Source organism: Aeribacillus sp. FSL K6-3256 (assembly GCF_037965805.1).
Lineage (GTDB): Bacteria > Bacillota > Bacilli > Bacillales > Aeribacillaceae > Aeribacillus > Aeribacillus composti.
The window spans coordinates 3041378-3099048 of the sequence record NZ_CP150188.1; the positions used below are offsets into that span (position 1 = coordinate 3041378).

A 57671-nucleotide genomic window follows, 5' to 3' on the forward strand; every position below is an offset into this window, starting at 1 on the left:
TAATCGGCGCTGTTGTCGCAGTTTTATTCGGGATTTCTTTCGGAACAAACCCGTTTATTATTGGTCTTACAGCAGTGATTACCATTGCTATTTGTTTAAAATTAAAGATTGAAAACACAATCGCAATTGCTTTAGTAACGGTTATTGCGATACTTGAAACAACAGGTGACGATTTTGTGCAGTTTGCTACCATACGGTTTTTAACGATTTTACTTGGGGTTTTATCAGCTTTTTTTGTTAATTTGATATTTATGCCGCCAAAATACGAAACAAAGCTTTACCATAAAATTACCGAAATTTCCCATGAGATTATGAAATGGATTCGGATCAATATTCGAAATAAATCTGAGTTTGCCCCTCTTAAAGAGGAAATAGACAAAATCAAAGATCAGCTGATAAAACTTGATCATTTATTTTTGCTTTACAAAGAAGAGCGAACTTATTCTAAAGCGAAGGTATTGCCAAAATCAAGAAAACTTGTCCTGTATAGACAGATGATTATCACAACGAACAGGGCATTTTACACATTGCGCCAAATTCATTGCTTGGAAAACGAACTTCGGCAAATACCTAGAAAGCTCCATGAAATGCTTATATCAGAGCTTGACTTTTTATTAATTTTGCATGAGCAGGCGCTGTTAAAAATAACAAAAAAAATTAAAAACAATCACGATGAAGACCTGCTTCCTTATGACAAATTTAATCGAAAAGAATTCATTCAAGCGTTTTTGAAATTTGAAAAAGAAGCGGAAGATTCCGATTCGTTTTACCAAATACTATCTTTAGTCTCCGCCATCGTTGATTATCACGATCAATTGGAGCATTTAGATACATTGATTAACAGCTTTCAACATTTCCATAAAAAAGAAAATAAAATTCATGTGGAGGATGAAGAGTAAACAAGTTCATCTCCGTGTGAAAAAGAACGGCAGAAACAAGAAAAAGAGAAACGATGAAGAGTAAACAAGTTCATCTCCGTGTATTACAGCCTTCAGAAGGCGATGAAAAAAGCAAAAAATTGTAAAAGACTACAGAATTTCATTCATGAATTCAGTAGTCTTTCATCTTTTTTAAGACAATCATTTAATTTATTTGAGAAGCTGAATGACCTCTCTTCTCTCAGAAAAGTATCGGGAGCTTTTCTGCCTTGGAAATAAATCTTATTTCATTTTTATCCTCTGCAAATGATAACTGGAATTTCATGGACGCAGCTTTGCAGATAAAGGCTGCGTTTTAATTTGTCTTCAAGATCCAACTGATCCCCGCCGAAATGCTGTTTCCAAACCGCTTCATCTTGTTAAATTGAAATCGTCTTATATCATCCAAGCGCAGGCAAGTTTTATATCATTTGGAACAGCTGTATTTTCTCAGCTTTCCAACTCAAAGCTTTGTTGGATGTTATCACAAGGAGGCTCCTTTAGAATCACGTCAGCTTTTTGAGCTCAAAGCTCTCAGACAGTCTCGACCTACGTTTCACTTCTACTAATAAAATAAATAGGAGCTGTCTAATAAGTCGTTTTTTCGGCTTATTGACGCCCCCTTTAATGTTTTAGAAACGTTGATATATCGATGTTTATGATTTTTTTGTTTTTCAATGGGGATTTGACTTTATGGACAGCCCCTAATCTAAAAATGTGCTAAGCATTGCTTTAATCTCCGCTAGAAAACTTATTTATATTCGTTTCGACCGCTTTATTGTTTAAGGAATGGTATTCATTCAATATTTCACATTGTCTTAAGTTTAATTCAAAAACTGTCAGCGGATCATAATAAATCTCTGGGTTTGTTTTCAAGCTGTCCAATTGTTGTTGATCTGTCCGAATTTGCTGCTCTCCTTCTTGCACAATTTGTTCAAGGTTGTGAACAGGTTCACGGAAAAACATTTTCACATCTCGTTCAATTCCTTTTTCAAATAAGTCGAATTGAGCAAAAAATTTTCGGATCATCGATTGAATCGCATCATCGAATGTTTCAGTTTCAATGTATTTTTTGTATTGCTGTGCGATAAACAGCTTGTTTTTCCCAATGGACGAAAACAGCTTTCCTGCTCCTTTTAATATAACTTGTGCAGGCTTAAAGCGGTTCATAATATTTTCTTCTTCGATGTTCACCACTGTTGTCAGACGATCAATATCCCGCCGCCAATCATCCACTACTTTGAAATCAGACATAAGCTTCACACGGTCATGACCGTACAATGAATTAAACGATTCACACATTTCATCTAAATAGACTTGGCATTGTTTTAGCTCGCTTTCAGCAAATGAAACCCATTCTCCCATTTTTTGTGACATTTTTGGAAGCAGCGTTTCAGCAAAATGCGCCTTCACCTGATCGTTCATTTTTTTGTTCAATTCTATGTGTAAATGGCTGAAATCGCTGTTTTCCGTTATGAATTTCGATGCAGATCGCAAAATAGTCCTTAACTCATCATGAAGATCCTTTTTTATCTCTTCCAATGTGGAGCGGAGTGACTGCCTCAATTCCTTAGCTTTTTCATTTTCCATATCGCCAAGGCTGTGTATTAATCCTTTTAATCGAGACACGATTTCTTTATTTTTATCGATGTTTTCTTCTAAATGCTGCTCTAATTCCATCCGTTTGCTATAAGCATATTTAATAGCTTTTTTCAAGAAAAACAACAGCTTCTCCGTTTTGTTATCTTGATGAAACGGAAAACGTGAATGAATAAATTCAGCGAAGGACTGTTTCCGCTTCTCTCCTTCATTTCTTGAAGGGAATGGGAAAAATTCAGCTTCCGGGAAAAAGTCAAGTATTTGTTCTTTAAAATGATTATGAAGCATGCCGCTATCTTCAAGCAAAAAGTAAATTGGAAGCTCCTTTTTTAAAGCAATCGATGCCAGGCTTTCTACCATTTTCTCAACTGAAGCAGGTTGATGCTCTGGATGGACATATACCAACCCATCAGCCAGTTGTATATATTCCTTTAGCTCCTCTTGATCAACATGCTCTATGTCAGGTACTTCTATTAAACTTAGCTTATGATCGTTTAACAAATCATTAGGCGCACATACCGCAACAATTGTTCCATCTTCACGAACTGCCGCATCTTCTTCAGCGAATACATCTGTTATGCTTTCATTATTTATTTGCTTTATGTCTGTCCGGTCTTCATGGCAGTAAATAGTAATTTTTGATGAAGGAATGCTTGGAAGAGAATGGCCAAGCAGCGATCGGGCAAAACCGCTTTCTCCAACAATGAGCAAATAATGTTCGTTCTGTTCAAAAATCTTTTTTAATATCCAATGATATTTCTGCCCAAGATTTACTTGATTTATTTCCGCCCAATCGGCCAGCTTCGCAAATAGCCGTTTTTTGGCTTCATGACCATCAGCACGATCATGACTACCTGATGCCAAAACGTGCTCCGCTTCTTCAATCACTTTCTCATCTAAGCTTGAACGGTAAATTTCACTCCATGCAACGACAGCTGCTGCAGCGGTCGATAGTTGTTTTCCTGTCGATAGTTTCAGCCAATTGGCTAAAATGTCCGGCATAATATCTTGAAGCTCTTTTAGTAAATATGATCCGCCAAGAAGCTTATTATAGGATTCTTCATAAAAGCGCGATATTTCATCCCAATGCTGAAATTCGTCCACTTTCACATTGAAAATTAGATTGTTTATCGTTTTTAACCATGGAATAAAATATTTTTGATCGTGTTTATAGCATCGCCACAGCGAAACAGCAAGCTTCTCGAATTGCTCTACGTCGGTTCTGTATAAAACCGTTAATGCTTTAAAGAAATAATCCGGCTCTTTTTCTTTGACAAAACCTTGTTCAACATAATTGATCAAACGCTGAAACCATTCCGCTTTTTCAGTCCGAATTAATTCTTCAACCGTAAGATGGACAGCTTTGTCCCAATCTTCCTGTTCTTCATAAAATTGAATAGCGATGGTGGATGCTTGACCATGGTCAGGGTTGATCGATACCGCATCACGAATCGCCTCATACGCCTTTTCTTTTTCTCCTTGAAGACGGTAAAGCGAAAACAGCTTTAGCGATGCTTCTGCTTTAAGAACTTTTGAATCCGTTTCAATGGAACGGTACATTTCTTCCGCAGATGAAAATAATCCTAATTCAAAATATGCATCTCCGATATTTTTTCTCGCCCATGGCGCCAGCTCATTCTCTATATTTTCCCATTTAAAAATCGCCGCTTCATAATCTTTGTGGTGGAAATATACTTCTCCTTGAGCATAGCGTACATAAGACAGATCATATGCGACCTTTTTTTGTTCTTCTTGAAAAAGCTCCCCAAGCAGTTGGATCGGATGTTTCGTTTCATTTTCTTTTAATAATGTTTGATAAAAGTTTTTTTCAATTAACTGCTTTTCCGCCGCCATGACAACCTCCGTTCTTATACGAATTTAGTCTTTTCTTTTATTCTACCAAAATCGTTTTTTCAAAAGGGATTGAATCAAAAATTTATGAAAAACTTGACTGGCAAAAGTCTTGCTAAAATTAAAGTATATTATGGATTTCAAAGCAAATGGCTAATTACCCATTTTACTGCGGTATTTTTTACCATTCACCCAATTGCTGAATTTGAAATAGTTTATAGTAATGTCCGCGCTTTTTCATTAGTTCTTCATGAGTTCCGGTTTCAACAATTTTCCCGTTTTCAATTAGTACAATTTTATCTGCATGAGTAATTGTAGACAGACGATGGGCAACAATTAAGGTCGTACGGTTTTTTGCCAGTTTATCAAGGGCTTCTTGGATAAATTGTTCACTTTCTAAATCCAAAGCAGACGTAGCTTCATCCAAAATGAAAATCGGCGGATTTTTTAAAAATACTCGGGCAATTGCAATTCGCTGTTTTTGACCGCCGGATAACTTCACGCCTCTTTCGCCCACTTTCGTATCATAGCCATCAGGCAAACTCATAATAAACTCGTGAGCGTTAGCTGCTTTGGCCGCTTTTATGACCTCTTCATCCGTTGCATTTGGTTTGCCAATTAAAATATTCGTTTTTATCGATTCACTGAATAAAAAAGGATCCTGCAAAACTATGCCGATCTGCTCCCTGACGCTTTGCACTTTATAATCTCTAACGTCAATGCCGTCCAACAAAATTTTTCCTTCCGTTACATCCCAAAACCTCGGAACAAGACTCACAAGGGTGGATTTTCCCCCTCCGCTCATCCCGACAAAAGCGACCGTCTCCCCTTTTTGAATCGTTAAATGAATATCCTTTAGTACAAATTCTTCGTTGTCATGATAGCGAAAGGATACTTTGTCAAAAATAATTTCCCCCGAAAGTTTGTCTGCTGCTATTGCATCCTGTTTATCAACAATATCGTAAGGTTCGTCAAGAAACTCAAATACTCTGTCCATTGAAGCGAAAGCCTGTGTTAAAGTAGTTGATGAATTAATCAAACGGCGAAGAGGATTGTACAACCGATCAATATAGGCTGTAAAGGCAACCATCGTCCCGATCGTTAAATTCCCTTGTATCACTTCATAAGCCCCGTAAAAAATGACGAAAAGAGGCGCTAGGTCAGTAACGGTGTTAACAACAGCAAACGTTTTGGCGTTCCATTTTGTATGATCAATCGCCCTTTCAAGAAAATTGCGATTTTCACGATCAAATTCTTTTTGTTCATGCTCTTCATTCGCAAAGCTTTGAATGACAGCCATTCCGCTGACCCTCTCATGCAAATGCCCCTGCACCTCTGCCAGCGCCTGCGACCTAACTCTTGTCAAATGACGAAGCCTGCCGTAAAAATATTTAACTGACAATCCGTATATAGGAAGCAACATAATCGATACAATGGTCAACGTGACATCCATCGTAAACATAATCCCAATGGCAAATATAATAGTAAAAAGGTCAAGCCATAGATTCATAAGGCCCGTAATAACAAACGTCTTTGTTTGTTCAACATCATTAATCACCCGCGAAATAATTTCTCCCGCACGATTGTTTGAATAATATCTTAAGCTCAGCCGCTGAAGATGAGTAAACAGTTGATCGCGAATATCATATAAAATTTTGCTTCCCGTCCATTGCGCAAAATATTGCCGATAATACTCGATCGGCGGCCGTATGACGAGGAATATAAATAACATGATGCCCATTAAAAAAAGAAGCATCTCTATCTTTACGTCATTTGATAATGATCCGTTTAAAATATTGTCGACGATATATTTCAATACGAGAGGAATTAACAAAGGAATGCCAAACTTTATAATCCCGATGAAAATCGTTAAAAAAATTTGTTTTTTATATGGTTTTACAAATTGAAAATAGCGTTTAATCGAACCCAACCATTTCTCTCCTTTCAGATCAATGCAAAGCGAAAAGTCTGTTGATACTCCAACAGACTTTTCCATCATAAATATGTTAAATATCTTTCATACCACTGATCGATAAATTCAGGGGAAAACGGACCTTTTCTACCGCGTATCCAATAAATTAATTTGTTCACATTATTCTTTAAGATACGGTCAATGACTTGCGGATATTTCATTGATTTCTTATGCCGTTCATATTCATCTTCATCTAACAGTGTATAGGTCATATCCGGGAACACTTTAATATCCAAATCATAATCAATATACTTTAATGCCTCATTATCCCAAACAAAAGGAGAACTGATGTTGCAATAATAATAAATGCCGTCACCACGAATCATTCCAATTACATTAAACCAATGACGTGCATGAAAATAACAAATCGCCGGCTCCCTTGTAATCCAAGTTCTGCCGTCAGCTTCGGTAACCGTTGTTCGATCGTTGCCGCCAATAATACAGTTTTGCGATCCTTTTAAAACGGTCGTTTCCTCCCAAACACGATGAATGCATCCATTATGTTTATAACTGTGTATTTGAATGATATCTCCTTCCTTTGGCAGCGCCATTTTGTTCCCTACTTTCTAATGAACAGTTCACTTCAAATCCGAAAAAATCATTTTTCTTTATTATAACGTTTGATATTCAAAAAGAAAATAAAAGAGCCATGCCGCTAAAATGGCTGACTCGAGTCATACATTTCGATTTGGTACATTTTAATAACTTCTTCCGTTTGCTTTTCAAACGTTTTTTGAATGTCTATCAACTCATTTTTCATTTTTTCAATTTCTTTTTGCACAGAACGCAATTTCTTATCATCATTTTGTCTCAAAAATTCCAATTCCATTTGTTGATAATGCTCTATTTTAGATTGAAGCGATACAAGCTTATCCATCGTTTCAAGCTGTTCGCCAACTAGCAGATCAAAGCGGTTATATGTATTCAAATGAATCCCTCCCTAATAAAATGTTTATGGATACATATTCTAACTATTTCACTTGATTCCTTTGACAAGTTATGTAGACAATTAAGAAGTTTTGTCGTATGAACGCTTAGGTCAAAATTATTATTGACTCTCCATTCATTCATTATGTACAATCTGACAAGATTGAATCATTACAAACTTTGATTTTTTTTGAGAGAAAGGAAGTTACTATATCGTGTGGGAAATCATCACAGCAGTCATTTTAGGCATTGTTGAAGGGTTAACGGAATTTGCCCCTGTTTCTTCTACTGGACATATGATTCTTGTTGATGACATTCTTCTAAAATCTAAAGAAATATATTCAGAGCCTGTCGCCAACTCTTTTAAAGTCGTCATTCAGCTTGGATCAATACTAGCAGCGGTGATCGTATTTAAAGATCGCTTTTTCGATTTATTACAGATTAAGAAAATGCAGCATCAAAACGGTCAAAGATTAACGCTTGGCCTTGTCATCACAGGACTTCTTCCTGCTGCCGTCTTAGGTTTTTTATTTGAAGACTATATTGATACGTACTTGTTTTCCGCTCATAGCGTATTAGTCGGCCTTGTGTTAGGGGCATTATTAATGATTGCAGCAGACCTATTTGGTCCAAGAAAACCGAAAGCAGAAACGGTTGATCAAATTACATACAAACAAGCGCTAACCATCGGCCTCATCCAATGCATTTCCCTTTGGCCTGGTTTTTCGCGTTCCGGTTCAACGATTTCCGGCGGGGTTTTAGCCGGTTTAAGCCATCGTGCAGCTTCCGATTTTACGTTTATTATGGCTGTGCCGATAATGGCGGGGGCGAGCGGTCTTTCTCTTATTAAAAATTGGGAGCATTTCACGATCGACGTCCTGCCGTTTTTTATCGCCGGATTCATCAGTGCGTTTATTTTCGCGCTTTTGGCCATAAGATTCTTTTTGCAGCTGATCAACCGCATTAAACTTACACCATTTGCTATTTATCGGATCATTTTGGCGATCATCATCTATGTTTTTTTCCTTTAATGAAAGAAAGCGGAGAGCTGAAACGTTCTCCGCTTTTTGCCTGGCTCTTTTAAAAGAAACATTCAAAATTAATAGTTAAGAATTTTGTTGTTTATTTTGTTCAGATTGTTGATTTTGTTGTCTTACTTGTTGTGCATCTGTTTCAGCAGCAAATTCTGTTCCAAATCCTTGAGCTGATTGTTGGTTTTGCTTTCTCACTTGTTGAGCATTTGTTTTGTTTTGCTGTTGTTTTGCCATCATTTTTCACCTCCACGTCATATATCATGTCCAGGAGGGAAAAAACTTATCCAAAAAAATTTGCAGTTACAGCAATAAGGAAATGCCTCCATCTACGATCAAAGTTTGCCCTCTTATCATGAAAGCTTTTTCAGAGAGCAAAAATTCAACTGCATTTACGATATCCTCTTTTTCAATCATTCTTCCAGCAGGAGTCTTTTCTTTTGCTTCGTTTAAAATTTCCTCCCTGTTCGGAAAATGTGTCAATGCATCCGTATCGACAGCTGCGCCGGAAACCGCATTTACTACAATATTTTTCGGTGCTAATTCAACTGCTAAATATCTAGTTAAAGCTTCAAGAGCTGCTTTAGAAACCCCTACTGTCGTGTAATTTTTTAAATAGCGAATAGACCCTAAAGAGCTGATGCTCACGATGTGTCCGCCGCCGTGTTTTTCCATCAATTTTGCTGCTTCCTGCGCACAAAAAAGAAGTGCTTTTGCATTAATATCCATCGTCCAATCCCAATGGGATTCTTCAATTTCCATTAGAGGGCGTAAAACTCCAGATGCTGCATTGTTTACTAAAATATCAAGCCGTCCAAACGTTTTGTCAATTTCTGCAAACATTTCCTTTATTTTTTCAGGTTTTCCGACGTTTGCCTTCACCACAAGCGTTTTCACACCAAGACGTTCAATTTCTTCCGCGGTTTCGATCGCCTTCGATTTGCTGCGAGCATAATTAATGACGATGTGATACCCTTTTTCAGCAAGCCTCAAGGCAATAGCTTTGCCGATTCCTCTTGAAGATCCTGTGACAAGCGCTACTTTTTCATTCATATTTTACATCTCCTTATGTATTGAATAGTTATTTCTATCGTAACAAAGAATAGATATAGAAAAACATATAAAAAGGAGTTTTTGTAAATTGCCTATACGTGATATGACAGAGCTCTCCATGATCTCGAAGCAAGCTTGGAGCAGTGAAGAGCTTCAGCATTATCACCGCGCCTTTCAACAAATTATGCCTTACCTGAATATAGAAGGTCATACTATTCACCGTGAAATTATAGAAGAAATTGAAGCGCGCGGCGGTATTAACAAAGACTGATTAAACCAATTTTTAGAGGCATAATGGATGCAATCGGTACATGCCGATTGCATTTTCATTCACTTCCCAATGGAATTACGGCTCCACTTGTATGCCAGCTTTTTCCTTATAAAGAGCAAATATTTTTTGATGAGGTACAGGAAAAGCATATCGATCAATATCCTTGATGAAAACTTTTTCAAGCTCTTTCATTGATTCATCGCTACAAACTTTGCCGAAATAAACATTAATATTCCATGTCAAATGGGAAAAAACATGCTGAATCGTTCCTTTTAGCTCGCTTAATTCCGCTTCAACACCGTATTCTTCCCGCAAAAAATTTTCTAGATATATCCTTTTAGGAATTCTGTTTGTGCGAACTTCGCAATTTGGAAATTCCCACAAATTCGCAAGCAGTCCTGTGTCAGGTCTTTTATGAATATATAAATCGTTGTTTTGCACTAAAACCGCGCAAGCAATCGAAACTTGCTTTGTTGATTTGCTTCGTGTTTTTACTGGCAGCTTTTCCTGTAATCCTTCTGAAAAGGCAAGACAATGCTCCTGTACAGGACAAAGCAAACAGGACGGAGAAGTCGGCGTACAAACCATTGCTCCCAATTCCATTAATGCTTGATTAAAATCGGAAGGACGTTCTTTTGAAATAAGATTTGCAGCCGCTTCTTCAAATATTCTTCTTGTTTTTGGCTTTGCTATATCTTCTTCAATCAGTAAAATTCTTGACAGCACTCTCATCACATTGCCGTCAACAGCAGGCTCAGGCTTGTTATAAGCAATGCTTAATATTGCTCCTTTTGTATAAGGCCCAATTCCTTTTAATTTTCCAAGCTGCTTCGGGTCATCCGGAAGTTTTCCTCCGTATTTTGCTGCCACCTCTTTCACTGCACTGTGCAAATTTCGGGCGCGCGAATAATAGCCTAGGCCTTCCCATGCCTTTAAAACCTCTTCTTCATCCGCATTTGCCAGCGCCTCAACATTCGGGAATTTTTTAATAAAATTGTTAAAGTACGGTATAACCGTTTCCACCCGTGTTTGCTGAAGCATTATTTCAGATACCCATACTTTGTATGGATCTTGGTCCTTTCTCCAGGGCAAATCTCTTTTTTCCCGTATATACCAGCCGATCAGGTCCTCCTGAAATGTTTTAATATCGAAATTCTCAATTTTTTGCAGTGATTGACCCATTTTTCAATATTTCCTCCATTATGCACTTCAAAATATGTTACACTAAAAAGAACTTATGAATTTATCGTACATTATTTTTTTTTGGCATGAAAGAAAAAATGAATTTATGTTTTTTGCGTTCAATGGAAAAAATTCAAATATCATCATAACGATTGTTTTTTCAGCTAAGGAGGATGGCTTTGGATACAGGTACACATTTCGTCATGGGAATCGCATTGGGAGGCTTAGCAACTTTGGATCCGGCTGTCGGCGGTTCCTTTCTGACAAGCGAGGCAGTTCTTGTTGGCACGATTATCGGTTCACAAGCACCAGATCTTGATACGGTTCTTAAATTTAAAAATAATGCAGCTTATTTAAAAAATCATCGCGGAATAACTCATTCAATTCCCGCAGTTTTATTATGGTCGCTGTTGATCACTGGAGCAATTCATTTTATTATGCCAAGCAGCAGCCTCATCCATGTATGGATTTGGACGTTATTAGCTGTTGTTCTTCATGTTGTTGTCGACATTTTCAACGGCTACGGCACTCAAGCTCTCAGACCTTTTTCTGAAAAGTGGATTGCGCTGGGCACAATTAATACGTTTGATTCGTTTATCTTCATCGCTCATATTGTCGGCATTGGCATTTGGCTTTCCGGCGCCCATGGGGGCTATACCTTTTTAATTATTTATTGCATAATCGCTTTATATTATGTCGTTAGACTTCTAATGCAAAGATCGATTAAGAAAAAAATCTTAAACAGATGGAAAAATGTTGAAAACGTCATATTTAACCCAACAATGAAATTCCGCAAGTGGCAGCTCGTCATTGTGACAAAAGAACATTATTACGTTGCATATTCAAATTTTACCGAAATTCAAATCGTCGACCAATTTGAGCGCAAAGAGCTGCCGAATCACCCTGCAATGGAAGCCGCAAAAAAAGACCGGAATATTTCAGCATTTTTGCATTTTTCCCCTGTTTTCCACTGGCAAATAAAAGAGCAGCTTGATTATACCGAAATCCGTTTGATTGACTTGCGTTATTTCAGCAAAGGTCATTATCCCTTTGTAGCAGTTGCACAGCTCGATAAAGACCTCAATATTGTTCGTTCGTACACAGGTTGGATTTTCAGTAAAAAAAGAATGAAGAAAAAACTTAAACCGCTAATTGATTGATTATGACATTTCCTTAATTTTCTTTTATATTGGCTTCTAATAAGCAAATACTATTTATGCGCGTCCAATAGCGCAAATTTTTTTCTCCTTGGAGGATCTGCGATGCGCAATAAAGCAAAAGGATTTCCGCAGCATGAAAAATTTGACGGTGAGCCACGTGCTAAAGCGGAATTCGCGTCACGTCGTGCGAATGGAACCATTAACACACACCCTCAAGAGAGGATGAAAGCTTCAGGAGAACGCGATAAAAATTTTTCATAACCATTGACCTTTCAAGAGGTGTTTACTAATGGACACAAACCGATCATCCTTATCAAAAAAGCAGAAAAACGAATTTTTAGGAGCTTGGGGAAAACCGAAACATTCATTCCGTCAAGTAAACGGGGAAACCCAGCAAACCCAAAGCTTAATCATTTTGGAAAACGAAATGCGAAAACGTTCATAAATAAATAATACGAGATCATGCCATTATTTGGCATGATCTTGTTTATACAGACCTTTTTTAATTTTTAAAAATAATCGCCTAGATTCAAAACTCAACTATGATTTCCTCGATTAAATTTAATAAAGAAAATATTTAGTTTCAACATTGCTTGAGTAAACGATTTTCCATTATTTTACTTATTTTTTCGATACTATTTGTTAACAAAAGATTTCAAGCTAAAAACGAAATCCGTATCCTTTCAAGGTCAATTGAGAGAGTATTCAGTTTGATAACCATAATGCAAAGTTAGGCGCGAGGAAGCATAGCCACGAACAGGAAGAAAAAAAACGATTGAAAGAAATCAGCGGCCACTCTTTTCCCCAACTTCCTTCATTTTTCGTTCTCAACTTATTTCTCATTTATATTACTTTTTTTAATCAACATCGATATCGGCAGTGCTTCCTCCTTTAAAGGAGATGATAATCGATACCCCCAAGCGAAAACTCCTTTTAAATATTCAACTTTGAAATATTCACCAGGAGCTCCATCGATTTCATACGTCTCACCTGGCGGAAAATCGTCAGGATTCAACATATATGCTTTTGCCATAGCAATTTTCCTTTCCAGAACAGCATATTCGTTGATCATTCCATGCTGTTCCGCTTTGCGCGCTTTTTCTTTTAATCGGGCAATTTCATTTTTTAGCTCGTATGCCGTCATTTCACTGTACCGTTTTTCCATTTCCTATTCCTCGCTTTTCTCTAAGTGTTTTTGCAAATATTGCTGAATAAGTTCTTGCGAAAAACCTTTTCGATATAAAAATTGCGCAAGCTTTTGACGATATGTGTACATATCTAGATGGGAATACTTTTTTTTCCCTTTTTCGCCTTGTATTAATAATGCTTCCCATTCTTGGTCATGACGTTCATGTAAAGGCAGCATCTCTAAAACAGCTTGAATCACTTCGGATGAAAAACCTTTCCTAAACATTGCCTGCTCTATTTTTTGCTTTAGCTGCGACATAGATATGTTCGCTTTTTTTCCCAATTGCTTTTCAGCTAATTTATACGCTGCTTCTATTTGTCTTTCTTTCGTGAAATGATGAAGAGCTGCTTCTATCAAATCGCTCTCAATCCCTTTTTGTCCCAGTTCTGCTTTTATTATGCCGGGCCCTTTCAAAGTGGTTTTCATTTGCGTTCTTACAAAGGCTTCCGCAAACTCCTTGTCATTTACATAATTTTTTAATTGAAGCTCAACCATTACACGTTCAATAACCCTCTCATCTATACCTTGACTTACAAGATAGTCACGGACCTCTTTTTCCGATCTCATTCGATAGCCAAGAAAAGTTAAAGCTTTGTTGAATGCTGCTTTTATTTGATCCTCGTGCAAAATCGCATCTATATCCAGCTCATCAAGCTCCATCCCTTTTCTTAACCCGTGCTTAATTAAAACATCTTCTCCGACGCTAAAAGCAAATATTTCACCGTTTCCTCTATCGACGTAAATATTAAAACGATTTTTCTTTTTAGGTTGAACTTCTATTTTTACAATAAACATGTACAGACACCTCATTTTTATAGTACCATAGAAAAAATAAATAAATGGAAGTTTTAAGCATGAAAGTGTATGAATACTGTAACAATAGATTTTTCAGCTTGTAAGGAACATTTTGCTGACTTTTCTAGCCGTTGATGCTATAAAACTATGAAGCAAAATTCAACCGTTCTTATTATGATTTCTAAATATTTTGCTGGCATCAGGCAAATCTGCTTCAGTCAGGAAATGCGGTCCTCTCTGTTATTGCATCAAAGCAAAGGAAAAAAATATTGTCAAAGAAAATATTGTAATTTTTCCCTATTCACTGCTTATAGAAACTCTTAAAGTAGTAAGAAAAAAGTAAAATTTTCTTAATAATCTTTTTACAAAATTTTTGTTTTCTTTTCCATAGAAATCAAGTATGATACTAGAAGAAATGCTGACAATTAAATTTACTTGTTTTTAAGGGAAGGCAAATGGTGCGCCACCGGTCTTTGACCGGTTCTAGTGGGTTCGATTCCCACCCCGAAATTTTTACTTGATAAATAAAAATTTCGAGGGTGGGATCCGTTAGATTTCGTGGTAACCGCCCTCGTTGATAGAGGAGGATGAGCATGTTAAAAAAACGTGATCTAGCGGATTGTCAAGAGTTGTTCGAACTTATGGTTCATCCAGAGGTCTTCCCTTATGTTCGTCATAAAGCAACGTCGATTGAAGAATACATGTTTATAACAAAACAGTTGATTGAAGCAGAGGAACGAGGGGAATTAATTTCCCGCACCATTTTGGATGAATGGGGCTCTCCTATTGGAACAATCAGCTTGTATGATATTTTTGACCAAACGGGATTTCTCGGAACTTGGCTCGGCAAGCCGTACCATGGTAAAGGATATAATCAGCTTGCTAAGGACGCTTTTTTTCAAGAGATTTTTTATGAATTTGGAATTCAAACGATCTTTATGAAAATACGGAAAGACAATGAACGTTCCATGAAAGCCGCGCAGAAGCTTCCATATGTCTCCCTTGCCGATGAATCTCGTCAGCTTCCCCATATTGAAAACAAAAACTTATACAACATCTTTGAAATTTCAAAGGATATGTACACACTGTATACAAAACGAAACGGTTTCATGACAGACGAAGAAAGCAGATTGAAGGAAGCATAAAAAATTGGAAGAAGACATCCGAACGAATCAAGATGTCTGCTTCCATTTTTTTATCATTTCTTATTCTCTAATCTGTCCGCTTCCTGTAATAATATATTTTGTAGAAGTCAGTGCAGGGAGTCCCATCGGTCCTCTGGCATGGAGCTTTTGCGTGCTGATCCCGATTTCTGCGCCAAACCCAAATTCAAATCCGTCTGTAAAGCGCGTCGATGCGTTGTGGTAAAGAGCTGCGGAATCAACTAATTTGAAAAACTTTTCTACATTTGCGGCATTTTCTGTGATAATTGCCTCAGAATGGTTTGTTCCGTAACGATTAATATGCTCGATTGCTTCATCTACATTCGAAACAAGTTTCACTGCCATTGTATAATCTAAATATTCCGTTTCCCAATCTTCTTCTGTCGCTAATTTCAAATGCGGGAATTCATTGTACAATGCTTGATCGACTCGCAACTCCACATTTTTCTCCTCGAGCTTTTCAATGAGCTCGCGAATATACTCCTTATTCCAATTTTCATGGATGAGAAGAGTTTCGGCTGCATTGCAGACGGAAGGTCTTTGTGTTTTTGCGTTTACAGTTATATCAATCGCCATCTTTTTGTCTGCTGATTCATCAATAAACACATGACAATTGCCTGCGCCCGTTTCTAACACAGGGACAGATGAATTTTCAACAACTGTTTTAATCAGATTTTTCCCTCCGCGAGGAATTAGCACATCTAAATAATCATTTAATTTGAACATTTCCGCTGCCGTTTCCCTGCTGGTATCTTCCAGAAGCTGTACACTGTCGGCAGGAAAATTCGCTTTTTCTAACGCCTCTCGTATCACCTTTACGATCGCCATATTTGAATGCAATGCGGATGAGCTGCCGCGAAGAAGAACAGCATTCCCTGTTTTTAAGCAAAGGCTTGAGGCATCAATTGTCACATTTGGTCTGGCTTCGTAAATCATCCCAACAACTCCGAGCGGCACCCGAACTTTTTCGATTTGTAAACCGTTCGGACGAGTCCAGCTTTCCAGCACTTCCCCAACTGGATCTTGCAAATAAATCAATTGTCTTAACGATTCAATCATTCCGTTAATTCGTTCTTCGTTTAAAAGAAGACGGTCAATTAGAGCGTCGGATAAACCATTCGCTTTCCCGTTTTCAATGTCTTTTTCATTTTCTTTTAAAATATAAGGCGTTTCTTTTTGCAATTGTTCAGCGATGATTGATAATGCGTTGTTTTTTTCTTCAGTAGTCTTTGCAACCAGTTTGGCAGCAGCTTCTTTTGCCAGCTTCCCTTTTGTCAACACTTCACTCATATCATCATCTCCTTACTCGTTATCGCTACAAATTGATCACGGTGAACCACTTCAGGATGTATGCGCTTTGTCATTTCCATCGCTTTTTGACTCGGCATGCCCATAATTTCTTTTAATTCTTCAGATGAATAATTGACTATGCCTTTTCCGATCAGCTTTTGTTCCTTGTTTAAAATTTGCACCACGTCTCCGGATTGAAAGTTGCCGCTGACACGCTTAACGCCAGCAGGAAGAAGCGATTTCCCTTCCTTCAAAATAGCCGCTACTGCTCCATCATCGACTTCCACATCACCAGATATGATCGAATGAAGAGCAATCCATGCTTTTGAATTACGAACAGCACTTAAATCGTTTTTGCCAATATATGTTCCGTCACCGTTCCCATTTAAAATTTCGATTAATTTCTCTTTTCCTTGGCCTTTCCCGATAAATACGGATACACCGAGGGCAAGTGCCGTTTTTGCCGCCATGAGCTTTGATTTCATGCCACCTGTTCCAACTTTCGAACCGGATGTTGCCTCTGTTTGTTCAATTAATTCATCTGTTACTTCCGGCAAAAAATCAAATCGTTTCGCATTCGGATTTTTGGTAGGATCTTCTTCATATAAACCGTTAATATCCGTCAAAATAATAAGAAAATCGGCATGCAATAATCCGCTCACAAGAGCTGACAGCATATCGTTGTCTCCAAACGTCAATTCCTCAATCGAAACCGAATCATTTTCATTGATGATCGGGAGCACTTGCCGCTTTAGAAGCTCCGATAAGGTGGCGTATGCGTTTTGATATTGCTCTTTATGCTGAAAATTGCTCCTTGTCATCAAAAGCTGGGCACATACAATGCCGTATTTTTTAAATGCTTCTGTATAAGCCTGGATAAGCAGCCCTTGGCCCACTGCCGCAGCCGCCTGTTTTCCTCTAATTGTCACAGGCCTGGAAGGATATCCAAGATCTCCATACCCTGCAGATACCGCTCCTGACGAAATTAAAATTACTTCATACCCTGCTTCCTTCAATTTAGCAATCGCTTCAACATGCTCGTGCAGCTTTTCTTTGCTGAGTCCCCCGTTGTCATCTGTTAAAGAACTGCTTCCTATTTTTACGACCACTCGCTTTTTCCTCACTAAAAAACACCTCTTCATTGCTTGACAGTCATAAAAAAGACTCATATCATCCTTTCGAAAAAGGACGAATATGAGTCTATATCCGCGGTACCACCTTTTTTAGCACTAGTTTAGTGCTCCCTTTAGCCTGTAACGAAGGATACGGTCAGGTTATGAGCCTGACAGCTCCAGGGGTAGGTTCAATAGCTTATCAGCGATGAAACCTTTCAGCCATAGGGTTTCACTCTCTTTTTCGCCTAAAGTCTATTTACTGGCCCCTTTCAACGCCGAAAATATACTTTTTTTAAAATTATGTTTCAAAAATTTTTAAAAGTCAAGATGATTGCTGCATTTAAACATTTGCTTGTTGATTGAATTTTTTGTTTGTAAATTTATCTCTCAAATACGGCAGGATAAACCGATCAGCTCCCCAATAATACGCAGCTGCGCCTACTGCCATTAAAATGATTGCTTCAGTGTACATAATCGGATTCGTGCTTGTTGTTCCAGCTAACATAAAATTCAAGTTCATAAACGCACCAGCAATTAATGCAGGAGTTGTAAACAATCCCAAAATCAGTCCGATGCCAACTAACACTTCTCCAATTGGAATAATAAAATTAAAAAGTTCTACATTCGGAAGAGCAAAGTTTTCAAGGAACGCTGCATACCATCCTTGAACGGCCGGATGTTCTCCGGTTGCTTTAGCAATCGCCCCTTTTAAAAATCCTGTCGCATCAAATCCACCCAGCTTTTCGACTCCCGCGACAAACCATTGATAACCGAGCCAAATTCTAAGAGCCGCCCAGACAACCGCCATTTTTGGACCTTTCAGCCATTCCATCTTCAACCATCTCCTTTGTTTGTTTTTTCACTTTTATTTTTCGAAGAAGTTTGTGAAATATTTCACTAACCTCTTCAATTTCAATATATAATTTTCTGAATTTAACTTCAATATATTTGTGAAATATTTCACAAATTGTTAACAATTACTATAGTTATCCACATTCATAGTAGGATTTTATGAAAAAATCCAGCTTCTTAAGCTCCAACAGTTACATAATATCCACAAAAACAGTATGGATAATGTGTATAAGTTGTGAATTATCTGAAATATCTGTGGATAAAATAAAAAAGCACTCACCTTCTCTGGACGATGAATGCTTATACACAAAGAACGATCTCTCGAATTTACAAGCAAATTAGAGCTGTTGCAAAAGAAACCGTCATTTTACAGAAGTGTGCATATTTTCCGATAACAAAAATTTTAGACATAACTAAATCTATTAAAACGTGGAATTTCTTTTCATAAAAAACAGGCGCCGTTTCAACAGCCGCCTGCTAAGCACTATGCTGCAATTTATTTTCTTTCTCTGCACGCTTATTTTTCTCATAACCGATCGCTAACACAATCAATGTCATAATTCCGATAAGTAAATATTCGATCCACAAGTTTTGGATGTGAAACCATTGTTCAATATGTTTATCCTTAAAGATCATCTCACCGGCGGTCCAAGCTAAAATTCCAGATCCAACATATACAATCCATTGAAATTTGTTCATTAATTTTACGATCGCTTTTGATCCAAAAATCATAATTGGAATACTGATCAAAACTCCAACCGCAATCATGCCGATATGGCCGTGTGCCGCACCTGCTACTGCAACCACATTATCCAAACTCATGACGGCATCTGCAAGAATGATCGTTTGAATAGCTTTAAGCAGACTGCTTTGAGATTGGACATGCGCAGCTTCTCCGTCATCTACCAAAACTTTATAAGCAATCCAAAGCAGCAAAAATCCGCCGACAATGTTGACAAATGGGATTTTCAACAGGACAACAATGACGGATGCAAACAAAATCCGTAATGCGACCGCACCTCCAGTCCCCCAGAATATAGCTCTGTTTTGCTGTTCTTTCGGCAGATTTCTCGTTGCCATTGCAATTACAACTGCGTTATCGCCGGATAAAATAATATCGATTGCAATAATTTTTAATAAGGCAATGATGGCGTCAGATGAAATAGATATGCCAACTGAAAATAAATCCAATTGTTATTCGCTCCTCTATTAAAAAATGTATACGTATAGATTCTATCCCTACCTTCCTTTGAAAGCAAATCCAATATTTTACCTATTTAAAAATTAAAATGAGTCATCTCCTTGTCAGCTGCTGGATAAATGTTCGAATGGCAGTGGAAGAAAGAAGACCTTTTCGATAAATAATTGCAACCTCTTTACGCGGAAGTTCGTCTGCAATTTTCAAAAGCTTGACAGAAAACTCCGGGCTGTTTTCAACATAAAGCTTTGGCAGGATCGTAATTCCGTTATGTAAAAGCGTCATCTTTAACAACGAATACGTATCCGACAATTCCACAATTGGGTTTAACTTAATGCCTTCTTTATTACAAAATGAATCGATCGTCTGTCTAAGAACATATTGCTCGGGCAATAAAAAGATCGGGTACGATTGAAGCTCTTCCAAATATATTAAATTTTTTTCAGCTAAAGGATGATCAAGGGATACAATGGCAAAAAACTCTAATGAAAACCATTTAATAACCTCTACTTGCGGATGATGAACTGGTAAATAGACAATCCCTATATCGAGCTCAGACTTGACTATTTTTTCTAACGTTTCTTCCGTTTTTAGATCGTAAACAGAGAGTTTTATATTTGGAAACTGTGAGTGAAACGTAAGCAAGGAAGAATAAAGAAGATGATTGCCAACACATCCGATTTTTAAATGGCCGCGATTCAATCCTTTTAATTCATGTATTTTAATTTTTGCTTGATCAATTTCAGAAAAAATTTTTTTCACATGTTCAAGTAAAATCTCTCCGCTTTCCGTTAATTCAATTTTTTTCCCCATTCTTCGAAAAAGAACTGTATCAAGACTGTTTTCAAGAAGGCGAATTTGCTGGCTTAATGTTGGTTGCGTAATCCCCAGCTTTTCTGCAGCTTTCGTAAAATGCAGCTCTTGACTCAATATTGCAAAATATTGCAAAAGACGGAACTCCATTTTATAGCTCCTTTCTATAGATATTTTCTATTATTATGATAGTTATTATAGTATTGTACTATCTTTTCTTTTCAAGTACAATTCTGATTACGGAATTATCTGACTAGTATTAATTATCTAAATTATATTGAAAGGGTGTGTGTTGTTTGACCAGCCGATATACGACAAGCAAGGCACTTTTAGAAGCGTTACAAGAAGCTGATGTTTCCTTTATTTTTTCAAATCTAGGAAGCGATCACCCTGCCATTATTGAAGCCCTTGCCGAAGCTGAAAAAGAGGGAATTGATTTTCCGAAAATCATTACTTGTCCACATGAAATGGTTGCCTTAAGCGCTGCACATGGATATGCTCAAGTAAGCGGGAAACCTCAAGCTGTTTTAGTGCATGTTGAATGCGGCACGCAAAACCTTGGCGCTGCCATTCACAATGCTTGGAAAGGTCGGGTGCCTGTCCTCATTTTTGCCGGAACTTCTCCATATACTCAAGAAGGGGAGCTTCGGGGAAGCAGGAACGAATTTATTCACTGGATTCAGGATGTTCCCGATCAGCCCGGAATTGTAAGGGGTTACATGAAGTATACTCATGAGATTCGCACCGGGAAAAATGTAAAACAAATTGTCCATCGTGCACTGCAAATTGCTCAAAGCAGCCCGAAAGGACCCGTATATTTGACGAGCGCTAGAGAAGTTTTGGAGGAGGAAGTAGAAAAAGTAGAAATTCATCCTGAGCAATGGAGACCAATTGCAGCGCGTGCACTGGCACCGCAAGAAATAGATCCTTTAGTGAAAGATTTACTGGCAGCAAATAATCCGCTCATTGTCACGTCATATATTGGCAAAAACAAACAAGCGGTGAAAGAACTCGTTCAATTTTGTGAAAAACTTGCGATACCTGTTTTAGAGTCAGTGCCAAACTATATGAACTTTCCATCTGATCACCCGCTTCATTGCGGATATCAGTGGAATACTTCAACACAAAACGATTTAATCGAAAAAGCAGATTTTATAATGGTCATTGACAGTGATGTTCCTTGGATTCCAGTGAATAATAAACCATCGCCAAATTGTACGATTTACTATATTGATGAAGATCCGCTGAAGGAAGGGATGACATTATGGTATATCCCATCAAAACGTTTTTTCGCAGCTGATGCCGAAACGGCCTTGCGGCAGTTGAACGAAGTGATTAAAAACGCTGACATTGACAGCTTGCAAGTAAATGAAAGGAGAAAACAAATAGAAAAATATCATAAAGCTCAGCGTGAAGAATGGAAAAAAGCTGAACAATTTTTTGACGACATTATCACGCCTGAGTATTTAACTGCCTGCATACGGGAAGTGTGCGATGAAAACACGATTATTGTCAATGAAGGCATTTCAAATTTCCAAACATTATATACCCATTTGCAAATGACCAAACCAGGTTCTATTTTTGGCAGCGGCGGAGGCGGACTTGGATGGAACGGCGGAGCAGCGATAGGAGCAAAACTGGCAGACCCGTCTAAAACAGTGATCAGCCTTACTGGAGATGGATCTTATCTGTTTAGCGTCCCTTCGAGCGTTCATTGGATATCGCAAAAATATGACGCGCCATTTTTAACCGTAATTTATAATAATCGCGGTTGGAAATCTCCGAAACTGTCAACCTTAGCTGTTCATCCGAATGGTATCGCAAATGAAACGAATCAATTTTTCGTAGATTTCACTCCTCATGCTGATCTTTCGAAAATTGCAGAAGCTGCAGGTGGCGCCTATGCAAGAAAAGTAGAAAACCCTCATGAGCTGAAAGAGGCTCTGAATGAAGCAATAAAAACTGTCAAGTCTGGCCGTTCCGCTGTTTTAGATGTATATTTGCCCGCTATTAGTCAAGAAAACCAAATGAGAGAGGAAAAAAACCATTCCACAGTTTAAAAAGCGGGAGCAAAAAGCATTTAAAATTTGAATTCATTTGGAATAGTTGAAAGTACAAAACTTTAAAGCTGCGGAGAAGGTTCAAAAACAAGATGGGATCATCAAGAATGTAGGCTAAAAAAGTTTTATATTCCTTTCATCTCACATCGTCCGAAATATAGAAAACCAGCAGCCAATTGATCTTATATTCAACCAGAAGCATTTTCTATTTCTTTTTGCCCTTTTATGTAAGCGCTATCTAAAGGTTATGTTAAATTTTAAATCTAGATAGGAGTGAAAATGATAATGAAAAAATGGGAAAGGTACCATACAATATGGGGAATGCTGTTCCTAGGATGGGTTGTTTCTTATATCGACAGAACTGCGACAGGCCCAATTGTTACTTGGATGATAGAACATAAAATATCATTTTTTTCAGATGTCCCGAATCCTCATGAATTTGGGGGCTTAATAGGCAGTTTGTTTTTTGCCGGATTTATGTTAAACCAATTTCCTGGAGGAAACTTGGGAGATAAATTTGGATACCGCCCTATTATTATATTAAGTATTTTGTGGGCAGCCGTCGCCACTTTTTTCACAGGCTTATCAGGCGGACTCGTCATGTTTGTTTTATTCCGTGTATTACTTGGATTAGGTGAAGGAATCCTTTATTCAAATGACAGATCCTATATTGCTTTCAACACTCCTCCGGAAAAAATGGGCTTAGGAATGGGAGTTGTTATTACTGGCCTGTCTATCGGCTTAACGTTGGCAACAATCGGTACACCTCTTCTTCTGGAAGCTTTTGTTCCTCTAATGGGAAATGAGGCTTGGAGAGTTCCTTTTCTATTCATGGGATTCATTACTTTAATCGTTGCTGTTCTTATGTTTAAATTTATGAAGCCTGATAAAAAATTGATACAATCAGCAGATCCAAATTCACCTGGTGTGAAGGAATTTTACGGAAAATCGTTATATCACTTAAGTATTTATTCACTTGTGTTTTTGGTTATCATCATGGCGATATACTTCACATCAACAAAATTAGGGCTCTCATCGATTGTCATAGCTTTTATTTTGGCTAGTTTAGCCCCCATATTGATCATATATCTTTATGTAACAAAAAAATCAGAAGTGCACCCTTTGATTATGAATAAAAACCTGTTTTTCCTTTATCTATCTTTCCTGCCGATTTTATGGCATTTATGGTTGTATGGATTCTGGTCTACGGCAATTGTCCAAGAATTTGGCGGCGGAGCACTAGTTGCCGCAGCAGCAGTAGCTTCATTTAACGCAGTAGCAGGGGTTATCGGGTTCCCGCTTGGCGGAAAAATTTCTGACCTGTTAGCTGATAGACCGAACGGCCGCAGAAATGTATTAGCGCTTTTAACTTTTCTTTTAGCTGTTTCAATATTTGTTTTTGCTTGGTATATTCAAACGGAAAATAGCAGCCCGATTATTACATCAATCATTTTATTTATATCAGGATTATTCTTTTTTGCATTGCAGCCGGTTTCACATGCATTAAATGCAGAATTGGCGCCGGAAGGCAAACAAGGCGGGGCATTTGGCATGCTGAATCTGATAGCAGAAATTGGCGCCGTATTGTCGCCAGTCGTATCAGGATATTTAAGAGACAGCACAGGCAGCTGGGGAGCTCCGCTAATATTGGACGGAGTTTTAATTAGTATTAGTTGTTTATTTGTTTTAGCAATCTCAAGCAAAGCTGTACAATCTGCTCAACCAAAAAATATCTCGTCTAGCGAAGCAAATATGTAAACAAGTTATGTATAGCGATGAAATTTTTCTAAGCAAATGATGCTGTTGTTAATTGGCGAGTATCATTCATTTATCAGAGATAGATCATTTTCACATTGATGAAAAAGATTTCCATTGAAAAAAGGGCTTTGCAAAAAGTTAATTGAACTGACTTTTTGCGGGCCCTTTCTTTTTAATACTATTCCCGATCAGGTTTGCGATAAGTCTTGACTTGAAAGGGTAACTGTGACGGTCTTTTCTTTTCCGTCCCGATATAATTTGACTTTGACTGAGTCTCCTGATTTCTTTTCACTGTACAAATATTTTCTTAACTCACTCGTGTTGTGAATACTTTGCCCATCCAATGCGACGATCACATCCTTTTCCTGCAATCCGGCCTGATCGGCGGGAGAATTTGCCTGAACTCTTCCAACTACCGCACCTTCTTTAACGTCAGATGGCAAATTGAGTGTGTCTCTAAGGAAATACTCAGGAAGCTCGCTTACATTTAATAATGCAACTCCAAGAAACGGACGGTCAATTTTTCCTTTTTCCATTAATTGATTGATCGCTTTCACAACATCATTGCTTGGAATAGCAAATCCGAGCCCTTCCACACCTTCCTGGCTGATTTTCATACTGCTGACGCCGATGACTTTCCCATCCATGTTAATTAAAGGGCCTCCGCTGTTTCCTGGATTGATCGCTGCATCAGTTTGAATGACATCAAGCGCCCAGTCTCCTTCAGAAGTTGTAATCGTCACTGTGCGATTGACTCCGCTGATAATCCCTTCTGTTACAGTTCTAGAAAGATCGCTGCCAAGCGGATTCCCGATTGCAATGACCTGATCGCCGACTCGTATATTATCGGAATCACCAAACTCAGCTACTGTGTTAACACTATTGTTATTAATTTTTATGACGGCCAAGTCTGTCAATGAGTCAGCACCGACTACCTCTGCTTTTTCCTTATCGCCATTGGAAAGCGTTACCTCCAATGAAGAAGCCCCTTCAATAACATGGTTATTTGTAACAATAAAAACATCATTGCCGGACTTTTTAAAGATAATTCCTGTTCCGCTTCCGCTTTCCACTTCTTCGCTGGAAGAATCTTGGCGCGATCCAAACCAATCTGTCCTTTGCTGCTGCAAATTAGAAATGCCGACAATCGCTGGTGAAAGTTTTTCAGCTATTTCTGCAATATCGCCTTGATTGGAAATCTTCGCAACATTAACAGATGCTTCCTGATCGTTTGTATTTTGACTGACCGCTGCATGCTCTGTTTCATTTGAAGCTTTGTTATGATCTTGGAATGGCAAGTAGGTCAACGCTCCGTATACAACAGCTCCGCCCAAAACACCGCTGATTAAAGAAGAAAGAACCGGCTTCAACAAACTGTTCTTTTTTCTTTCCACACGATTGTTTTGATCTATTTCATCATAATATCCCATAGCAAAAGCCCTCCTCTTCTTCATCGTTTGTCTTATTGACATACTAGGCAAAAAATATGACGAAACGATGAACAAAAGGTAAAAAAACATTGAAATATAAAAAAGATCGGACGCCACTCGATATTATGCGCCTCTTACCTTTTCGCCAAATCCATAGTTCAAAAGCACTTTTCAAAAATCGGTTCTCCTGCCAAGCCCTAACGAAACGGTGAACATCAATCCGGATCGCCCGCGGTACTTTCATTTATTACAAAAAATGCAATTCTGAAACACATAGATGTTGTTGATTGAAAATAAGCCCTTCTGAAAAATTGGCATTTGAATTCGTATGCATGCCCCGGATTTCATTCAACGTATTCAAACTTCAACTGTTTTCCCTTCTTCAGCAACATGGAAAAGAAGATGAGCAAGATGCTGAATGGGGCCGTATATTTCCTCTTCCTCCTGCTCCGCCATCACTTCATCACCGAATTCTAAGTCATTTAGATAAAGAGCTATAAATTCATAAAAGTCTTTTAGTTCAAACCGGTAGCATTCGCTCGGATCTTCCTCGTCCTCCTCGTAGCGAAGGGAAAGATAAGACATATTGCCATCGCTGTCCTCAGCGTCAAAAAAGACGAAAAAACCAATGTTTGTATCGAGATCAAACAAATGTCTTGTCCCTCCTTCTGTCACCCTTTCAAAATCATCCGGGCTCAGCTTTTGCACTTTCATTTCTTCCATATCATCTTCAAGGTGAAATTTAACAGTGAATTCACGCATCGTATGTCTCCTCCTCAAATATTAGAAAATACTTAATGAATATGTTTTAGATAAAAATTCAAGCAGTTTGATGCCGGTCAGACTATTGCCTTTGTCATCCAATGCTGGACCGAATATGCCGATGCCGCATCTTTTTGGAACAGATGCGAGTATGCCTCCTGAGACGCCGCTTTTTGCCGGAATCCCGATTTTAATCGCAAATTCTCCCGAAGCATTATACATGCCGCAGGTGACCATAAACGTTTTGCAAATACGCGCTACATCAAGCGGCATGATTTCCTCTTCTGTAAACGGATCTCGCCCATCCATCGCAAAAACGAGGCCGATGCGAGCCAAATCGATGCATGTCATTTCAATGGCGCATTGCTTCGTGTAAAGCTCCATCAAATCTTCGACATCTTCGTTTATAATATTATGCTGTCGAAGAAAATAACATAAGGAGCGGTTTAAAAACGCGGTTTCAAATTCGGATTGAGCGACTTCTTGCGAATAAGAAATGGTTGGATTTCCTGTTAGCTTGCGGACAAAACGAATGAGTCTCTGCAGCCGTTCTTTCACCGTTCTTCCCGAAATCATATGCGTTACGGCAAGTGCACCGGCATTGATCATCGGATTCAGCGGCTTTGTAGGCTGTGTTTCCTCAAGCTTGGCAATGGAATGAAACGGATCGCCCGTCGGCTCCATCCCGACTTTTTTGAATACCTCCTTTTCACCGTGATCCATAATGACAAGAGCTAAAGCGATAATTTTTGAAATGCTTTGAAGCGTCACTTTTACCGTTACATCCCCCGCGTCAATGATTCTCCCATCAGGCATATATATAGCAATAGATAAATCATTTGGATTTGCTTTGCCAAGAGCCGGTATGTAACTGGCAACTTTCCCCTGATGCCCATACTTTTTCGCTTCTTGGACAAAGCGGATCAATTCTTCTTTTTCGTACATTCAGCCATCACCATTATTTAGTATGGCTCGCTGTATAAAATTTTATAAACAACCCCTTTGATATTTGACAAATGAGTATGATATGTTTATTCAATCTGGAGATAGTCATTGTTGCATAGATTGTTTTCTCTCACTTCCATGCTTTCTTTTGCTTGATAAAATCCCCCATTGTCCCAGTAATGTCACTAATGCAAGGCCGCCGGCGGCAAACGGAAGTTGGGAAGGAGCCAATCCAGCCAGCATCACTATCCCTCCAAGAAGAGAACCTATTGCACTGCCCAAATAATTTGCGGAACTGTTCAAAGCAACGGCCGCTGCACCTTGATTAGGCTGTATGTGAAGCAATTCATGCTGCTGCGGGGCTTGCGATGCCCAGCCCATCGCCCCCCATAGAATAAAAGGCAGAAATGACAGGATCGGAAATGAAAGGGCGAATGGCACACTGAACATGGACAAAGCCATTATGGCCAAAATTCCTGCCATGAGCAAACCCGGTTTGCCTGTCCGGTCAATCAAAGCGCCGATGGAAAAACTGCCAACTACGCCGCCAATTCCCCATGCCCAAAGATATGGCGTGTTGTTGGAAATGTCCGCCAAGTTATTCAAAATAACAGCAATATATGTGTAAAGACCCAAGCTGGCAACACTGGTCATAAAAGTGATGCCAACAATTGCTGCAACCCGTCTATTTGTCATCATTGCGACGCGCTGGCGGAGTGAAGGTGGAGCTGAAGCTGCAAAATGTGGAAACCAGATGGCAATTCCCATCATGGCAATTAAGCCTAGTGCAGTGATCACCCAAAGAGTTCCATTCCACTTCAGATGTTCCGCAATCACCAGTCCAAGAGGGACTCCTATGACTGTTCCAGTGCTCATGCCGCCAAGAGTCATGCCAAGTGCTCTGCCGCGTTTCTGTTCGGGCACTAGTGATGCTGCAGCTGCTGATGCTAGCGGAGAGTAAAGTCCGGCGCCGATGCCTGCAATTGCCCGTGCAATCAGCAACATGGAAAAATTTGAAGCTAGTGCACTTATCCCGTTGCCTATCGAGAATACTGCGAGCGCCAACAATAAAATATTGCGCATCGGTTTTCCAGCAAGCAGTGTTGCAAATACCGGAGCGGCCAGTGCATAACAAAGCGTAAAGACGCTCACGGCTTGCCCTGTTTGTGAAGGAGTTATATGAAAAGTTGCACCGATATCCGGAAGCAAACCAGCTATCACATAAGCATCAAACCCAAGAGCGAACATACCGATCGTCAAGAGAAAAACTTTTTGCATAATAACTTAGCCTCCATTTTTACGGAATTATCTTTATGCAAAACCGATAATGCCTAAGATCTTCCCGTAAAGTTCAGATCCAACAAATGCTGACCGATTCCACTCTTTTGCTTTAACTGAAATATTTGCTTGCGGAATGTGCCTCATCAAAGAAGAAATCATCGCTAGTGTATGCTCGGCTACCGAAATGGTATTTCCATTGGGAGCATTAATGACAATTACTCCTTGGTTTGTTGCCTCATCAATATCAATGTTATCTACACCGACTCCGACTCTTCCGATAATTTTTAAAGAGGTCCTCTTTCCTAAAAGCTCTTTCGTTACTTTTGTGCTGCTCCTCACCAAAAGAGCATCAAAAAGATTTAGTTCATCTTCTGCTTCTGATACACTTTTTTGGACAACTTCAACCGCTTCTGATTCTATCAACGGTTTCAGTCCTTCATTGTTCACTTTGTCAGAGACTAGTAGCCGAAACATTGTTTAAATACCTTCTGTAATTTATTTTTAGGATCTATTAGCGTACGCTTACCAAATCAATTCTATATTTGCTTTTTATTTCCCTTGTAAAAAAAGTTAATTTTTGTTAATTTATAGTTTAAATTGTAAATATTACTAAAACACTGTTAAAAAATGCTGATTCATGTAACGTCATTATTGATGCTCCTTACCGGTTCTGCGTCCAATTGGCGAATAAAATAATTAACGCATCAATGCCTGAAATTGCCCTTAAAAAACCCCTTCAATATAGGCAGAAATGCCTTAATTGAAGGGGATGCTCACATAACGTTTTATAAATGCTTTTTTGCATAAAAGCGTTCATTTTGCATTTGCCGCATACTTTTTTTCAGTAAGCGCATGGTGATAAACTTTTTCAAGCATGCGTCCATAAAAAGAAGCTAAAACCTGCTGAAAAAGCATGCCTAAGACAACCGGTACCGCCACTTGCGGCGGAAAATAAGTGATCGCAAGCACTGCACCGGCGCTAATATTCCTCATTCCGCCCGTAAACGTTAAAGTGATGATATCATCCTGTTGAAATTTTAATAGACGCCCGGCCATCCATGAAAAAAAGTAGCCGCTTGTAGCAATCAAAAAAACGAAAAACCCAATCAAAATTAATTTTTTATTCGGGTTCGCCAAATAAGGAGCTACTATCGCGCTGTTGATGATCACTACAAGCGATAAGGCTATTTTCGAAAACGGACTTAAAACGGCTGCAATACGCTGTTTCAATTCTTTTTTCGTCCACTCATTTACAAGCATTCCTAAAATGGAAGGCAGGATAATCATGAAAAATAAGCCAGACATCATATTCCATACGTCGATTTCTACCGTTCTCCCCACCAATACTAATAAACTGGCAGGAACGACAAAAGGAGAAATAAACGTATCTATTAATATAACAGCAAGAGCTAAAGCCAAATTTCCTTTATGGATTGATACCCAAATAAAGCTTGTAACACCAGTTGGAATGATCACGGCCAAAACTAAACCAATGATTGTGAAGCTGTCTTCTTGAAAAGCAAGATGGCCGACAGCAAACGCCCAAAGCGGGATGAAAAGATGAAGCAGCAAAAGAACGACGAAAATCGGCAGCGGATGCAAAAGAGCCTGCTTAAACGCATGAAAACTAAGATTTAAACTGCCCGCAAACGTAATAAAAGCAAAAATCCACGGAACAAGCTGAGAAAAATCGTCAAATATAGTTGAAAATACAATCCCGATCACAACACTTGACGGGGTTAAAAAAGGAAGCATCTTTTCCATTATGCTGTTTATGTTTTTTAACATTTTTCTCTCTCTCCAGTGTTAAGCTAAAATGAAAAGTTGCGCAATCCTAATGTTCACAAATAGTGAACAATCTTTACTTCATTATATAATATGCAATTTTTTCTCACCAATCCAGCGCTATGCCAAAACATTTTGCGAAGTTACTATGAACCTAGTCTCATGCTTTTCCCTTGGTTTTGTTTTTTAGGGAAGCGGCCATTCTTCTGGGCTATAGTATCTATCAAATATGGAAAACCCTTTCCTCTTCTACTTTGCAAATTCTGATTGTATAACGTTTATACCATTCCTTCCTGCCTTTATCCTGCGCCGCTTTATGCAAAGCATTTTCTTTCCAGCGTTTGATATCATCCAATGATTCCCAATATGAAACTGTAATTCCGTACCCATTCTCATTTCTTGCACTCTCTGCTCCTAAAAAACCGGGCTGTTTGGACACCAATTGATCCATTTCCTTTGCCATTTCCTCATAACCATTGTCCCCTTCTGTTCTTTCCGATGTGAAAATCACGGCGTAATACTCGTTTAAACATTTTGTATAATTCATTTTTCAAACCCCCTTTCTTATCAAAACGAAAAGTTTCATACTGTTTTATCATATAATGAACAAAAATGAATTCTCAAACTAGTTTTATTTTTTTTAATAATAGATATATAATATCTATAAAATTACTTTGATTTAAGGGAGAAATAAATAATGAAAAGAAATGAACAAGAACAACGGAATCCTCAAGCACTCAGAGATGAAACAATTGTCATCCATGGCGACGATTCTATAACGGACGAAAAAGGAGTCAATCCTGCTATTTACTATTCCGCAACATTCCAGGCACATAGTGCAAGCGAATTTTCTGAAATTGCTGGAACACCTCGTCATCCGCGATATTACACACGTTACGGAAACCCAGTGCATGAACGGGTTCAAAAAATTGTAGCAGATCTTGAAGGAACTGAAACAGCCTTAGTAACCGGCTCTGGTATGGGAGCGATAGCGACAACTATTTTATCGCTTGTAGCAGCAGGCGATCATGTGATTGCCCAAAAAAATCATTATATGAGCACAACGAAAATTATGGATGAGCTGCTGCCGAAATTTGGTGTTGACGTGACGTTCGTTGACCAATCCGACACTTCTGCGTTTGAAAAGGCAATTCGTCCGAATACAAAACTTATTATGGTTGAGACGCCTGCCAATCCTACATTGGTATTGACAGATTTAGCTGCAGTGTGTGATCTTGCCCGCCAACATGGAATTATCGTTGTCGCAGATAATACGTTTGCTTCCCCTATCAATCAGCGTCCACATGACTTTGGGGTTGATGTTGTTGTCCATAGTGCAACAAAATACATGGGCGGCCATCATGATTTGACAGCTGGCGTAATTTGCACAAACGAGGAATTAGCTGAACGTATTTGGAATACGCATATTTCCATCGGTTCAGTGCTTTCGCCAATGGATGGTTGGCTGTTGCTGAGAGGCTTGCGCACGCTTCCTATGCGAATCGAACGGATTAACGCGAACGCTTTGGCGTTAGCCGAATTTCTTGAGAATCAGCCTCAAGTTGAACGGGTATATTATCCGGGGCTGCCAAGCCATCCGCAGCACGAGCTTGCTAAGCGGCAAATGAAAGGCTTTGGTGCCGTTATTGCCTTTTCCATTCAGGGCGGTTATGCGGAAACACAGCGCTTTGTTTCCGCATTAAAGCTTCCTCCTAACGCTGTAAGCCTTGGTGGAGTCGAGTCTCTCGTTGTACATACAGCAGCGATGTGGGAAGGAACAATGAACGAAGAACAAATGCAGCTTGCAGGAATCCCGGCAAACTTCGTGCGCTTCTCTGTCGGCATAGAACATATCGAAGATTTAAAAGAAGATGTCAGACAAGCTCTGCAAAAAATTTAATGAAGGAATGTGCGGACAATGGCGGGGGGCTGTCTAATAAGCCGTTTTATCTGCTTATTGACGCCCCCTTTCATCTTTTTGAAAGTTTATGATTTTTTGTTTTCAATGGAGATTTGACTTTCTGTACAGCCTCAATTAAAAATGCATTTCATTTTAGGAGCTAGTGCTTGCAGAAAAATCTTGATTTTATTAAACATACATCTTGCAATTTGAAACACTCGATATCTATCATTTCTAAATATCACTATTGAACACACTACCTGAACAAGCTTTGGCAGCTTATGATACTTCATCAGTTCTATTTAATGGGATGTAAATTTTGCCGCATTATATAATAAATAAGATTAGTTTCTCCCCATCCTTGGAGCAGATGAGTTATGTCAACACAGCACTCCGCCTCGCTTCTTAAATTTAAGCTGATTTGTTTTACATACGCACTCCAAGACAGCATGTGTTGTCAATAAATCATCGATATAGAGGCCCGCTTGACAGCTATTTTTTATTTAAAATGATTTTAACTTCCCCACTTGCACGCTTCTCGAAAAAAAACAGCATTCCCTTCTCCATGTGATTTCAATCTTTGCCATTCCATTCTAAAGAAAGATGCCCCCAAAAATGAATCATTCCAAAATTTTCTTCTTCATATCAGAACATATATTCGCATATAATAAAAATAGAACAAATGTTCTTTTTTTGTGAGGTGAAAATCATGAATGGTTTGCTGCTGAATGCCAAAAAGTACGGTTTTGCTTTAAAGATGATCTACATGACCGATCAAGGGGTAATAACAGAAAGATTGATTACAGTAAAAGACTTTAACAATAAATACATTCGCGCTTACTGCCACTTTCGAAAAACTTTCCGAACGTTTAAACGATCCAACATTCTTTCAATTGGTCCCATAAAAAAACGAAAAATAGGGTGAAACGAAATGGGTAAATATCACATTATGCTAACATATTTTAAAGGTCGGCAAAGAGTTGTACAGGTCATGGATTTCAGCGGTGCGCAAATGATTACTTTTACAATGGATGAGCTGGAAAATGACGAGATGCCCGTTGAACTAAAGAAATATATTAAAACAATCGAAAAAGAAATAAATGAAGGACGATGGGATTATTGGAAAAGAATTTAAGAAACGGGCATTTACTCAGCCTTTCCGTAAAGAAAATGCTGCCTTATCATTTGAGGAGAAAATGGCAATAGCTAAGCTTCACATTACAGGGAATAATAAATTATATTCCAAACAAATGGATGAAAAACGGTTTTCACGACGAAAGCGTTCAAAATCAAAAATAACTGATCAAGGCTCATTCGTAGATCAGCCATGTTTATTGACCGATAAGACGTGAAAAACAAATTAGACAGTTGAAAACAAATTATTTGACTAAATTTGGATAAATTTTTTTGCAAACAAATCATTTGAAATCTAAAACAAATTCCTATAAAATTATCTCGAAATAAATATTTTCAAAATAAAAATTTATAAATTTTATTTTTTCACTAAAAACTAAAATTGCACCAAGAGAGGAAGGTTTACGTTGACAAAAGTATTGTACATTACAGCACATCCACTTGATGACACCCAATCTTACAGTTTGGCAGCAGGAAAGGCTTTTATCGAAACCTATAAAGAAGCGAATCCTGACCATGAAGTAATTCACCTTGATTTATATAAAGAATATATTCCCCAAATCGATGCTGATGTATTAAATGGCTGGGGGAAACTGAGATCCGGAAAAAGCTTAGATGAGCTTACTTCCGAGGAAAAAGCGAAAGTTGGACGTCTTTCAGAGCTTTGTGAACAATTTATTGAAGCGGATAAATACGTTTTTGTTACACCTTTATGGAATTTTTCATTTCCGCCTGTCTTGAAAGCATATATTGATGCAGTTGCAGTTGCAGGCAAAACGTTTAAATACACTGAACAAGGATCTGTTGGGTTATTGACTGATAAAAAAGCCCTGCATATTCAAGCGCGTGGAGGCATTTATTCAGAAGGTCCAGCAGCTCAAATGGAAATGGGTCACCGCTATTTGGCTGTTGTGATGCAATTTTTCGGTGTTCCTTCATTTGAAGGCTTGTTTGTAGAAGGACACGCTGCTCAACCTGAAAAAGCAGAGGAAATTAAACAAAACGCAATTGCGAGAGCAAAAGATTTAGCGCATACGTTTTAAGTAAAAAATAAAGAGGCTGATCTTTCATGATATGCTCCCCTTAAGGTAGACAGATTAAAATATAAAAAATCTGTTTTACCTTAGGGGGAGTTTTTCTATGTATAAGCAATATACTACAGAGTTCAAACTTGAAGTTTTACTTGCATATGAAAACCGAGAATGTACTATATCAAGAGCTTTGTAAAAGGCATCAAATTACTAAATATTCTTTAAGGCAATGGATAAATGAATTTGAGGAATTTGGAATAGAGGGTCTAGAACGTTCAAATTCTTGGAAAGGTTTTAAGGAAGCAGCTGTAAAAGATTATTTATCTGGTGAGTTCTCACAGTAAGAGATTGTCAGGACATATGGTATTAGTAGATCGGTACTTCAACGATGGATGAAGAAGTATAATAGCCATAGAGATTTAACGTCGAAAGGAAAGACAAGCTCTATGACTAAAGGAAGAAAAACGACTTGCAATGAACGGATACAAATTGTGCTTGATTGTTTAGAGAACGGAAAAGATTATAAAAAAACAGCAGAGACTTATGAAGTTTCTTATCAACAAGTATATCAATGGGTGAAGAAGTATGAAAATGGTAAAGAAGAAGCGCTTAAAGACAAACGAGGAAGAAAAAAAGAAGAAGCAGAGTTATCTCCAGAAGAAAAAATGAAACTGGAGATGAAAAAGTTAGAAAGAGAAAATGAGCGCTTACGTGCGGAGAATCTATTTTTAAAAAAGTTAGAGGAAATCGAAAGGAGGCGAAAGTAAACCAAATCCGTTTTGAAGACAAGTATATCGCAATCCGGGAACTTCATGAGAAAGAAAACCTAAGCATAATCTTATTATGTGAAATCGCCGGTATTTCACGAGCTGCTTACTATAAGTGGTTAAAACGTTCGCCTTCCTCCCGAGAACTTCAGAATGAAGAAATCGTAAACGAGATGAAAGTTCTCCATGAGAAAGTTGAAGGCATCTATGGTTACCGTCGAATGACGTTGAATATAAATCGAAAGCTTGGTCAGAACTTCAATCATAAAGACTGATGAAAGTTGCCACTATACAATCTGTTATTCGAAAAAAGCAGAAATCTTATAAGCGATCTACTCCTCAACATGTTGCAGAAAATATATTGAATCGTGAATTCACAGCGGAAAAGCCAAATGAAAAATGGGTAGCTGATGTCACAGAATTAAAATATGGTTCATCAAAGAAAGCATTCCAAAGACCGAATTGTAAAAAATTCTTTTCAATTCATGGTATAAATTCGAACTGCATCCCTTAAAAATTCCGCTGCTCCAAGATGTTTTTTATCATAATACGCTTTAAATCTTTTATCTGCTACATACATCTCTGTTACTCCTCTATGAGCTTCCTTCGTATAATGATCCCAAAAATAGCAGAGCCATTGACGATGCAAATCAGCTGCCTTCTGTGCCAGCTCGCTCGCTGGATCTCCAGTTACAAATGCTTTATTCAGTGTATTCAAGACCTCTTCCTCAAGCTGTTTCAGCTGTTCGAACTGCTCTTTTGTCATGTTTTTCAGTTTTTGATTAGATCGATCGACGACTTCGTCTCCATATTTTTCTCTAACTTCATACCCATATTTTCTTTCATTTTCTTCAATTAATTTTTGTTTAAAAGCTTCAAATTTCTCTTTATCGTTCATCGTGATCCTTCCTTCCTTTGCCGCTATTGTTTTCTCCACATTTGCGATTAATGAATCTAGCTGCCTGCGTTTTGCAAGAAGCTTTTCGCGGTGTTCCTTTAAAGCTTTCATGCTGTCGAAGGATGGTGAATTGATGATTTTTTTAATTGTATCTAAATCAACTCCAAGCTCTCGATAAAAAAGAATTTGCTGCAGTTTATCAACCTCTTTTTCCCCATATATGCGATATCCGGATGAATTGATTTTCGCTGGCATAAGAAGCCCAATTTCATTGTAATATCGCAATGTCCGTGTTGTAACTCCGGTCAATTCTGCTAATTGTTTTACCGTATATTCCATCCTTTCACCTCCTGACAAGATCATCATAAACCTTTACGCAACGTCAATGTACAGAGAAAAATTAATGTTATAATAAACATAATATTGAGAAAATAATATAAGGCTGTGATCACTTAGTGTTTTTACAAAAAAATATCCTCAATGCTATTTCTTATGTTAAACCCAAATTAACCGGCGCCGGATTCTCGCTGTTTATTTTTTTTACTGTTTTTTTCATTGCAGCTGATTTTGACTTGTATGGAGTTTCAAAAGATTTGAATAACCCTTTTCTTTGGAGCATTTTTTACGGATACGGAATAATTTGTTCTATTTTTATTGACCTGCTGGCTGTGAAAATTCCTAAAATCACTGGAACCATTAAAATTGCCTTTTACGTTTTGGCAGGATATCTCATTTTTTTGCCTTTCGGATGGATGATGGTGATTGTTGGCGGAACAGTCGGAGCTCTTTGTTCATTAGTTTTTTATTTTGGAACATACATGGCGCGAAAAAACGTATTTTTTAAATATATTTTTGCAATCTGTGCTCCGTTTATTTTGTGTATTATTTTAAACACGGATTTTACTGTAAAAAAAGATTGGCGCGAATGGAAAAGGAATTCAAGCTATATCGCACTTTTCGACTATTTCCACGGAGAACACGCCATTCCGATTTATGCGGAAAAAGGTCAAACGATTACGTTTTCCGTTAAAATTCAAAACAATAACGGAGGCGGACATGGTTTTCATGTATTGAACAAAGACGGCGACGTTGTCGCCATGAAAGAAGTCGACGAAAGCACATATCAAATCAAAGCGGCAGAAAAAAGCATCTACCATATCATCGTCACAGGCGACAAGCTGAAAGGAAGCTTTACAGTTACTTGGGATGTAAATGAATAATAGAATCCTGCAGCTGCGATTAAATGAAACAAAACAAACGGTGAATACGTATGAAAACATCGATAATGGAAAACGGAGGTTTTCTCTGTGGAGAAAAAAAAGAAAATTGAAAATGTTCTTTTGACACTTTCAATTATTGGGCTTTCAGCAATGTTCATTTACGTCATTTTCATTTGGGAGCATTTGCCGGATACTATACCACGGCATTTCAATTTCAAAGGCGAACCGGATGGATTCGGCGGAAAAGGCTTCATTCTTGTTCTGCCTTTTACAGGACTAGGAATATTTATCTTGACAACATTATTGTCCCGCATTCCCGACGCATTTTATTATCAGTACAATGCTACAAAAGAACAAAAAAAGCTTCTTTATAATCAAGGAAGGATTTACATCCGTTTATTGCAAGCAGAAATAGTTTATTTCTTTTTATTCGGGGTCTGGCGAACTGCTCAAGTTGCACTCGGAAAAGCAGATGGTCTTGGAGTCTATCCGCTTTATATTTTCTTAATTGTCATATTAGGGACATCGATTTATTTTGCTTTCCGCACAAACAAAGTCCTGAAAGAAACGAGGTGACTCTGTTCGATAATCATCTGGTTCCTTTCATCAGCTGCGCATCACATAACGTGGAAGATCCGTATTTCCCGTACATAGACGAAAAGCTGCCCTTTATGGTGGATTTCATGAGCCATCGCAGTTTGAAATCATTGCAATCCAGACATTTTCGAATTAAAAATTTTGGAAAGATCGACTTGGCGCTAAAGATCCTCATTCATCACGGATTCTAACAGACTTTTTGTACTTTCGATATATATTTCTGCCAGTTTTTTTAAGTCTTTTTCCATCTCTTTCAATTTTTTGACAAATGCATCCGGATTTCACTGTTTTTGCAAATCGATAACATTTGAAACACAAGATCTTTCACAGGCATCGATGTCGGCGCAGGCTTATAGTTATAATGCTCTTGTTTCATTTTATCATCCGTTCTATGTCACATTTCGATGAGCCAAAAAGTACTGAACAAACCGATTCGTACGAATCATAGGTATCCCTTTATATAAGAATCCCGAAGAGACCATCTCCTCGGGATTTTACAAAAATTATTTTTCGACGGCTACATCTTCATTTATTAACTCAGATTGTTTTTTCTCTTTATAATAGACTGAATGCTGCTCTTGAATGAACAATACTGCTAAACCGCCAAGCACTGCTGCACTGGCAATAGCTGCAAAATTATATTGCGGCTGTAAATTTAATGAAAGTAAAATCCCAACAAATGTAGGGGCAACTATTCCGCCTAAACGGCCAAATGCCATTGTACTTCCTACAGCTGTTGAACGCATATTAGTAGGATAATATTGAGAAACGAATGCGTTCGCCATATTTTGAACCCCGACGGATGCTGCACCAATAACAGAAATCAGGGCAAAAGCGATGAATGTACTGTTGGCAAAACCGATTAAAGATAGTGCAATGGCTCCACAGAAAAACAATGGAACAAGCACTTTTTTAAAGCCTAGCCGGTCAACTATAGGGCCGAAAACAACTGTTCCGACAATCGCTCCAATTTGCATGACAGCAGTAAATGCAAGGCTTGAGCTTAAATCATAGCCAACTTCCATCATAAGGCGCGGCAGCCATGTATTCATGGAATAAATCAATACAAATGCGCTAAAGCAGGAAATCCAGAACATAACGGTGCTGAATGCACGTTTTTCCTCAAACAAACTGACAATAGGCGATCCCGCTTCTTTCACTTTTTCCTTTTTTTCAAATTCCCCATCGCTGCTAATTCCCGGCTCAATTTTGGCAAGAATTTTTTTAGCTTCTTCTTCCTTTCCTTTTTCCAAAAGAAAGTCGATGGATTCTGGAACACTTTTCAACAAGAAAGGAATGAACAATAAGGGAATTCCGCCTACCCAATATACTGACTCCCATCCAACTGTAGGAAGGAGCTGCCTGCTTGTAAGCGCTGCTAGAATAGCTCCTGCAGAATAACCGCAAAAAATGAATGAAACAATTGCTGTGCGAACCCGTCGCGGTGAATATTCAGTTGCTATTGCAACGACATTAGGCATAACTCCGCCTAGACCAACACCTGCAATGACGCGAAAGATCGTAAATAAGACAGGATTTGCTGCAAAACCTGCGAGCAGCGTGAAAAAGCTAAACAAGAACGTAGTCAACAAAATAATATTTTTTCGCCCTATTTTATCCGATAGCAATCCAAACAAAACAGCACCGATTGCTGTTCCGACAACTGTATAGCTGCCAATAGCCCCGGCAGTGACATCCGAAATTCCCCATTCCTTAATAAGCAGCGGGACAGAAGCACCGTAAATGACAACATCAAATCCGTCAAACATAATAACGATAAATAACCAGAAAATCAGCCAAATATGGAATGAATGAATGCGGCTGTTGTCAATTACGTTCATTGGGTTAATCCGTTTCATATTATGATAGACCTCCTCATCAAAAATTTTTTGTATTTCACATTTTAAGTAAGCGTTTGCAATTTATCTGAAACACCTCTCTTTTACTTAATATTTTGAATTATCTTTAAGTTGATTGTAGCATCTCATTATCATAATTGTTATCTACTTATTGTAGAAAAAAACACATTCATTTTCCTAAATTATGTGGTCAAATCTGCAGAAAAGAAGATTGACAAATACTCTTCTATTTCTCACTCTGACTGCTAGCGGACCAAATTGGTTTTCGTCTTCCATTACGATTTTCCCGGCATTGGGAAAAGGTGAAGACAAAAAGATTATGATCAGCGGATACCCATAAAATACAAAAAGCCGGCACTCAAAATGCCGACTCAATATGAAAATTCGTCACATTTTCTCGTATGGGGGTTATGTTTGTATCGTTTAATTTTTAATAAGCATTTCAAACGATAAAAATGATTCACATGCTTTCCATTTTATTCTTTTTATCAGGAAGCGATTCGTAAAAACGCTCTTTCCACCACTTTCGTATTTTTTTCATGTTCCATTCCGTTCCAGTTTCCTTTAAAGATTGAATACGCCAATACATTGGCGGGTGGATCATAAATTGAAATTCTAGAAATCTGAAAAACCATGAATCCCGCTCAATCGATGAATTTTTTTCTTCATTACTTAAATTGTAGCGTTCTGCTTTGTATGTCAACTCATCTTGTTTTACAGCTAAAGCAGTTAAACCGTCTGCCATTTGATCATTTCCGTTGTCAAGCCATATAGCCCCTAAATGATCTGCCCGCACTTCCATCCATTGCAAAAGAAGAGACTGGATAAGAGGAAGGAATAAAATAAGAACAAAAACAATGTAAAAAAGAAGAGACTCATTTCTTAGTAGAAAAGAATGGTATAACCAGTAAATAAATAAAACAATTACTAAAAGCGCAAGTATACGTATAATTTGACCGATCATGACATCCCGTTTTTTTACATGCACAGCTTCATGAGCAAAAACCGCTTCGATTGCTTCCAACGGAAGCTTTAACGTTTCCGACGTTAATACGATCATTGATCGACCGATGTTTGCCCCAGCTGCAAAACCGTTTAATTCATTCGCCTCTGTTTGAAAAACTTTCACATCAGAAATTCCAGCCCGACTTAGCACTTTGTCTGCAACAGCTAAAACATTTGGATCATCTATCTCTTTCACGTCTAATGCAATTTTTAATAATCGATCAGAAATGTAAAGATTAAATATCCACAAAACAATGACCGCAATCGTGATCGCCCAAATAGGAACCTTTAGCAGTGATAAGATAACAGTCAATGTCGTGTAGGCGCCGACTCCTTTGACGGAAATGGCAAAGTACATTTTGCCGAGAAGTCTTTTTATATTTTTTTTATGATAAAATGGAAGCACTTCAACTTGTGCAATTTCCGACGGTAGTTCCTTTTCTTCCCGGCTTTCAATGGTCGTAAGCCAAGAAGTGTTTTTAGCATTAAAATAGACAGTTTCGCCTGAAAATACTAGCTTTAATGTTTTTCCCATACTTGTCGTGAAATCTTCATTTGTTGAAAACATCGTAAATAATGGGAATAATTTAAGTACATCAACATTTGACTCGAGCTTTGCTTCCGAAAGTTCTGAAAGCGGATATCGTTTCGCTGTGATGTTCGATAATATGTAAATACAATTTGTTTCTTTGCTGAAATACACTTCAAGGTTTCGATAAAGAACAGCTTTTTTTAACAATTGACAAATCATTACAACATTCGTATATAACAAAATGAGAGACCAAACAGAATCGTATGAATTGAAAACAAAATATAAGACAGATAGACCAATGAATGTCATCGCAAATGCCGCATCAACCCAAACCCGACTCGAATGTTTATTGAGTTCAATCTTTTCAATTTCCACTCTGTTTGCTTCATTTTTTATTTTTTCGTAACCCGATTCATGGGAAAACGTGATTAAACACATAAGAAAAGAGTATCCAAAGCTAGACATCGCTCTAATTGTAAAACCTAATTCATATGCTATAAATAAATAGACTGCAAGAACAGATAACAGTACGATTTCTATCACCAATAACGGAAAAAAGGATATCCGCTTTTTCAACCAAACATGCAAAAAACCAGCTAACACTCCTCCAAGCATAATCAATACCAACGCCCAGATCATGAGCACACCCCGTTTTTTTATATTCCTTACATATGTATTAACGTTTTTTTCCTATAAAAGTTTCTAAAAAATTGAATTCCTCGCTTCACCAATTCAACAGCAGGGGATTCCTAAGAACGCGAGCAATCTTTTTATATACTAAAAAAAATGCAATCGCTTGATATTAAGGAGATTTTCGTCCATTTTTTAAAGACTCGTTGGATTGGCCGGGAATGAGAGCGATCTGTTATTCAAATAAAACAAAAAAATCATTTTGATTGCACCTTCCTGCCACGCTTGTTGCCATTATTCAGAGCCTGTAATATCTCTGAAGTGTAACGGCAAGCCGAAGCCTTTATTAAAAAATCGCACATTATCGGCATCACCGGAAAAAAGTCATTCAGCATAACGCTAAAACTGTCAATTAATTAGGATGCCATACTCCCTATACGGAATTTGTCTTGCTCATGCTCGATATGTTCCGAGAAAGCTTACTCACTCGCACATTATTTAATTGCAGCTATTCTATTAAAAATCCCTATCAGAATGGACAGTCTAATGTCTTGGACCCCAAAGCATGATGGAAACTCCAATTAAACAAATGCCTGCTCCGATCCAATCGTAAATATCAGGAGTTTTTTTATCGACCCACCATCCCCACAAAACAGAAAGAATAATAAACACGCCGCCATAAGCGGCATATACTCTACCGAATGTAGGAAAGTTTTGCAAAGTAGGGATCAGCCCATATAGAACCAAGATCATACTACCAATAACTCCGTACAAGTAGTGTTTTCCTTCACAATCCATAGCCAGACTAAGTACCCTCCGCCAATTTCAGCTAAACCAGCAAGAATAAATAAAATAATGGCGTTAATCATATTTCATCACTTTCCTATCGCAATTTAACACTATAGAAGGCCATAGCTTCCAGACTGCCTTCCATTTCAAAAGCTCTCTTTTCAATCAGCTTTCTTAGCCGATATTCCAAGAATTCATCTCCTACATATTGGTCTAGATGCCCCAGTACTTCACCGATTAGTCTAACTGATTTTATAAAATCCTTCGTCTTCATTTCGTTATGCAGCTTTTTCGCTCTGTTTATTATGAAAAGATCATAATAATCTTCCGAAACGCTGTGTATCGTTCCGTTTTGCCAAATTCGCAATACTTCGCGAGTATTTGCAAGAGCGAGCCATTCCTTTTCAAAATTCTCTCTTTCATGCTGGGAAAGAGGCGGTTCATTTTTACTTTGTTCATATATGAATCGGAGCTTTTCAGGAGGAATTTCACCTGTATCCAAAACAGTATATTTTTCTTTTCGTTTCTTAAAAAGCTCGCCATATACCTTTGTCGTGTTGATGAGGAAGATGTCATTATTTTTATTCTTCAATAGATATAAAACAAATCGCAATCCGGTCTGTTCATGAGCGTTGTCAGAAATCCATATCATAATAGGTGATCCTTCTGGAATCGCTGTTATTTCATTGACTGTTTTTTGAAAGTTTTGTTCATACTCATGAAACTCATTGTATGCATCCGTCAAATTATTTTTTTTCCAATTAAATCTCGCTTCTTTTCCAATGTCTTCATGCAGTCTCCAGATCGGACCTACCGAGAATGTTTCCCAAAAAGAAATGACGCGCTCTTTTTTCTCCACATCTAAATCCCTTAAGACCATTTTTAAACTCCCCGAAGGTGAAGCGCCAAGCAGAATATGTATCATTTATAATCTTCCTTCCGCTATCTTATTACTTTATCCTAATCTTTCAAAGTCTTTACGTAAACACGATTTTTTCAGCTTTTTCGACTTTAAGAGGTATTTCATATCAGAAAAATTGTCATATGAAAGCTGAATATGAAAATAGTTTATATACTCAAGTATGGCAAAAACATAAATAAATCCCGCTATGTACAATCCTGTTGCAGGTACCGACGGATACCATCTGACTAGATCGACAAAAAACATGAAAGGCGAAATGATGATAAACAGTGTATTCCATTTCTTTATATTTTTTAATCGCTGGACGATATAAGCAGGAGTTATGGCAGTATTTTCTTTTTTTAATCGCTTCCATTTTGCAAACCAATACACACTACCCTGAAATAAGAGAAACTCTAACAGAAAAAACGAAATCCAAAAAGAGTACAGCGAATATAAATGCAAATGGGCAAAGACTTTATTCCAAATGAAACTAATGATAAAAAAAATTACTGCTGCCATTGCCTCCCCGGTATATAAATAGAAAAATCTCTTCTCCAATTTTCCCCTCAAGTGCATCACCTAGTTCCTTCGTCTCGGATGGCTGATTAATCGTTAAGGATGTAAATACGGTATAGCACCATTTTCATACGTCTCAGCTCTTGTTTTGTTTCACTAGATGCTGTATTCCTTGATATTTAACGGAGAAACTTTATGTGCTTTTCGCACCGAACAATCCTAATTTTCCATTGCCAACATCTAGGACACAACCTGAATCGCAGTGCTTAAAAATTGACTAAGGTACTTTATTTTTTAATAAAAAATGGGTTAAAATTCTGAATTGATTCATTGCCCTTTTCCATGAAAATGTTTTATCATTTTTTTACTTTCGCCTATTTTTTGATTGAACGATCAAGAGCCTTCTCTTCAAACTATTTATTGGCAAATAATTTAAGAGAAGTGAGCAAAACATTATTTTGGATCCACGAACATATTCTCGTTCTAAATAAAGTTAGATTAAAAAAGAGACACAGATTAATATAGTAATAGACTAAAATCCATAAAAAATGCGTTATGAGTAAGCTGTAATCATCAAACAGTTCGTTAGCGAAATCAAATGTACAAACGCTCATGAACTCTGAGAAAAAATACAAACTTGTACGAAAAATATCAGAAACTCGCCACATCTTCCAAAAATTTTTATTTTCTGACTTTTTTGGCGTAAAACTAATATATCTGCAATGTTGAAAAGATTAAAATTTATTATATTTACAAACATTCAGTAAATAACTTTTGCATTTAAAGTCTAATAACGATTTTATAATTCCTAAATTTTCAAATTGATAATAAAGCTATCTTAAGAAAATCTTTTTATTGAGAGACATTTACATCCCTTATAAGTTAACAAGAAAAGACTTGGAATGCATGTGTATTAAATTATTTTTCCATTTTATACTAATTATGATGAATGACTTCCTAAACAGAAATACCTAATTCGTGTTCTCACTAAGATCATTAATCTTTACAATGACCGGCCACTATTTAAATGATAAGCAACCCACCTCTTTGAATCGTCACACTCATCGGAGTTTTAGTGAGAATCTCACCATCTCCTTGCACAATAACAGGTAATTCGGAGATAACTTCCACTTGTTTTCCTGTTATCATGGTTACACCAGGATGTAGTATATGTTTGCCTTTAAACGCCTTTGGAAAAGTGCGCAACAGCTCCCATTTATTCATGCCGTGTACTATACAAATGTCAAATAGTCCATCATTATAACAAGCATTTGGACATATTTTAATACCTCCGCCATAGTTTGAGATATTGGCAATTGCAATTAACCATACATTACAAAAAACTAGTTTCTCCCCATCAACCATTAATTGAATGCTGACAGGACGATATTTTAATAAAACATGCAAGAAGCTAAGTCCATATGAAAGATTACCTAATCTAATAAAATTCAGCCAATTTTTATATTTCGAGCCATTGTTTATCTCGGCGACTTTACCGTCAAAACCGATCCCCATTACAGTAATGAAGTATTCGTTGCCAATTCTTCCAATATCAATTTTTCTTTGTTTTCCCATTAAAATACGTTTTAAAGCCTTTTTATAGTCCTTTGGTATATCAAGAGCCCTTGCAAAATCGTTTCCCGATCCTGCAGGAATAACACCCAAAGGTATATTCGAATTGATTAACCCGTTAGCAACATCATGGATTGTACCATCTCCTCCTACGGCTACAACAGCATAACATTTTTCAGAAGACAACTCCTTAGCAATTTCTGCTGCATGTTTTGGACGATTGGTAAAGCGCACTTGATAATTTATCTGTTTTTCTTGAAGCAACTTTTCAGTCTTTTTCCAAACTTTTAATCCTTTTCCGTTTCCTGAGATTTTATTGACGATAAAATAATACATACTAAAGATCTTTCCTTTATTAAAGATATGAAAGTTTTATATATTATGCCAAAACCGTTTTATTTGGCATGGTTTTATCATCTCCACATTCACTTCGTTTAGAGGTGGGCGTTTCTCGATGAAGCTTCTGTACAGAAGAAGGTTGTCAGAAGTTTTCTAGATGGATTAGAAAGCAACAACTGCTTGTTTGCCGATTAAGCGGTCCAACCACTTTCCTGCTTGGTTACCCAATCCGTTGATACATTCATCTCGTTTGCACATTCAAATGGAAGATGTTCCCATGCACTGTCTTGCCAAGTTTTTTGTAAATTCTCTATCTATTTTATTACAATTTTCTCCTATTTACAGGAATCTATTCACACAACTCCATTTATGCTGTCAATGTGAAAAATCCCCAATGACCGTCGGCTATCACTTGAAATACAAGGAATTGATCTTTGTTTTTTCCTAAGTTTACTGGCAATCCTTTAAAAAATTTTTTGATGAGTAACAAAAGACAAAAGAAAAAACTTCTTTACTATCTTTGCAGAAAAAATGAATGAGACATAGATTGAAGGAGTTGTCTTATGTTGCAAAAGGGATGATTGCTTGACATATCCAATAAAATGTTATTTTTTGTAACAAAGAAAAATTAGGTGAATACAATATAATCGAATTTCAGGAAAGGAGAAATCAATATGCAATATGATTATAACTTGAACTATGCTTATAACCTAGATCAACAAGTTCCATATGCGAATCCTCAGGAGCCGTATGAAGAAAATATGCATTATCGGGATCATTATGATCACCATGTGAGCAAGCATGATTTTTGCAAAAGACATAAGCATTATTACGTCTTGCTGGAAATGGACGATGGAAAAATGTATGATGGCATTATTGATAAAGCCGATAATGATCATGCCTATTTATTAGTACCTATTGGCGACCAACGAGAAGAAGATAACGAAGAAGAAAGACAATTTGGCTTTGGTGGATTCGGAGGTCCTTTTGGTGGATTCGGAGGTCCTTTCGGAGGATTCGGATCTCCTTTCGGTGGATTCGGAGGTCCTTTCGGTGGATTTGGAGGGTTTGGGCATTTCCCATTTCGTTTTCGGAGATTTAGGAGATTCCGATTCCCGTTTTCAAGGATTCGTCGTTTTTCATTTCCGTTTTCTTAAGTTAATACATTTATGTGGTCGGCAGCTTCCTTATGGAGTTGCCCGTTTTTTGCTTGAAAATTTGCTCCGCTTATATTGAAGCTATAATATTGTACACCCCTTGATTTAAATTCCTGCTACCACATATAATTTCCATTTATCCATCCGTTAAGTGTTTTGCGGCTTGTTCCAAAAACAATTTTTATTCTGATCTGCCGCCTTTTGTTTGGATTTACGCTTAACAGAATTAAGTGGTGGAAATAGAGTACGGATTTGCTTCAAGTACTGATCGGAGAGTGGTTTTTGCACTAATATTGGCTTGGCATTCTATTTAGTACAAAAAAATTTTGATGTTATCGTTATCATCAATATTTGCTAACTAAATGTCGTTTACGTCCTTTACGGTACCGTCAAGAATTTTGTGTGTAATGCAAGATAGATAGGGCAGTCTCCTGTTTGGAAAGGAAGAATCCCTTTTCCCCTTTTTTTAATATAATAATATGGTTAAATGTAGCCATTTACAAACATATTCGCTGAGTTTCGATGGTAGCTTCTATGCCGTTCCTCCTGTTAGATTTCGAGGAAATTTTTGATTTCTTCCTGCTAAATCAGTTCTAGCTATGGGAGACTAACCTTTTTTGATTGCTGCAGCACCATCATAAGTTTCATAACAGCCTCAGCAAATGCAGTATAAATGGAACTTTCAAGTTCATCTAAATACATCATTGGCCCAACAACAACTTTTTTTACTGGCTTTCGAATCCACTTTTTCGCATCTAGACAAATAATCGCAACCGGAAGAACAGGCGCTCCTGTTTTTAACCCGAAAAAAGCTACCCCTTTTTTTCGGATTGACACATTCTCCGTTTTTACATCTTTTACCTTCAGGGAAAATTCCAAACACTTCCCCATTTTCAATCACCTTTAAGGAACGTCGGACTGGACGATGACCATTCCACTTTGGCGATCAACAGGAATAGCATGAAGTTTTTGAAAAAGCCAATTGGTCATACGTCTCTGAAACAGTTCCTTTTTCGCTAAAAAATGAATTTTTCGGTTAAAGATACTGAAAAGAATAACAGGATCATAATTGCTTGTATGGTTTGCTGCCACAATGACTGGACCAGTTTTAGGAAAATTTTCTATACCAATGACTTCAATTCGAAAAATGAAACATAAGATTATTTTGGAAAGCCATCTCATACTTGTATAGAACATACTTCTTCACCGATACCTTATAAGAAAAACGTTGTTTAATGTATATTTTTCACTCTAATTAATAAAAATATTCCATATAAGGGAGGTGATGCAAAAATGAATTCCATTCAATTTGAATACACCATGCCTCGGTATGTCTTAAGCAAAATAATGGGTAAAGTTTCAAAATCTTTTTATTGGAACTCCAAATTATCCTGCCTTCGATTACGCCGTGTAGAAGTCCCGAAACTTCCAAACGATGAATGGGTGAAAGTAAAGGTAAAATACGGAGGAATCTGTGGAAGCGACTTAAATCTTGTTCTTTTAAAGGACAGTCCAACTACTTCTCCGTTTGCGTCTTTTCCATTTACGATTGGACATGAAGTGGTAGGAACGATTGAAGAAGTTGGTTCAAAAGTGGAAAACATTCAAGTGGGTGACCGGGTAGTCATTGACCCAATATTATCATGTATAACAAGAGGAATTGCAGACCCTTGCCCTAATTGCCGGCAGGGTGATTATAATCTTTGCAATTTTATGACCGAAGGAGAAATTTCACCAGGGATGTTAATAGGCACTTGCCGTGACAGCGGTGGAAGCTGGGGATCTTATCTTGTTGCCCATAAAAGTCAAGTTTTGAAGCTTCCTGATAATGTAAATGATTTTAATGGTGTGTTGGTAGAGCCTTTTAGCTGTGCCCTGCATGCGGTTTTGCGAAATCTTCCGAAAAAGGATGATACGGTACTTGTCATTGGAGCCGGTACAATAGGGATTTGCGTTGTCGCCGCGATGAGAGCGCTTGAAATTCCCTGCCGAATTGTCATTTTGGCAAAACACGCCTTTCAAGCACAGCTTGCTTCCCGCTATGGTGCAGATGAAATCATTTATCTTACAAAAAATAAAAATTATATTTACGAAACGGCCAAATCTCTTTATGCAAGCGTGTTAGAGCCGATCTTTGGTGATCCCGTTGTACAAGGTGGAGCCGACCTTATTTTTGAATGCGTCGGCAATAAGCAAAGCATAAATGATGCGCTCCGTTTTGCTAGACATGGAGGAAAAATCGTTCTATTAGGTTTAGCAGGAATCATTGACGGTGTCGATTGCACAACCGTTTGGCTTAATGAGCTGGATATTAAAGGAAGCTTTGCATATAGTACCGATGAATATCAAGAAAAGAAGATGCGAACGTTACAAATTGCCATTGAATTAATGCGCAATGGAAAGGTGGATTTAGCCCCATTAGTCACACACCGATTTCCTCTGGAAAATTACCGTGATGCCTTGAGCACTGTTATTAACAAAAGGAAAGGTTCCATCATTAAGGTAGTTTTAGAACCTTAAATTCTATTTTTCATACAAAAACACTAGTTTGGAGGGAAACAGCGTGAAAACTTTTACAATGAATGGAAACAAGCAAACTCCCTTTTTAAATTGGCTTGCGGAAGGAATAAAAAAGGAGTTTATATCAAGAGGCTATATGTTTTATCACATTCCTGAAGAAAATATAAAACTTGTGTTTCATTTTATTGATCCTGAAAAACCACGGCCCTACCGAAGAAAGGCCCAAGCAACGTTTGTCGTTTCTGTTATGGAAACATCGGAAAAATCCGAAAACATACACAAATCAGCCTATCCGTATTTAATCAGGTCTTTAGCAAATCATTTAATGTATATCTTACATAACGATAATGAAACAACAGATATTTATTTTCTTACACCTGAACAAGGTTTTTATAAATTGGAGTATAGAAAAGGAGAAGAAGCAACATTTTTTAAACAAATTTTTGAAAGATTGGAACCGCTCGCAGCTTCGCAGTTAGTCATTGACAATAATTTTTATGATGATCTTCCGGAAGAGATGTGGAACGGAGATGAGATTACGAGATCATTAAGCGAATCCGGAAAAAAGCTTGACCGCATGAATTTACTTCCCGCCCCATTTCCATTGGAGGAATACCTTACACCTCGTGATCTCCGTCATCTAAAAAAACTTTACGGATTAGGAGGTCTAAGCTATGGAAACCTCAGTGCCAGACGGGACAGTGAAAGCTTTTGGATGAGTGCAAGCGGAATTAACAAAGCAGATATGAAAACAGTTGGTGAAGATTTTCTCTTAATAAGTGGATACGATCCTGATAAAAATGCCATGAAAGTAAGCGTTCCTCCGAATATAACACCAAAAAGGGCATCTGTCGACGCTATTGAGCACTGGATGATTTATAAAGAGCATCCGGAGGTAGGAGCGATTGTACATGTTCATGCTTGGATGGACGGCATAAAGGCTACAGAGATTAACTATCCTTGTGGAACAATTGAACTTGCAAAAACGGTGGCTGAACTTGTCCGAGCTTCAAAAGAGCCTTCTAAAGCTATTATTGGTCTTAAAAACCATGGACTAACCATAACTGGCGCTGATTTAGATGACATCTTTGAACGTATCGAAGGCAAAATTATCCCTCAAGTACCGATGTCTTAACGTATTTACATGTTTTTGAACCAACGGAATTTTTATGGAATGATAAAGGCTCATGAAAAAATTTGGATAGAGAGAGGGGATTTAACCTTACTTATTTGTTTGTATATATTTTCAAGCATCGGCAAATCCCCTGCAACTTTCTCCCTGCTTGCCAAACGGTGCACGCGTTTTTCGCATTGCATCCATCTATTGAAGCTTCAGCTTGTCCGCACCGTTTTCTCCCTACTCTGTTTAAATGTTTATTCTGGTTTTACCAAAATTTTCACTTGGTCTTTTTCTTTTATCAGCGTTTCAAATCCTTCTGCTACTATATCATCTAGCTTAATTCGTTTCGTAACGAGTTTTTCTGCTTGGAAGTAGCCTCGTTTCATTAATTCCATTACAGCAGGGAAGATATCACGGTATGCAATAATTCCTTTTACGTTTCTTTCTTTTAATACGATATTATTTGGCTGAATGCCCGCTTCTTTTTCCCATATGCTAACGATGACTGTTTCTCCTTCAAATGCAGTGCTGTCAATAGCTTGTTGTAAAACAGCCGGTATTCCCGTTACTTCAAACGCAACGTCGACTCCGCCATCGGTTAATTCATGAAGCTTTTGAACCGGATCTTCCTCTATTGGATTGATGACAGATGTAGCACCGAGTTCTTTCGCTTTTTGCAAACGTTCTTTGGAAACTTCTACTGCATAAATTTCTGAAGCGCCAGCTGCTTTTAATGCTTCAATCACAAGAAGACCTATAGGACCTGTTCCAAACACAGCGGCTTTATCGCCAGGTTTGATTTTGCTTAATCTAACAGCATGCAAGGCTACAGCCGCAGGCTCCACCAATGCTCCTTGTTCATAAGAAAGACCTTCAGGCATTTTATGCACCATATGCTCATCAACGACAGTATACTCAGAGAATCCGCCGCCGCCACCGGATAAACCGTGGAATCCTAAAGATTCGCAAAGATTGTACTTACCTTTTTTACAAGCTGGGCATTCTCCACAGCGAAGAATAGGTTCTACAACGACAGGATCCCCAACCTTTACTTTTGTAACGCCTTCTCCAACTTCAACTACTTGACCAGAAAATTCGTGGCCCATGATAATAGGCGCCACATCTTTACTGACAGGATGAGGCTCTTGAACAGGAACAAAAATTGGACCTGCCGCATATTCGTGTAAATCGCTTCCGCAAATTCCTGCCCATTCTACTTTAATTTTTACTTTTCCTTTCCCTGCTTTCGGTTCTTCTACTTCCTCTACTCGAATGTCTCTAGCGTTGTGCCATCTTGCTGCTTTCATTTCATTTCCCCTCCCAAATTTTATAATCGCTTTCATTGTATCATTATTTAGTCCTATTTTTATCATATCGAAAAAATTCGAAATTATTTTATAAAAGAAATTGCTTATTTTGTGATTGGCTCTTTTTCAAACTATGATATGTACAAGCTTCATGGAACAGGGGCATATTTGTCATGCGGCAATTACTACCATGATCATGAGGTCAGCTTAAGCCTTAAATTACAAAAATATCTCATTATAAAAGTCAGCCCTCTTCTTTCAAATGTTCTATTTGCCAAATGCCTCTTTACCTGAATTTAGTGATATTTGATCAATCATATAGTTTTCTGCCAGCTGTCTGCAGCATGCACACACTGTTATGAGGGCAAGCACATTTTTCACAGGTTTTAGGGTTTGCAAATTCCCTTTCTTACCGGATCATGCCGATTGAAAAAGGAAATTCTCATTTCCCTGACCACATTTCAAAAGTCCTAAGTTTTTCCAAATCCCACCTCCTGATAGAACTAAAGTTCTATGAATCTATTTTCATTTTATTACAATATAGGAAGGTATTTCAAGAATATCATGATAAAAAAACCTGATTCCTCTCCCCTTCATTACATTTAAAGGTGCGGGGTGAATCGGCAGAAATGAAATGCTAGTTTAAGAATGCATAAAAGAGATTGGATAATGCGCGACCTTGATTAATATTGTACATATCAAAATCACTTAAAGAGAAAAAGAAAACGAGTAAACATGTACACTCTTAAACAGTCAAAAATGTACATGTTTATGGTTCTTACTCAATCTTGGTGATGGGAAGGGGGTTAATGGAGAAAATGAGTGTACAAATAAGTATTTTTAGCTCTGCGTTATCGAACGTAAGAACCATGTTTATCCTGACTTTTACAGCAAAAAAAGAAATTCTATTCGTTTATTTTTTTAGCGTGTTAATTAAATCTGTATCCTCTAGATCGATTTTTTTCCTGATCTTGCAAACGCAGATTTCACAAATCCTGAATCTGATCCGCACACATTTCCCAGCATAAAGACACCTCCTTCTTTCTTGATGACTGCTCCTAACAGCTCACCTTATAGATCGGCTGAAAAATATAACAAGCTTTGTAGTGGATGGGTCAAATTAACGTCCTTTTGGATGGTGTGTTTTCGTCTTTTTCTTTATATCATAGTAAACAAATCAGAATTCAGGGAGGAGTGATTGTATTTGTCCACTCAAAACAAAAAAGAATCAAAAATCGAAGTGATTAAGCGACAAAGCCGCTACTTACGTGGGACAATCAAGGAAGCTCTTCAGGATGGCAAACCGATGTTTTCGGAAGAAAATGTACAGGTATTGAAGTTTCACGGTGTTTACCAGCAGGACGACCGGGATTTGCGGCACAAGCTTTTGAAAGAAGGCAAAGAGAAGCATTACTCGATGATGGTGCGTGCCCGAATACCAGGCGGGGTGTTGAATCCGGATCAATATTTGGTGTTCGATCGCTTAGCCGATGAATATTCGGAATACGGGACGCTGCGCATTACGACGCGTCAAACCATCCAGCTTCACGGCATACTGAAAGGGAACTTGAAGGCTACCATCAAAAGGCTGAACGAATCACTAATCACAACACTTGGCGCCTGCGGCGATTCGGGGCGGAACATCATCTGTTGCGCAAAGCCGGGCGATGAGCCGTTCCGCGCCGAGATGCGGGAGGATCTGCTTGCACTGACTGATCGGCTGAGTCCTAAGACAAATGCGTATCACGAAATCTGGCTTGACGGCGAACCGGTTCAGCTTTCTGATGGAGAGACTGAGGAGCCGCTGTACGGTGATGTATACCTCCCGCGCAAGTTCAAGGTTGCGATGGTACCGGAAGGAGATAACTGCATCGATGTGTACGACAATGACATCGGACTTGTGGCACATATCGAGAACGGACACGTTGCTGGCTATACTGTGCTGGTAGGCGGCGGTATGGGACGAACGGCGGTCGTTCAGGCAACTTATCCGAGGCTGGCGAGTCCGCTTTGCTATGTGCCCAGGAAGGATGTCGTAGACACAATCCTTGATACTTGCGTAGCCATTGTGACCATCGAACGGGACTTCGGAGATCGCTCAAACCGCCGTTTTGCCCGCATGAAATATTTAATCGACCGGCGAGGACTGGATTGGTTCCGGCAAGAGGTCGAGACAAGACTTGGGCGTACTTTAGAGCCACCGAGAAAGCTGGAATGGCACAACGGGCACGACCATCTCGGCTGGCACCGTGAGCGTGACGGGATAAGCTACCTTGGCCTGTTCGTTCCATATGGTCGTATTAAAGATACTGAAACCATGAAATTGAAATCGGCACTTCAAAACATTGTGCGCGAATTTCGTCCGACCGTTCGCCTCACCACGCAGCAAAATGTGATCCTGAGCGGCATTCCAGACGAATTTCGACTGGTGATTGAAGAGCGATTGCGCTCTGCGGGAGTGCCGCTTCCACATGAGCTATCAACAGTCCGAAAAAATACAATGGCATGTGTAGCCCTGCCGACCTGCGGACTTGCGCTGGCCGAGTCGGAGCGGGCTCTGCCCGATCTATTGCCACAGTTTGAGCAGCTGTTTCATGAACTTGGCCTCTCGGACGAGACCATCACCGTCCGCATGACTGGATGCTCAAACGGCTGTGCGCGCCCGTACAACGCCAACATCGCTTTTATCGGCCGTGCACCTGGCAAGTATGATATTTTTTTAGGCGGAAATTCACTCGGCACAGCACTAAACGAACGATTCACGGAAACTGTACCGTTCGATCAACTGATCGACACCGTCCGACCTGTACTCGAGGCGTTCGTTCGCGAGCGTGAGCCTGGTGAGGATTTCGGCAGCTTTTGCCGCCGCGTCGGCTTGAATCGGTTCCGCCATGTCAAGACCGAGCAGTCATAAACTTTTATAAGAACAGACAAGTTGTGACGATATTTACCGGGTCTGATCCGAGAAAGCATTCCCCCGGATGCAAGTGATCCGTCACAATGACAGCCGTACCTGCGCTAAGCAGTTTGTGTATTAGCTTTCAAGTTTTACGTTTCCAGCAAGCTGACCGTTATTCTCGTTGAAAGTGCTGTGACCAACCTGCCGGAACTGGATTGCAGCAGAAATTTGGCATGCTAAATTACGTATTCATACGCAGAGAAAGATCAAAAAAACAACATGGCCGCTCCATACCGGGGCGGCTTTAAAGGTTTTTGCACCTAGAATAAATCAATTGTGGTAAAGAAGATAGTTTCGAATAATGATGACAAGAGGAAAAAAACAAATTATTTTTTAAGGACTCTCAAAAGAAGCTAAATGAGTCCGAGGCACACCGAAGCGAAGATCACCAAGAGCGCAAGTGTTGTATCGACAATCTTATTAAAAATAATGATAGATCCGCTTCCATAGAAATGTGTTTTTTCTGTTCACCATAAAGCGATGCAATGAGCAGCTTCTTCAAGCCGTTTCGCATGGCTGGATGATTTGTTCTCCTTGCTGAGCGGCCTCTTTCCATGAACTAAGCGTTGGGGTTCAGAGGCTTTAAGCGGACTGCCAAAGGCGAAGAAGCCGTCAGCCGAGAAGAAAATCTATATACGATTTTTTGCAACTTTAACCAAAATGATATTCTAACTATTTACTCGTCGGCAAAAACCTAAATTATTAAAAAATCTCTCTAGATCATGTTATCTTTTCATATTTTTTCAGCTTCTGCGATATCTAAAAGAGCGTGCAGCAGTATATTGGCGGCTGCTTCAATATCATCAGCATCCGACCACTCTAATGGACTATGGCTGATGCCGTCTTTTGACCGGACAAATACCATTCCGATTTTTGTTAAAGAAGCTAATATCATAGCATCATGAGCCGCTCCGCTTGGCAGCATCAGAAATTTTGTCCTAGTTCGTTTCGCTGCTGTTCGTATCGCTTCGATTAATACAGGAGAGCAGCTAACCGGTTTTAGCTCATGAGTCGCTTCTACTGTAAAAGTCATGCCTTTTGTATTGCAGCATGCAGATAAAAACATTTGGATATCATCTTCCATTTGACAAATAAGCTCCCAAGATAGATGACGAATATCGAAAAATAATTCCACTTCACGCGGAATAACGTTTATACTCCCGGGGAACACGCGGATACTTCCAACGGTTGCTCGCAATCCGTCGCTCTGCTGTGCTTTTTGTTCCACAAAATCAATTAAGCGGGCGGCTACTGTAACTGGATCTTTTCGCATCGCCATTGGTGTCGTTCCTGCATGTCCCTCTTCTCCTCTAATGGTTACCTTTAACCATTTGACACCTACAATGCCAGTAACGATTCCTACAGGTGCTTGTTCACTTTCAAGCACTTTTCCTTGTTCAATATGCAGCTCGAGAAAAGCTTTGAATTCTTTAGAGCAACGTCGCGCACGGTGCACTAATTTCGGATTATATCCACATTGCACCATCGCATCAGCAATGCTTATGCCATTTTCATCCTTATACTGAAACAGCTCTTCTTCTTGCAATTCCCCCGTCAATGCCCGGCTGCCAAGCATTCCGGTTGAGAATCGCACTCCTTCTTCATCAGTAAATGCCGCAACTGAAATGGAATGCCTCGTTTGAATGCCTTGCTCCATCATCGTCTGTAATATTTCTATACCGGCTAATACCCCTAGGGCACCATCAAACATACCGCCATTTTTCACTGTATCCAAATGGGAGCCGATTAAAATTGACGGCAAAGCAGAATCAGTGCCTACACGTTTTCCGAATAAATTTCCTATTTCATCTTCGTAAATCTCTAAGCCTATTTGTTTCATCAAGTGTACTATGTATCGTTTAGCTTCGCGTTCCTCGGCTGTAAAAGGAAATCTGGTCACGCCTCCATTAGGGTCGTGACCAAATTTACTCAAATCTTTTATATGTTTCATCAATCGCTGTACATTAATCTTGATCATTATGACACCTCATAACGCCCCAACAAATTTCCCCCTAATTTGTCTCTTACTGCACGGCAAATTTCTCCTGACTTCAACAACTTGTACATTTTCTCAATATCAACTGACAGGTTTCTGTCAGCATCTAAAAAAGGGACTTCCTGCCTGATCATCTTATATGCCAATTCCGTTCCATGACCAAGACTTATATCTTTTCTCAAATCAATCGCCTGAGCAGCATGCATCGCTTCTATTCCCAAAATGTAATACAAGTTATCAACTATTTTTGCTGTTTTGTCAACCACTTGAACAGAATTGTTGGCATGATCTTCAATTTCCCCTGATAACGCTATAAAATCAGCATTTATTGGATTAGACAGATGGCGAATTTCTGCGTCAAGCGCCGCAAAGGTTTTTTGAATTGTACTAAAAGCCAATACGTTTTGGCCATTATCAGGAGATAAAAAGCGCGGCAGTCCTGAAAAATTGGGTGATGACAATTTGATCGTACGGAAACAAGATATTTTGGACAAATGTGCAAGAGCCTGTCCAAGCATTT

General features: G+C 38.4%; 51 protein-coding genes, 3 pseudogenes and 1 other annotated feature (2 of these 55 running past the window's edge). Of the genes and pseudogenes, 20 read left to right on the forward strand and 34 right to left on the reverse strand.

Translation table 11 applies throughout. From position 1 onward, the window contains the following. Positions 1-899: the 3' portion of an aromatic acid exporter family protein gene (locus tag NSQ84_RS14690; RefSeq protein WP_066247279.1), read on the forward strand. It extends 175 nt beyond the left edge of the window; the window shows 899 of its 1074 coding nt (coding positions 176-1074); its start codon lies off the left edge, out of view; its stop codon occupies positions 897-899. 750 nt (positions 900-1649) lie between these two features. Here NSQ84_RS14690 and NSQ84_RS14695 read toward each other — a convergent pair. The 4 genes from NSQ84_RS14695 to NSQ84_RS14710 all read right to left on the reverse strand — a co-directional run bounded on the left by NSQ84_RS14695 (position 1650) and on the right by NSQ84_RS14710 (position 7267). Further along, complete coding sequence (locus NSQ84_RS14695; RefSeq protein ID WP_339197281.1) at positions 1650-4370, reverse strand: GTP-binding protein; 2721 nt, start codon at positions 4368-4370, stop codon at positions 1650-1652. 178 nt (positions 4371-4548) lie between these two features. Further along, positions 4549-6297 carry an ABC transporter ATP-binding protein gene (locus NSQ84_RS14700; RefSeq protein ID WP_066247284.1) on the reverse strand — a complete coding sequence of 583 codons (1749 nt, stop codon included), beginning with the start codon at positions 6295-6297 and terminating at the stop codon, positions 4549-4551. Positions 6298-6362: 65 nt separating this feature from the next. Then, a complete protein-coding gene (locus NSQ84_RS14705; RefSeq protein ID WP_063386259.1) occupies positions 6363-6890 on the reverse strand; it encodes a DUF402 domain-containing protein in 528 nt (175 codons plus the stop codon). Positions 6891-6994: 104 nt separating this feature from the next. After that, positions 6995-7267 (reverse strand): YgaB family protein, encoded by a 273-nt coding sequence (locus NSQ84_RS14710; RefSeq protein ID WP_232515610.1) that lies wholly within the window; start codon positions 7265-7267, stop codon positions 6995-6997. A 214-nt stretch (positions 7268-7481) separates the two neighbouring features. Here NSQ84_RS14710 and NSQ84_RS14715 point away from each other — a divergent pair, with 214 nt between their 5' ends. Next, positions 7482-8297, forward strand: coding sequence for an undecaprenyl-diphosphate phosphatase (locus tag NSQ84_RS14715; protein WP_144598206.1), 816 nt, complete (start codon positions 7482-7484; stop codon positions 8295-8297). A 75-nt stretch (positions 8298-8372) separates the two neighbouring features. Here NSQ84_RS14715 and NSQ84_RS14720 read toward each other — a convergent pair. Then, a pseudogene (locus NSQ84_RS14720) lies at positions 8373-8516 on the reverse strand (gamma-type small acid-soluble spore protein); the annotation flags it as partial. Between the two features lie 84 nt (positions 8517-8600). After that, on the reverse strand, positions 8601-9350 hold the full coding sequence (fabL, locus tag NSQ84_RS14725) for an enoyl-[acyl-carrier-protein] reductase FabL (RefSeq protein ID WP_063386261.1): 750 nt from the start codon (positions 9348-9350) through the stop codon (positions 8601-8603). A gap of 103 nt (positions 9351-9453) precedes the next feature. Between fabL and NSQ84_RS14730 the strand changes: the two genes are divergently transcribed. Next, a complete protein-coding gene (locus tag NSQ84_RS14730) occupies positions 9454-9621 on the forward strand; it encodes a cytosolic protein (RefSeq protein WP_094246379.1) in 168 nt (55 codons plus the stop codon). Positions 9622-9696: 75 nt separating this feature from the next. Here NSQ84_RS14730 and mutY read toward each other — a convergent pair whose 3' ends face one another. After that, positions 9697-10803 carry an A/G-specific adenine glycosylase gene (gene mutY / locus NSQ84_RS14735; protein WP_063386263.1) on the reverse strand — a complete coding sequence of 369 codons (1107 nt, stop codon included), beginning with the start codon at positions 10801-10803 and terminating at the stop codon, positions 9697-9699. A 179-nt stretch (positions 10804-10982) separates the two neighbouring features. Between mutY and NSQ84_RS14740 the strand changes: the two genes are divergently transcribed. The 3 genes from NSQ84_RS14740 (at position 10983) to NSQ84_RS14750 (ending at position 12408) form a co-directional block, all read left to right on the forward strand. Beyond that, positions 10983-11963 carry a metal-dependent hydrolase gene (locus NSQ84_RS14740; protein ID WP_066247291.1) on the forward strand — a complete coding sequence of 327 codons (981 nt, stop codon included), beginning with the start codon at positions 10983-10985 and terminating at the stop codon, positions 11961-11963. A 102-nt stretch (positions 11964-12065) separates the two neighbouring features. Then, positions 12066-12224, forward strand: a complete 159-nt coding sequence (locus tag NSQ84_RS14745; RefSeq protein ID WP_066247293.1) for a small, acid-soluble spore protein K — start codon at positions 12066-12068, stop codon at positions 12222-12224. Positions 12225-12252: 28 nt separating this feature from the next. Continuing rightward, positions 12253-12408 carry a YpzG family protein gene (locus NSQ84_RS14750; protein ID WP_082829369.1) on the forward strand — a complete coding sequence of 52 codons (156 nt, stop codon included), beginning with the start codon at positions 12253-12255 and terminating at the stop codon, positions 12406-12408. A 387-nt stretch (positions 12409-12795) separates the two neighbouring features. On the opposite strand, the gene NSQ84_RS14755 is transcribed toward NSQ84_RS14750, so the two are convergent. Both NSQ84_RS14755 and recX read right to left on the reverse strand, forming a co-directional pair. Next, positions 12796-13128 carry a YfhH family protein gene (locus tag NSQ84_RS14755; protein WP_066247296.1) on the reverse strand — a complete coding sequence of 111 codons (333 nt, stop codon included), beginning with the start codon at positions 13126-13128 and terminating at the stop codon, positions 12796-12798. Positions 13129-13131: 3 nt separating this feature from the next. Further along, the gene (gene recX / locus NSQ84_RS14760) at positions 13132-13947 is read right to left on the reverse strand and encodes a recombination regulator RecX (RefSeq protein ID WP_066247299.1); all 816 of its coding nucleotides are present in this window, start codon (positions 13945-13947) and stop codon (positions 13132-13134) included. Between the two features lie 593 nt (positions 13948-14540). Here recX and NSQ84_RS14765 point away from each other — a divergent pair. After that, positions 14541-15092, forward strand: coding sequence for a GNAT family N-acetyltransferase (locus NSQ84_RS14765; protein WP_063386267.1), 552 nt, complete (start codon positions 14541-14543; stop codon positions 15090-15092). Positions 15093-15152: 60 nt separating this feature from the next. Here NSQ84_RS14765 and NSQ84_RS14770 read toward each other — a convergent pair whose 3' ends face one another. The 5 genes from NSQ84_RS14770 to NSQ84_RS14790 form a co-directional block, all read right to left on the reverse strand. After that, positions 15153-16400, reverse strand: a complete 1248-nt coding sequence (locus NSQ84_RS14770; protein ID WP_339212026.1) for a glutamate-5-semialdehyde dehydrogenase — start codon at positions 16398-16400, stop codon at positions 15153-15155. After that, positions 16397-17524 carry a glutamate 5-kinase gene (gene proB, locus NSQ84_RS14775; RefSeq protein ID WP_063386269.1) on the reverse strand — a complete coding sequence of 376 codons (1128 nt, stop codon included), beginning with the start codon at positions 17522-17524 and terminating at the stop codon, positions 16397-16399. The genes NSQ84_RS14770 and proB overlap by 4 nt, the downstream gene beginning before the upstream one ends. 57 nt (positions 17525-17581) lie before the next feature. Continuing rightward, positions 17582-17797, reverse strand: a binding site (T-box leader). 58 nt (positions 17798-17855) lie between these two features. Then, entirely contained in the window at positions 17856-18347 is a 492-nt protein-coding gene (locus NSQ84_RS14780; protein WP_066247308.1) for a DoxX family membrane protein, read from the reverse strand. Between the two features lie 497 nt (positions 18348-18844). Beyond that, positions 18845-19558, reverse strand: a complete 714-nt coding sequence (locus NSQ84_RS14785) for a TerC family protein (RefSeq protein ID WP_235600384.1) — start codon at positions 19556-19558, stop codon at positions 18845-18847. 103 nt (positions 19559-19661) lie between these two features. Further along, on the reverse strand, positions 19662-20528 hold the full coding sequence (locus NSQ84_RS14790; protein ID WP_063386271.1) for a LysR family transcriptional regulator: 867 nt from the start codon (positions 20526-20528) through the stop codon (positions 19662-19664). Positions 20529-20674: 146 nt separating this feature from the next. On the opposite strand from NSQ84_RS14790, the gene NSQ84_RS14795 reads away from it, so the two are divergent. Together NSQ84_RS14795 and NSQ84_RS14800 are read left to right on the forward strand one after the other, a co-directional pair. Next, complete coding sequence (locus NSQ84_RS14795) at positions 20675-22438, forward strand: thiamine pyrophosphate-requiring protein (protein ID WP_063386272.1); 1764 nt, start codon at positions 20675-20677, stop codon at positions 22436-22438. Between the two features lie 285 nt (positions 22439-22723). After that, positions 22724-24196, forward strand: a complete 1473-nt coding sequence (locus tag NSQ84_RS14800) for an MFS transporter (RefSeq protein ID WP_232515608.1) — start codon at positions 22724-22726, stop codon at positions 24194-24196. Between the two features lie 188 nt (positions 24197-24384). Here the strand turns inward: NSQ84_RS14800 and NSQ84_RS14805 are convergent, their stop codons facing one another. From NSQ84_RS14805 to NSQ84_RS14835, 7 genes and pseudogenes are all read right to left on the reverse strand, one after another. Next, positions 24385-25626 carry a trypsin-like peptidase domain-containing protein gene (locus NSQ84_RS14805; protein WP_082829371.1) on the reverse strand — a complete coding sequence of 414 codons (1242 nt, stop codon included), beginning with the start codon at positions 25624-25626 and terminating at the stop codon, positions 24385-24387. Positions 25627-25983: 357 nt separating this feature from the next. Next, positions 25984-26388: a cytosolic protein gene (locus tag NSQ84_RS14810; RefSeq protein ID WP_066247319.1), complete on the reverse strand. Its 405-nt coding sequence runs from the start codon at positions 26386-26388 to the stop codon at positions 25984-25986. Between the two features lie 21 nt (positions 26389-26409). Continuing rightward, entirely contained in the window at positions 26410-27333 is a 924-nt protein-coding gene (gene glsA, locus NSQ84_RS14815; RefSeq protein WP_066247321.1) for a glutaminase A, read from the reverse strand. Positions 27334-27438: 105 nt separating this feature from the next. Then, entirely contained in the window at positions 27439-28611 is a 1173-nt protein-coding gene (locus NSQ84_RS14820; RefSeq protein WP_066247323.1) for an MFS transporter, read from the reverse strand. A gap of 42 nt (positions 28612-28653) precedes the next feature. After that, positions 28654-29088: pseudogene (locus NSQ84_RS14825) on the reverse strand (phosphoglycerate dehydrogenase); the annotation flags it as partial. 339 nt (positions 29089-29427) lie between these two features. Beyond that, entirely contained in the window at positions 29428-30402 is a 975-nt protein-coding gene (locus tag NSQ84_RS14830; RefSeq protein ID WP_063386278.1) for a bile acid:sodium symporter family protein, read from the reverse strand. A 220-nt stretch (positions 30403-30622) separates the two neighbouring features. Beyond that, a complete protein-coding gene (locus NSQ84_RS14835) occupies positions 30623-30946 on the reverse strand; it encodes an antibiotic biosynthesis monooxygenase (protein WP_066247328.1) in 324 nt (107 codons plus the stop codon). A gap of 147 nt (positions 30947-31093) precedes the next feature. On the opposite strand from NSQ84_RS14835, the gene NSQ84_RS14840 reads away from it, so the two are divergent. The 5 genes from NSQ84_RS14840 (at position 31094) to NSQ84_RS14860 (ending at position 35231) form a co-directional block, all read left to right on the forward strand. Continuing rightward, a complete protein-coding gene (locus NSQ84_RS14840; protein ID WP_066247331.1) occupies positions 31094-32299 on the forward strand; it encodes an aminotransferase class I/II-fold pyridoxal phosphate-dependent enzyme in 1206 nt (401 codons plus the stop codon). 709 nt (positions 32300-33008) lie between these two features. Further along, the gene (locus NSQ84_RS14845) at positions 33009-33224 is read left to right on the forward strand and encodes a hypothetical protein (protein ID WP_066247334.1); all 216 of its coding nucleotides are present in this window, start codon (positions 33009-33011) and stop codon (positions 33222-33224) included. 6 nt (positions 33225-33230) lie between these two features. Further along, complete coding sequence (locus NSQ84_RS14850; protein WP_066247338.1) at positions 33231-33434, forward strand: hypothetical protein; 204 nt, start codon at positions 33231-33233, stop codon at positions 33432-33434. A 406-nt stretch (positions 33435-33840) separates the two neighbouring features. After that, positions 33841-34476, forward strand: a complete 636-nt coding sequence (locus NSQ84_RS14855; protein WP_063386284.1) for an FMN-dependent NADH-azoreductase — start codon at positions 33841-33843, stop codon at positions 34474-34476. A gap of 434 nt (positions 34477-34910) precedes the next feature. Then, a complete protein-coding gene (locus tag NSQ84_RS14860; RefSeq protein ID WP_186439266.1) occupies positions 34911-35231 on the forward strand; it encodes a helix-turn-helix domain-containing protein in 321 nt (106 codons plus the stop codon). Positions 35232-35709: 478 nt separating this feature from the next. Here the strand turns inward: NSQ84_RS14860 and NSQ84_RS14865 are convergent, their stop codons facing one another. Next, positions 35710-36468 carry a MerR family transcriptional regulator gene (locus NSQ84_RS14865; protein ID WP_339212029.1) on the reverse strand — a complete coding sequence of 253 codons (759 nt, stop codon included), beginning with the start codon at positions 36466-36468 and terminating at the stop codon, positions 35710-35712. A 254-nt stretch (positions 36469-36722) separates the two neighbouring features. Here NSQ84_RS14865 and NSQ84_RS14870 point away from each other — a divergent pair, with 254 nt between their 5' ends. Next, positions 36723-37349 carry a hypothetical protein gene (locus NSQ84_RS14870; RefSeq protein ID WP_130157412.1) on the forward strand — a complete coding sequence of 209 codons (627 nt, stop codon included), beginning with the start codon at positions 36723-36725 and terminating at the stop codon, positions 37347-37349. 87 nt (positions 37350-37436) lie between these two features. Next, positions 37437-37925 (forward strand): DUF1648 domain-containing protein, encoded by a 489-nt coding sequence (locus NSQ84_RS14875; protein WP_063388359.1) that lies wholly within the window; start codon positions 37437-37439, stop codon positions 37923-37925. A 41-nt stretch (positions 37926-37966) separates the two neighbouring features. On the opposite strand, the gene NSQ84_RS14880 is transcribed toward NSQ84_RS14875, so the two are convergent. From NSQ84_RS14880 to NSQ84_RS14910, 7 genes and pseudogenes are all read right to left on the reverse strand, one after another. Then, the gene (locus NSQ84_RS14880; RefSeq protein WP_235600457.1) at positions 37967-38041 is read right to left on the reverse strand and encodes a DinB family protein; all 75 of its coding nucleotides are present in this window, start codon (positions 38039-38041) and stop codon (positions 37967-37969) included. A 408-nt stretch (positions 38042-38449) separates the two neighbouring features. Then, positions 38450-39805 (reverse strand): aromatic acid/H+ symport family MFS transporter, encoded by a 1356-nt coding sequence (locus NSQ84_RS14885; protein ID WP_063388360.1) that lies wholly within the window; start codon positions 39803-39805, stop codon positions 38450-38452. 460 nt (positions 39806-40265) lie between these two features. Next, positions 40266-41981 (reverse strand): M56 family metallopeptidase, encoded by a 1716-nt coding sequence (locus NSQ84_RS14890; protein ID WP_327859276.1) that lies wholly within the window; start codon positions 41979-41981, stop codon positions 40266-40268. 534 nt (positions 41982-42515) lie between these two features. Then, a pseudogene (locus tag NSQ84_RS14895) lies at positions 42516-42841 on the reverse strand (YnfA family protein). A 14-nt stretch (positions 42842-42855) separates the two neighbouring features. Then, complete coding sequence (locus NSQ84_RS14900; RefSeq protein ID WP_327859277.1) at positions 42856-43686, reverse strand: DUF1835 domain-containing protein; 831 nt, start codon at positions 43684-43686, stop codon at positions 42856-42858. Between the two features lie 30 nt (positions 43687-43716). Next, positions 43717-44235 (reverse strand): general stress protein, encoded by a 519-nt coding sequence (locus tag NSQ84_RS14905; RefSeq protein ID WP_327859278.1) that lies wholly within the window; start codon positions 44233-44235, stop codon positions 43717-43719. Between the two features lie 969 nt (positions 44236-45204). Beyond that, positions 45205-46089 (reverse strand): diacylglycerol kinase family protein, encoded by an 885-nt coding sequence (locus NSQ84_RS14910; protein WP_063388364.1) that lies wholly within the window; start codon positions 46087-46089, stop codon positions 45205-45207. Between the two features lie 677 nt (positions 46090-46766). Here NSQ84_RS14910 and NSQ84_RS14915 point away from each other — a divergent pair. Beyond that, positions 46767-47249 carry a hypothetical protein gene (locus NSQ84_RS14915; RefSeq protein ID WP_242513796.1) on the forward strand — a complete coding sequence of 161 codons (483 nt, stop codon included), beginning with the start codon at positions 46767-46769 and terminating at the stop codon, positions 47247-47249. A gap of 597 nt (positions 47250-47846) precedes the next feature. On the opposite strand, the gene NSQ84_RS14920 is transcribed toward NSQ84_RS14915, so the two are convergent. Together NSQ84_RS14920 and NSQ84_RS14925 are read right to left on the reverse strand one after the other, a co-directional pair. Then, positions 47847-48140: a hypothetical protein gene (locus NSQ84_RS14920; RefSeq protein WP_327859279.1), complete on the reverse strand. Its 294-nt coding sequence runs from the start codon at positions 48138-48140 to the stop codon at positions 47847-47849. Positions 48141-48152: 12 nt separating this feature from the next. Next, positions 48153-48446 carry a lysophospholipid acyltransferase family protein gene (locus NSQ84_RS14925; RefSeq protein ID WP_327859280.1) on the reverse strand — a complete coding sequence of 98 codons (294 nt, stop codon included), beginning with the start codon at positions 48444-48446 and terminating at the stop codon, positions 48153-48155. Positions 48447-48542: 96 nt separating this feature from the next. Between NSQ84_RS14925 and NSQ84_RS14930 the strand changes: the two genes are divergently transcribed. After that, positions 48543-49769 (forward strand): zinc-binding dehydrogenase, encoded by a 1227-nt coding sequence (locus NSQ84_RS14930; RefSeq protein ID WP_327859281.1) that lies wholly within the window; start codon positions 48543-48545, stop codon positions 49767-49769. Between the two features lie 43 nt (positions 49770-49812). Then, positions 49813-50904, forward strand: a complete 1092-nt coding sequence (locus NSQ84_RS14935) for a class II aldolase/adducin family protein (RefSeq protein ID WP_063388366.1) — start codon at positions 49813-49815, stop codon at positions 50902-50904. A 239-nt stretch (positions 50905-51143) separates the two neighbouring features. Here the strand turns inward: NSQ84_RS14935 and NSQ84_RS14940 are convergent, their stop codons facing one another. Then, the gene (locus tag NSQ84_RS14940) at positions 51144-52196 is read right to left on the reverse strand and encodes a 2,3-butanediol dehydrogenase (protein ID WP_063388367.1); all 1053 of its coding nucleotides are present in this window, start codon (positions 52194-52196) and stop codon (positions 51144-51146) included. Positions 52197-53400: 1204 nt separating this feature from the next. Between NSQ84_RS14940 and NSQ84_RS14945 the strand changes: the two genes are divergently transcribed. Then, positions 53401-55110, forward strand: a complete 1710-nt coding sequence (locus tag NSQ84_RS14945) for an NADPH-dependent assimilatory sulfite reductase hemoprotein subunit (protein WP_327848675.1) — start codon at positions 53401-53403, stop codon at positions 55108-55110. A gap of 778 nt (positions 55111-55888) precedes the next feature. Here NSQ84_RS14945 and NSQ84_RS14950 read toward each other — a convergent pair. Next, a complete protein-coding gene (locus NSQ84_RS14950; RefSeq protein WP_339212032.1) occupies positions 55889-57133 on the reverse strand; it encodes a Zn-dependent hydrolase in 1245 nt (414 codons plus the stop codon). Next, positions 57133-57671: the 3' end of an aromatic amino acid ammonia-lyase gene (locus NSQ84_RS14955; RefSeq protein WP_327873243.1), read on the reverse strand. It continues 1015 nt past the right edge of the window; 539 of the gene's 1554 nt are visible here — the last part of the coding sequence; its start codon lies beyond the right edge, outside the window; it ends in the stop codon at positions 57133-57135. The genes NSQ84_RS14950 and NSQ84_RS14955 overlap by 1 nt, the downstream gene beginning before the upstream one ends.

What these genes read in the sequence shown, in the direction of transcription:
- NSQ84_RS14695 (WP_339197281.1), bottom strand. Translation starts at nt 4,370, where the DNA reads ATGGCGGCGGAAAAGCAGTTAATTGAAAAAAACTTTTATCAAACATTA.
- NSQ84_RS14705 (WP_063386259.1), bottom strand. Translation starts at nt 6,890, where the DNA reads ATGGCGCTGCCAAAGGAAGGAGATATCATTCAAATACACAGTTATAAA.
- fabL (WP_063386261.1), bottom strand. Translation starts at nt 9,350, where the DNA reads ATGAATGAAAAAGTAGCGCTTGTCACAGGATCTTCAAGAGGAATCGGC.
- NSQ84_RS14730 (WP_094246379.1), top strand. Translation starts at nt 9,454, where the DNA reads ATGACAGAGCTCTCCATGATCTCGAAGCAAGCTTGGAGCAGTGAAGAG.
- mutY (WP_063386263.1), bottom strand. Translation starts at nt 10,803, where the DNA reads ATGGGTCAATCACTGCAAAAAATTGAGAATTTCGATATTAAAACATTT.
- NSQ84_RS14745 (WP_066247293.1), top strand. Translation starts at nt 12,066, where the DNA reads ATGCGCAATAAAGCAAAAGGATTTCCGCAGCATGAAAAATTTGACGGT.
- NSQ84_RS14750 (WP_082829369.1), top strand. Translation starts at nt 12,253, where the DNA reads ATGGACACAAACCGATCATCCTTATCAAAAAAGCAGAAAAACGAATTT.
- NSQ84_RS14755 (WP_066247296.1), bottom strand. Translation starts at nt 13,128, where the DNA reads ATGGAAAAACGGTACAGTGAAATGACGGCATACGAGCTAAAAAATGAA.
- recX (WP_066247299.1), bottom strand. Translation starts at nt 13,947, where the DNA reads ATGTTTATTGTAAAAATAGAAGTTCAACCTAAAAAGAAAAATCGTTTT.
- NSQ84_RS14765 (WP_063386267.1), top strand. Translation starts at nt 14,541, where the DNA reads ATGTTAAAAAAACGTGATCTAGCGGATTGTCAAGAGTTGTTCGAACTT.
- NSQ84_RS14770 (WP_339212026.1), bottom strand. Translation starts at nt 16,400, where the DNA reads ATGAGTGAAGTGTTGACAAAAGGGAAGCTGGCAAAAGAAGCTGCTGCC.
- NSQ84_RS14780 (WP_066247308.1), bottom strand. Translation starts at nt 18,347, where the DNA reads ATGGAATGGCTGAAAGGTCCAAAAATGGCGGTTGTCTGGGCGGCTCTT.
- NSQ84_RS14790 (WP_063386271.1), bottom strand. Translation starts at nt 20,528, where the DNA reads ATGGAGTTCCGTCTTTTGCAATATTTTGCAATATTGAGTCAAGAGCTG.
- NSQ84_RS14800 (WP_232515608.1), top strand. Translation starts at nt 22,724, where the DNA reads ATGAAAAAATGGGAAAGGTACCATACAATATGGGGAATGCTGTTCCTA.
- NSQ84_RS14805 (WP_082829371.1), bottom strand. Translation starts at nt 25,626, where the DNA reads ATGGGATATTATGATGAAATAGATCAAAACAATCGTGTGGAAAGAAAA.
- NSQ84_RS14810 (WP_066247319.1), bottom strand. Translation starts at nt 26,388, where the DNA reads ATGCGTGAATTCACTGTTAAATTTCACCTTGAAGATGATATGGAAGAA.
- glsA (WP_066247321.1), bottom strand. Translation starts at nt 27,333, where the DNA reads ATGTACGAAAAAGAAGAATTGATCCGCTTTGTCCAAGAAGCGAAAAAG.
- NSQ84_RS14820 (WP_066247323.1), bottom strand. Translation starts at nt 28,611, where the DNA reads ATGCAAAAAGTTTTTCTCTTGACGATCGGTATGTTCGCTCTTGGGTTT.
- NSQ84_RS14830 (WP_063386278.1), bottom strand. Translation starts at nt 30,402, where the DNA reads ATGTTAAAAAACATAAACAGCATAATGGAAAAGATGCTTCCTTTTTTA.
- NSQ84_RS14835 (WP_066247328.1), bottom strand. Translation starts at nt 30,946, where the DNA reads ATGAATTATACAAAATGTTTAAACGAGTATTACGCCGTGATTTTCACA.
- NSQ84_RS14845 (WP_066247334.1), top strand. Translation starts at nt 33,009, where the DNA reads ATGAATGGTTTGCTGCTGAATGCCAAAAAGTACGGTTTTGCTTTAAAG.
- NSQ84_RS14850 (WP_066247338.1), top strand. Translation starts at nt 33,231, where the DNA reads ATGGGTAAATATCACATTATGCTAACATATTTTAAAGGTCGGCAAAGA.
- NSQ84_RS14860 (WP_186439266.1), top strand. Translation starts at nt 34,911, where the DNA reads ATGACTAAAGGAAGAAAAACGACTTGCAATGAACGGATACAAATTGTG.
- NSQ84_RS14865 (WP_339212029.1), bottom strand. Translation starts at nt 36,468, where the DNA reads ATGGAATATACGGTAAAACAATTAGCAGAATTGACCGGAGTTACAACA.
- NSQ84_RS14885 (WP_063388360.1), bottom strand. Translation starts at nt 39,805, where the DNA reads ATGAAACGGATTAACCCAATGAACGTAATTGACAACAGCCGCATTCAT.
- NSQ84_RS14890 (WP_327859276.1), bottom strand. Translation starts at nt 41,981, where the DNA reads ATGATCTGGGCGTTGGTATTGATTATGCTTGGAGGAGTGTTAGCTGGT.
- NSQ84_RS14900 (WP_327859277.1), bottom strand. Translation starts at nt 43,686, where the DNA reads ATGATACATATTCTGCTTGGCGCTTCACCTTCGGGGAGTTTAAAAATG.
- NSQ84_RS14910 (WP_063388364.1), bottom strand. Translation starts at nt 46,089, where the DNA reads ATGTATTATTTTATCGTCAATAAAATCTCAGGAAACGGAAAAGGATTA.
- NSQ84_RS14915 (WP_242513796.1), top strand. Translation starts at nt 46,767, where the DNA reads ATGCAATATGATTATAACTTGAACTATGCTTATAACCTAGATCAACAA.
- NSQ84_RS14920 (WP_327859279.1), bottom strand. Translation starts at nt 48,140, where the DNA reads ATGGGGAAGTGTTTGGAATTTTCCCTGAAGGTAAAAGATGTAAAAACG.
- NSQ84_RS14925 (WP_327859280.1), bottom strand. Translation starts at nt 48,446, where the DNA reads ATGTTCTATACAAGTATGAGATGGCTTTCCAAAATAATCTTATGTTTC.
- NSQ84_RS14930 (WP_327859281.1), top strand. Translation starts at nt 48,543, where the DNA reads ATGAATTCCATTCAATTTGAATACACCATGCCTCGGTATGTCTTAAGC.
- NSQ84_RS14940 (WP_063388367.1), bottom strand. Translation starts at nt 52,196, where the DNA reads ATGAAAGCAGCAAGATGGCACAACGCTAGAGACATTCGAGTAGAGGAA.
- NSQ84_RS14950 (WP_339212032.1), bottom strand. Translation starts at nt 57,133, where the DNA reads ATGATCAAGATTAATGTACAGCGATTGATGAAACATATAAAAGATTTG.